Below are 57,671 nucleotides of genomic sequence, written 5' to 3' on the forward strand. Positions count from 1 at the left end.
TACAATAGCCTAGCTTTGGGATGGCGCGGATAAGACTGAACACGGCAAGTTGCCAACTTAGCCTTATTACGTGAGTGGCGTAGCTTATTTAAAGAGCTAGTTTAAAAGCCTAAGTTAAAGGCTTAGTTAACTTAACCGCCAGAAATAAAGACCTAAACAAATGGCTAAACGCCCCGAAGCGATAAGCGTATTTAATCAGTAACACTATGCAATTTCAGTGACTTGCCTGAGTTTATGCCAGCGCGGGTTACCCACCACAGGATATTCGCCTTGAGCAATTCAGACACTCAGCCTTCAATGGCTTTCTCGACTCTTAAGCTAAAACCCGAACTGCTTGAGAACCTTACCACTATGGGCTATCACGAAATGACGCCGATTCAGGCGCAGAGTCTGCCAGCCATTTTAGCGGGTGAGGATGTGATTGGTCAGGGCAAGACGGGTTCGGGTAAAACGGCAGCCTTCGGTTTAGGTCTGTTGAACAAGTTAGACGTTAAGCGTTTTCGCATTCAAACCTTAGTGCTGTGTCCAACCCGCGAACTGGCTGACCAAGTGGCGCAGGAGATCCGCACACTGGCGCGTGGTATTCACAACGTAAAAGTGCTCACTCTTTGCGGTGGCGTGCCCATGGGGCCGCAAATTGGTTCGCTCGAGCATGGCGCCCACATTATCGTTGGTACACCGGGGCGGATTGTCGATCACTTAGAGCGGAACCGTTTAGACCTAAGCAACCTCAATATGCTCGTGCTGGACGAAGCCGACCGTATGCTGGAGATGGGCTTCCAACCACAGCTCGATGCGATTATCGAGCAGTCGCCACGCGAGCGCCAAACCTTGCTGTTTAGCGCAACCTTCCCCGAGCAGATCCAGTCGATTGCTAAGCAAATTATGTACGACCCTGTGATGGTGAAAGTGGCCGTAACCCACGAAAAGAGCACCATTGAGCAGCATTTCTACCATTTGGATGACGACAAGGCGCGCATGCAGGCGCTGCAATTATTGCTGCTGGATCGTAAGCCAGAGAGTGCGGTGGTGTTTTGTAATACCAAGCGCGAAACCCAAAAAGTGGCCGATGAACTGAGCGATGCAGGCTTTAGCGTTATCGCCCTGCACGGCGATTTAGAACAGCGTGACCGGGATGAAACCCTGCTGCAATTTGCTAACAAGAGTGCCTGTGTGTTGGTCGCAACCGATGTAGCTGCCCGTGGCCTCGATATCGACGCACTGGATGCGGTATTTAACTACCATGTGGCCTATGATACCGAAGTGCATATTCACCGTATTGGCCGTACCGGCCGTGCGGGCAGTAAGGGCGCGGCTTTTACCTTCTTTAACGATCAAGATGGCTACAAAATTGCGTTATTAGAAGAGTACTTAGAGCGCGATATTCAGAGCGAAGCCTTACCATCATTAAGTTTGCTGGGGACTGCGCCCAATGCGCCAACCATGATCACCCTGCAAATCGATGGCGGTAAAAAAGAGAAGCTTCGCCCCGGCGATATCCTCGGCGCCCTCACTGGGGAGAATGGTATCGAAGGCTCGCAGGTCGGCAAAATCCTTGTGACCGATTACCGCGCCTATGTGGCGGTGAATCGTAAAGTCGCTAAAAAGGCGCTGAGTAAAATCACCAGCGGCCGCATTAAACGTAAATCCTACCGCGCGTGGTTAATGAAATAACCCGCAGTTAAGTGATTAAAAAGCGAAGCCAAATGGCTTCGCTTTTTGCTTTATGGCCTAGGGTTAGAAGTTATAGGTGACGCCCAGCATCAGGTTGCGTCCCATTAACGGCGCATAATCCTTGAGTAGGGAAGTATGGGGGCGGGCCTCCTGATTGAGCAGGTTGGTGCCTTTGAGATAAACCAAAATATCGCCGCTTGAGGTATACCAGCGATAAGTGGCGGCTGCGTTCACTAGGGCATAGCCTGCGGTTTCGGTCTCATTGTCGGCGGTGTCGGTTTGGCGGGCATAGCCAATGGCGCCTAACTCTGCGTGCCACTGCTGCAGATCGAAGTTTACTGTCGAGCCGACACGCATCGGCGATATTTGCGGTAAGTTACCGCCATCGACGAGTTTGCCGCGGGTGTAGTCGCTAAAGAGCCCGAGTGACCAGAGATCATTAAATGGAATCGTTGCCTGCGCCTCGATGGAGTAAAGATCCGCATCACCTTGAGTATATTGATAAACCGGCATGTCGCCTTCTTCATCGCTGTTGACCAGATCCGAGGCAACCAGTCCAGTGTTGCGCTCATAGTAGAAGTTATTGACTCGGTTATAGGCGAAGCTGAGTGAACCTGTCCATGCGCCGTCCAGCTTACGCAGCGTGAGGTCGATATTGTTGGCGACTTCCTTATCGTTACTGCCGCTGTTAGCAACAATTTGGCCATTCTCTAGGCTAAATTGCGACCCTAACTCAAAGCTTTGAGTCGCATCGTGTGGCCCGTAGCTGTAAAGCTCTTCGGCAGTGGCCGAGCGTTCGGCGCGGGTGAGTGATAGGCCAAGATTATAGGAAGGGGCGAAATCCCACACTACGCCCGCCGACAGCGTCACATTATTATCAGTTAAATCATTAGGTTGATACTCTTGTTCACCATTAAGCGTGTCGAGCTGCATGCTATCGGGCGCGAGGCGGTAATGCTCGAGGCGACCGCCGAGTTCAAAGCGAAAATCCCCCAACTTACGTTCTTGCACGATAAAGGCGGCGAGTGTGTCTGTTTTACTGTCGGGGGTGAGGGCTTCGTCGCCTTCTACCGCAAAGTCGCGGTGCACCGCATGCAGCCCCAGAGTGCCTTGCCATTCGCCCCAAGGATGATTGTTTAGGCTTAAACGTGCTTCGCTCTGCTTGTTGAAAAAAGTGGTGCCAGCAACGCCATCTTCTTCCTCGGCGTGTTGATAATCGCTATAAGCTGCGTCGAATTTTAACTTACTAAAACCAGCAAAGGGGTCGAGTAGCCCGCTATGTAATTGCCAAGCGGTTTTCTGTAAGTCGATGCTGATATTGGGTGCATCGGCCTCACCACGGCTGGGGATGCCGTAGTTGGATTCGGTGCGCGCGCCGGAGACGCTAACAAAACCCGAATTTCCCGTATAACCAACGCCGGCGGCGTAATCATCGAGTTTGAGTTGGCTATTGGCTAAGGTGCCGTGGGTGCTCGGCATATCGGCAATGGCATTACCGGGAATATCGACATCTTCGGTTTTTCTGTGGGTGCCATCCAGATGCCAGTTAAACTGCCCATTACCGCCGTTGAGTTCGCCATTATAGGTTTGGCCATTATTGGCGCTGTCATAGCGAGCGCCAAAGTGCCCAGTCACTTCATCGACTGGGGTTTCGCTATAGCGGGTATCGACCACATTGACGACACCGCCGATGGCGCCATTGCCATAGAGTAGGGTGCCAGGGCCACGAAGAATTTCAATCTGCTGCGCCGAGGCGGCCTCGGAGGTCACGGCATGGTCCGCCGATACGGTAGAGGCATCGCCAACCGACAAGCCATTTTCAAGCACTTGTACTCTGGGGCCGCCCATGCCGCGGATAATCGGCCGACTGGCGCCCGCACCAAAGTGAGAAGCCTGTACGCCGGGGAGTTTTTCTAAGGTGTCGCCCAAGGTGGGTTCGGTGTTGAGCTTGAGTTGATCCTCGGTCAATACGCTGATGGGCGTGGTGCTTTCAAGGGCCGAGCGGGCGAGGGGCGATGCGGTTACCACGATATTTTCCATCGGGGTTTGGCTCAGCGCCACATCTTGAATAAGTACCGCTGTCGTTGAGCTAATCTCTTGATCGCTATGTTTAAAATTCGCATGGCTCACATGTAGATGCAGGTGACTATTATCGGCAATCTTGAGTTGATACTGGCCTTGGGCATCCGTAGTTGTGCTGTTACCACCGTCAACACTGACGCGGGCATTGGCGAGCGCGTTACCTTGTTGATCAGTGACTTGGCCTTGAAGCTCTGCGGCCATAGCCGATGAACACACGCTCGCGACCGCAAGCGCTATTGAAGATAGTGCAAGTTTCATTGTGCCTTTCCTTGTAGATAAGCAAAAAATTAATTTTTAAGTTTTTGAATTTGCTTTCTAAAAGGGAGGGGCGCGCGCATCAACATGGCGAATGTGGGCTAAGCTGGGGGCTTGATAGGTGGCAGTGGCGCGATGATCGGCGTGTTGCAAATCCAGCGGTAGCACGGGCATAGATGCCGGACTTGCACTGGTATCATGGCCAAAATCGCAGACAATACAATGGGTGTGTTCATGTTCCAGACTGTGTTCAGTGTAATGGGTCAGCGCAAAGCACTGGGTAACCAGTAGCCATACACTGAGCAGCAACCAAGGCCACTTTTTATGAGTCCGAAATTGATGATAAGCCATTATTGTTATTGGTTAAGGTTCAGCCGTTAGTCTTATCGGGAAGCGCATATCCCTGTTGAAATGAGCTAAAGCCTGCGCCTGCGTCAGGCAACCTGAGTCGCTGATGCAGGCTAATTCGCTTTAGCCTTATCTAATCCACAAACTGACCTTAATTGATTTACATTGACCGAGTCTAGTTAACTTTTAGTTATAAAACTGGTTCAGTGGCAATCTAAGGTAAAAAGCGCTTGCTGGCAGTGGCGGCACTTAAACTTGTAGATGGCCGGGTTGCCACCCTTTTGGTAGCTAGATAAGAGTTTTTGCCATAGGTCATGGTTGGGCAGGTATTCGGCTAAAAAGTCTTCTAATGCTTCGCCCAGCAAGGCTTGTAAATCAGTGAGTTCGGCATCGCCATGAAACTCGCAGGCATCATTACAGTGGGATTGCCAGACTTCCTGTTGCCATGAGACATACCCTGGCGTTCTTTCCGCCACTTCCTTCACGATGGCGAGATCCAGCCCCGCGTCGAGTAGCGGATAATCGTCGACAAAATGGCCATTAAATTTGTCTGCGGCGCTACCATCGGCAACGCACCAAGGGCAAATCGCTTCAACATTGTCCCTGCAATACATTCCTGAGCTGCAGATAAATCCCCGTGCTTGGCCGCAGCATTCGCAGGTCGCATCGCTTGCGATCACAGCGCCAGTATTGAGGGGATGAGGGTGATAAGTAAACTGAGGGAAATCCATTTCAACTCCTAAGTGAAGAATAACGCGATTAAATCGCCAAGCTGATTATCATTGAGCTGAGTGGTTGATTCAATAGTTTATTCAATGAGATAAGCACTTAGCTGGTGCTCGCAGTGCCACTTAGTTAACCCTTATTGTGTTTTTTACTCGGCTATCGGCTCGGCCTTTTGCACTGTTATTGGCATCTTTTGGCCATGGGATGATTAGGGCTCAATTGCAGTAAATCCCAACGGTTGCCATAGAGGTCCTCGAACACGGCAACGGTGCCGTAATCCTGCTCCTGCGGCTCACGAATAAAGCGGATCCCAATGGACTGCATATAGTGATAATCGCGCCAAAAATCATCGGTATTTAAAAATAGAAACACACGGCCGCCAGCTTGATTACCGATAAAGGGGGCTTGCTCCGGCTTAGAGGCCTTGGCTAACAATAAGGCGGTGCCACTGGAATTGGGTGGGGCTACCACGACCCAACGCTTATCTTGCTCGGGTTGATAGCTGTCTTCAATCAATTCGAATTTGAGTTTATTGACATAAAAATCAATCGCCTCATCGTAATCTCTTACAACGAGTGCGATATGGACAATGGCTTGTTTCATCTTGAGTGCTCGACTTTTGCTGTCTGATAAACCGCTATTGTATGGCTATCGCTGCGGTTAGTGTACCGCTGCGATGGACAATCAATCTGTGACTCAAGTGAGTGGCACTTTGGCCACTCACTTTAGAGGCTTATTTAAAAACGCAATGTAAGAGCTAAGGGCAGGGTAATCTAAATTGATCTGAGAGGGCATTTAGACGGCTGAGTAACTCGGGGGAGAGGCTGACTTTTAAGCTGTCGATATTCTCTTTCAGCTGGTATAAGTCCGTGGCGCCAATGATATTTGAGCCAACAAATTTACGCGAGTTAACAAAGGCTAACGCCATTTGCGCGGGCGAGAGATTAAACTCGCGGGCTAAGTCTACGTAGGCAGCCGTGGCATCGAGTGCCATTTGCGATCCTGTGTAACGGGCGAAGCGTTTAAACAGGGTTAAGCGCGCACCTTCTGGCCATTGGTTATTGCAATATTTGCCGCTCAAAGCACCAAAGGCCAAGGGTGAGTAGGCCAGCAGTGGCAACTCTTCGCGGTGGCTGATTTCACTCATGCCGACCTCAAAGCTGCGGTTGAGTAGGTTATAGGGGTTTTGCACCGTCACAATGCGCGGCAGGCCGTGTTTTTCCGCCAGTTGCAGATACTTCATCAGTCCCCAAGGGGTTTCGTTCGACACGCCGATGTAGCGCACTTTGCCTTGGCGAATGACTTCGGCGAGGGCTTCGAGGGTTTCGAGGATTGGCGTTTGCTGCTCAATCTCTTGCTCGTCGTAGAATAACTCCCCGAAGAAGTTGGTATTGCGGTCAGGCCAATGTACTTGGTAGAGATCGATAGTATCGATTTGCAGGCGTTCGAGTGAGGCATCGACAGCTTGGTGGATATTGTTCCAGTCCAGCGCCATATTCTTGCGAATATAGTCACTCTTACCACCCGGTGCGGCAATCTTCGTGGCGATCACTAGGTCATCACGGTTGCCACGGGCTTTAATGTATTGGCCCAAAATGCGCTCGGTTTCCCCTTGGGTTTCCGGCTTGGGCGGCACGGGGTACATTTCCGCAGTGTCAATAAAGTTGATGCCACTGCCGATGGCGTAGTCTAGCTGTGCGAAGGCTTCGGCTTGGGTATTTTGTTCGCCCCAAGTCATAGTGCCTAAACAGATTTTGCTCACCTCGAGATTAGAATGTGGTATGCGTCTGTATTCCATCTATTTCTCCTACGGAAACTATCTTAGTCCGAGGCTATCAAGCTTTTGCTGTAAAGCAAAGGTTAATAGGGCGTCAAACATTTTACTGCAGTAAAAATAACCAATGCTCGAAAGGCGGGAACCGCAGTGAGGTTGCGGGGCTGGCACCTTGGATTGCACACGAACTCGCCACCGACTTAGTGTTTTACGCCTTTGTCAAAAATTTGGGCTGAAAGGGGAGATTTTTGTCAGTTTTTATCTAGTTAAGTCGTAACTAAATCAGAAACACAGGAATTATGAATTATTTGTTATAAAACTACATTTGCAATTTTGCGCTGCAATTGATGTGAATCTATGTCACAAAATGGCGCGAATTTACGTATATTACTTACGAAATTGCGGCGGAATGTGACGCCAATATCGGATTATCTGTTAACAAACATCTACCCTAAATTTATCTAAAAATTTTCATGGTTGATATTTGTGATGGCAGATTTTTCAAACCAAGTTATAACGATCAAAAAAGGCCTCGACTTGCCGATTTCGGGTGAGCCTAGGCAGATCATCGAACCCGGTAACAGGCCATCCCAAGTGGCCTTGTTGGGTGAGGAGTATGTTGGCTTAAAACCGACTATGTTGGTGGAAGTCGGCGATAAGGTCAAAAAAGGCCAACCTTTGTTTGAAGATAAAAAAACAAAGGGCGTGCTGTTTACCGCTCCCGCCAGTGGTGAGATTGTTGCAATCCACCGTGGTGAACGTAGGGTGTTGCAATCCGTGGTGATCCGCTGCAATGGCTTAGACGCCGATGAGCAGATCCGTTTCGACATTCACACCGATTTACAGGCCTTATCTGCGGATGTGGTTAAAGCGCAACTGGTTAAGAGTGGCCTGTGGACCGCACTGCGTACCCGTCCTTTCTCCCGCGTTCCCGCACTCGATACCAAACCCGCAGGTATTTTCGTGACGGCTATGGATACCAATCCACTCGCCGCCGATCCTAGGTTGATTATTGCCGAGCAGAGCGATGCCTTTAAGGCGGGCTTAGCGGTACTGAGTCATTTAACCGAAGGCAAGGTTTACCTCTGCCAAGATAAAGGCGAAGCCTTAGTCGGTGCTGATTTGCCTAAGGTTGAAGTGCGCCGTTTTACTGGGGTGCATCCTGCCGGATTAGCCGGAACTCACATTCACTTTACCTTACCCGTCAGCATCGAACGTCAGGTGTGGCATATCGGCTATCAAGACGTTATCGCCTACGGCAAGCTGTTTCAAACCGGTGAACTCTATACCGACCGCGTGGTGGCGCTGGGTGGCCCGAGTGTGCTTAACCCGCGTTTACTGCGCACTCAGTTAGGTGCTGAGCTGAGCGCCTTAGTGGCCGACGAAGTTAAACCCGGTAACAACCGTGTGGTATCAGGCTCAGTGTTATCTGGCCATACAGCTAGGGGCGTACATGACTTTTTAGGTCGTTTCCACAACCAAGTATCGGTTCTCGCCGAAGATGCGCAGCACCAAGTATTGCCTTGGGTGCGTGGTGGTTCGGACAAGTTCTCTATCACCCGTGCGGTGACTTCCCGTTTATTTGGCCTGACCAAGTCCTTCGAATTTACCACGCATCAGGGCGGTTCTCACCGCGCCATGATGGCCTTTGGTCAGCTCGATCGCGTAATGCCTTTAGATATTTTACCCACTCTGCTAGTGCGTGACTTAGTGGTGCGAGATACCGACGAGGCACAAGCGTTAGGCGCATTGGAGTTAGATGAAGAAGATTTAGCCCTGTGTACCTTTGTGTGCCCCGGCAAGTATGACTTCGGTAAAGAGTTACGTGCCTGTCTAGATGTTATTGAGAGGGAAGGTTAATGACGACACAACCTAAAAAACCTGATTTACAGGACGCCCCTGATTTGCAGCAAGAGTATTACGCCACAGGTAAATCGATGAAGGGCTTTGTGCGCTCATTGGTGATCGCCAGTGGTCGCAGCACTAAGGGACAAGTACACGTACGTGACGCCATTGACGTAAAACGTACCATGACCTTAGTAGGCCTTTGTTTATTACCCGCCATTTTATTTGGCTTATATAACGTAGGCTTACAGGCACAGCTCGCACTCGCAAGTGGCTTAACGACGCCAGAAACCTGGAAACTCGCACTGTTTAATGCTTTAAGCGGTGGCTTAAGTGCCGAGACGGGCGTGATTGGCCTGTTCCTCTATGGCTTAAGTTTTTATCTGCCGATTTACTTAACGGCCTTGCTGACCAGCCTGTTCTGGGAAGTGGTGTTTGCCAAGGTGCGTCGCCAAGAGTTGCACGAAGGCTTCTTCGTCACTGCCTTGTTATTTACGCTGATTTTACCCGTTTCGATTCCACTCTGGTTGGTGGTGATGGGGATTAGCTTTGGGGTGGTGATTGCCAAAGAGCTGTTTGGTGGCATGGGATACAACTTCCTTAACCCCGCATTAGCTGGTTTGGCGTTTATCTATTTTGCTTACCCTTCTGAAGTGTCAACCGTTAAGCAACTGGTTGCTGTAGATGGCTTTTCAGGCGCGACTGACTTAGCGCAAGCGGCTGCAGGTAAGCTGCAATTTGCTGATTACGCTTGGTACAGCGCCTTTAGCGATCCTAACTGGTGGAATAATTTCTTCGGCTTTACCGTGGGCGCGATTGGTGAAACCAGCACGCTTGCTGTGTTGCTCGGTGGGTTATTGCTGCTTATCACCCGTTTAGCCGACTGGCGCATCGTGGTGGGTGTGATGTTGGGCATGATTGCCACTGCAACCTTGTTCAATGTTATTGGTTCAAGCACTAACCAGATGATGGCAATGCCTTGGACATGGCACTTAGTCACGGGCGGCTTTGCTATCGCGATGATGTTTATGGCGACCGATCCCGTCACGACCTCTTATACCCGCCAAGGCAAGTTCGCCTACGGCGCCTTGATTGGTTTTATGACAATCCTTATCCGTGTGGCTAACCCCAAAATGCCAGAAGGCGTGATGTTAGCCATCCTGTTCGCCAACCTGTGGGCACCGCTGTTCGATTATCTGGTGGCCCGTGCCAACATCAAACGGAGAGTAAAACGTCATGGTATTTAAGAAAGATACTGTGGTGGGGACCATGATCTTCACCATCACGCTCTGCCTTTTGTGCTCCTTTATGATTACTGGTACCGCAGGCGTGTTGAAAGAGCGTAAGCTCGCGAAAAAACGCGATGAGTTACAACGTTATGTGTTGATGGCTGCCGATGTAAATATTGGCCAAGGCAATGAGTTTAGAGAGATTTTTGCTAAATCCGTTAAGCCATTATTGATTAATCTCGACACAGGCAAAGTGGACTCTGATGCCAATGTACTCGACTTTGACGAGCGCATGGCGGCGATTAACCCAGAAACCTCAAGCGCCCCTAAAAAGGATATCGCCAAAATCAAGACCCGCGCCAACGATGCCCGCGTGTTTAAGGTGTTCGATGACAGCGGCAAGTTATCCAGCGTGGTAGTGCCTTTCTACGGTAAAGGACTGTGGTCGATGATCTACGGTTACGTGGCCGTCGAGCCTGACTTTAATACGATTAAAGGCATGGTGGTTTACGAGCACGGTGAAACCCCAGGTATCGGTGACTTTGTGACTGACCCACATTGGTTATCCCTGTGGAAGGGGAAACAACTCTTTGATGAAAAAGGCAAGTTTGCGATGCGCCTGGTGAAAGGTGGCGCCAAAGAGGGTGATATCCACGGTGTTGATGCTGTGAGTGGCGCGACCATGACCGGCCGTGGCGTGCAGCGTGCAATGGAGTTTTGGTTTGGCGTTGAGGGTTTCCAAACCTTCTTCAACCAATTAAAAGCATCGGCTGAACAAGGTGAGTTGGGAGGTGCAAAATGAGCAACAGTTTATCCATGCGGGACATGCTAGCAGGCCCTGTGTTTGCCAATAACCCAGTGGCGATGCAAGTGCTGGGCGTATGTTCGGCGCTGGCGGTGAGTAACTCCATGCAGACGGCCGTGGTGATGACACTGGCGGTGACCTTCGTACTGGTGTTCTCAAACCTTATCATCTCCGCCATTCGCAACTTTATCCCTAACAGTGTGCGGATTATTGCCCAGATGACGGTCATTGCCTCCTTGGTGATTATCGTCGATATGGTGTTGCAGGATGTGGCTTACGAGCTATCTAAACAACTCTCTGTATTTGTTGGGTTAATCATCACTAACTGTATCATCATGGGCCGAGCCGAAGCCTTTGCAATGAAGTATCCACCTCACTTAGCCGTGGTCGATGCCGTGGGTAACGCGGCGGGTTATGGCTTGGTGCTGATCAGTGTGGCCTTTGTGCGTGAGCTGTTAGGCACGGGCAATCTGTTTGGGCATAGCGTGTTGACTACGGTTGAAAACGGCGGCTGGTACTTACCCAATGAGATGTTTAAGTTGCCCCCAAGCGCCTTCTTCCTGATTGGCCTGCTGATCTGGAGCATTAACGTGATCCAGCGTAAACGCGGTTAAGGAGCGGATATGGAACACTATATTAATCTGTTTTTACAGGCCACATTCTTAGACAACATGGCGCTGTCGTTCTTCCTCGGTATGTGTACCTTCTTAGCCGTGTCTAAAAAGGTGTCGACCGCCTTCGGCTTAGGTGTTGCGGTTATCGTGGTGATGACCTTAGCCGTGCCTTTAAACCAGCTGATCTATGTGAAGGTGTTAGCACCGGGCGCATTGGCGTGGGCGGGCATGCCTGGCATCGACTTAAGTTACCTGCAACTGATCACCTTTATCGGTGTGATTGCGGCCTTAGTACAAATCCTTGAAATGTTTTTAGATAAATACATTCCAAGCCTGTATGACTCCCTCGGGATCTTCCTGCCTCTGCTCACCGTAAACTGCGCGATTTTTGCCGGGGTGATCTTTATGGCTAACCGTGATTACAACTTTGCCGAATCGGCGGTGTTTGCTATGGGTTCGGGCACGGGTTGGGCGCTGGCGATCGTGATGCTGGCCGGGCTGCGTGAACGGATGAAGTTTCATGCGATTCCCGAAGGCTTACAAGGTATTGGTATCACCTTTATTACCACAGGGTTGATGGCACTTGGCTTTATGTCTTTCTCGGGGATCTCGCTGTAACGCGTGGCTGAGAAAGTGAAACCGCATTCTGTTTAGAAAAAGGGTTATCGAATGGAAATGGCAATAGGCATAGGCATGTTCACCTTAGTGGTGTGCCTACTGGTGATAGTAATCCTTATCGCCAAAAAGAAATTAGTGACTACTGGTGAGATCACTATCGGGATTAACGACGATGCCGAGAAAAGCATTAAAGTTGCCGCGGGCGACAAGCTGCTTGGCGCCTTAGCGAGTAAGAATATTTTTATTCCCTCGGCCTGTGGCGGCGGCGGTACCTGCGGCCAGTGTCGGGTGAAAGTTAAATCGGGCGGTGGTGATATTCTGCCGACAGAACAAGGGCATATCACTAAAAAAGAAGCCAAAGAAGGTTGTCGTCTCGCCTGCCAAGTGGCGGTGAAAACCGATATGGAACTCGAGCTAGAGGAAGAAATCTTCGGCGTGAAGAAGTGGCAATGTGAGGTGATCTCAAACGATAACAAGGCCACCTTTATCAAAGAGTTATTGCTAAAACTGCCCGAAGGTGAAGACGTGCACTTTAAGGCGGGTGGCTATATCCAAATTGAAGCGCCAGCCCATGTGGTGAAGTACGCCGATTTTGATATTCCGGTTAAGTACCGCGACGATTGGGAAAAATACGGCCTATTCGACTTAGTATCCACCGTGAATGAAGACGTGCTGCGCGCCTATTCGATGGCGAACTATCCCGATGAAAAGGGCCGCATCATGCTTAACGTGCGGATTGCCACGCCACCATCGGCCAATGTGCCACCAGGTAAGATGTCTTCTTACATCTTTAACCTCAAGGCGGGGGATAAGGTGACCATCTCTGGCCCATTCGGCGAGTTCTTTGTGAAAGAGACCGATGCGGAAATGGTATTTATCGGCGGTGGTGCGGGTATGGCACCGATGCGCTCGCATATTTTCGATCAACTCAAGAGTAAAAAGACCCAGCGTAAGATGAGCTTCTGGTACGGCGCACGCTCAAGCCGTGAAGTGTTTTACCAGCAGGACTTCGACACCTTGGCCGCCGAGAACGACAACTTCGTCTGGCATGTGGCACTGTCGGAGCCGCTACCAGAGGATAACTGGACGGGCTACACTGGCTTTATCCATAACGTGCTCTATGAGAATTATCTTAAAAATCATAAGGCACCAGAGGATTGTGAGTTCTATATGTGTGGCCCACCGATCATGAACTCCTCGGTGATCCGTATGCTCGAAAGCCTAGGGGTCGAGCCTGAAAATATCCTGCTCGATGACTTTGGTGATTAAGCGGTAAGTGGAATAGAAAATCGCGTTAGGCACAGCTAGTACAGCTGAGTCTAACGCGATTTTTGTTTATAGGGCTTTTAGTTGGCTTTGATATCTAGCTACTAGCTAAAGGATTTACCGCCATGGCGGCTTAAATAGCTCACCATACGCTGACTCTCAGTGGTGTAAGACGGCATACGAAACTCACCATGCCAAATTGTTGAGCCGCAAACGAAGGCCAAAAACTTTGATTGGCAGATTATTGCCTTGTCTTACAAAAGACATTCATCTATGTCTCGATAAACTTAGTGATTAAGCACAGCCATTCCAGTGACACGCAGCAAGTACGTCCATGTATGCTCGACCGTGACATCCATGTCACGGACGGCCACTTCCATATCTGTGCTTAATCCTGCTGACCACAGCGTATCCAGTTAGCTTGAATATGCCTCAAATTTGTCTTTTCTTTGTAAAATTTAACAATGGATCTCTAATAACTTTGAGATTTTGATTCAAATGATTTTAGCCTCGGAAGGTGTAGGCAAATTTAAAGCGCATTATGTTGTTCTATAATGGATGGCTTGAATATGCCTTTATCGATAGCATCATCCTGTGAGCCGATGCTGAATATATCAACATACTTAGGGTATTCATCATCTTCATAGTCAAATTGACCTAGAATAACTCCAAGTTCTAAGAAAAGAATTTCATCGTCCCACACATACTTTTTCTTATCTAACTGACTAAGAGTGTTAGCTAACAATTTACATGAAATAGGATCACTATCATTGACCACAAAAATATCGCTATCAAAAACATTTACATGTACATCTATTGCTGAGCCAAATTCAATTTTGTCGAAACACACAACAACTAACCTATTGGATAATAAATATTCATTCACTAAATAATTGTTGGGATTGATGCTTGAAAATGTTGGCTTCCCTAACACCTTTTCAACATCATCGGGTGACATTCCCAATTCAATACCCATAATGCTCGCGTATGAAACAATATCAATTTCCATGCTTCTAATATTCCTTACTTGACCACTACTGATAAAATAAATCGAGCTATCTATTTTAAATGAGCAACATAATGCACTTTAGATTTGTCTACAACTTGTAGGGTTAAAATGGCTTAAATAAGAACCATAATAGTTGCAGGGACAGTATCTAAGACTGTTAGTAGAGCTAATTCCTTAAAAAATAATGTATTTCAGATGAAGTGCCTAGTCCCATGGTGTTTGGGCGGTATTCAGCGAAATTTATTGAGACACCCATTGTTAAATTTTCCAAAAGTGGTGTTAGGAATCAATCTTTTTGTTGTGTATGACGAGCATACAGAACGAAAGCTTGCAGAAGTTTGGGTGTGAGGTGAAGCCCTGCGACTTTGACTTTGTTTTTAGAAACTCAGTCTAGGCTGTCATTGCTAATTCCAAACAAAGCACTACTTAAAAAACTTGTGATAAGCTGGCCGCTTTCTAATCAGACAATATTTGCTAATTAAGTTAAGGATAACCCATGCGTTTGAGTGTTATCGGCTCCCTGCTATCAGGGCTGTTATTACTCCCAAGTGCCAATAGTGTTGGCGAGTCGCTTGAAGCTGCGATTATGTCGGAAAGCGTGCAAGGCGGTCAGTCAGTTAAGCTTGAAAGCCAAACTGCATCCTCGGAATCTAAGCTTGGGGAGATTAAGAGCTTAATCCAAACGGCGATAATGGATTCGCCGCAGCCATTTAGCGGTAGCGTTATTCTACTCGAAGAGGGGAAACCACTGCTTGAATTACAAAAGGGTGAAGGTATTAGTAAAGATTCGCGCTTTGTGATGGCATCGCTCTCGAAACAAATTACCGCAACGCTAGTGTTGCAGGCACTCGATGCGGGAAAACTCGATTTAAATCAAGCGCTAAATCATTACCTTTTTGGCGATATTGAGGCGGAATCTAAGGCGCTAAAAGCCATTGATGCGAACGCCATTGCGGGGGCTTTGGATCCCAACCGTTATGATGAGCGCATTACTTTGCACCAACTGCTGAACCATACATCGGGTGTTGCCAGCATTGGACAGGCCAATCGCTTCGAGCCGGGTAGCCAATTTGAATACTCTAATTTGGGTTATTCATTGCTTGGGCAAGTGCTTGAGAAGGTTAATCATCAATCCTTTACCGAGCAGGTGGCGCAATTTGCAACGCGGTACCAACTCAATGGCCTAAGTGCCGAGCAGGGCAGCCTTGAGGCGATTCATGCCAAAGTGCCTAGCTTAGCGGTGGGATTGCAGGAAAGCGAATTGATTGCCCCTGCTGAGCTGGTGATTGATGAAGCGTTATTGCCCGCAGGGGGATTAATTGCCTCGACGGCTACTTATGCCGCCTTTCAGCAGCAATTACATGCTGGCAAGTTGTTAAGCCCTGAGAGTTATCAACGGATGACCACTGCGTATATCGAGTTGCCATTTTTGTGGCCGAATATGCGCTACGGTTATGGAATAAGGATCAATAAGGACAATGACTTAGTCGAATATAGCCATACGGGGTATGTTTCGGGTTATATGTCGATGACGCTGCATTATCCTGAGTTTTATCTGGACTTAGTCATGCTGGAAAACCTCTCCTTAAACCTTAACGACCGTAACCGGGTATTTGAACTGCATAATCAAATACGCCAAATCATTCGTAGTCAGTTGCTGCTGACTACATTATCTCTGCATAAGGTTTAAGTTTGTCACTGTGTCGACTTACTAGGCGTTAAGTTGGCGGGAGTAACGCCAACGCTTTGCAGGCTCTGATGTAACCGCCAACGACCTCGAAAGAATAAGGCTCCACGATTCGTTGTTAAGCGGAGCCTTATTCTGGATGCTTTCGTTGGAACGGTAGCTTTGTATTACCCAAAAAGGGGGCGTAGCGCGCCTTAACTGCTGCAAATATTGGCATAACGCTATTCATTAAGTTCGGCGTGCAGTGGTAATAACATTGGGATTTCACAGGCGTCGTGGCCAGTATTACCAAGGGGGGCACTTAAGTAGTTAAACCCTAAGTGTTCGTAGAGTTTTAGGGCCTCTTTGAGTAATGCGGTGGTTTCAAGATAGCAGCTCTGATAACCCGCTTCATGGGCGAAATCTAGGGCCTGCAGCGCTAAACGCTTGGCTAAGCCTTTACCGCGGATCTCGGGCATAAAGTACATTTTTTGCAGCTCACAAATTCCGGCATTGTTAGCCAGTGGCGCTATGCCTGCGCCGCCAACCACTTGGCCTTCATGTTCTATCACCCAGTATTGGGCGCCCGGCTGCGAATAGATTTGGCTTAAACAATCTAAGGTTGGGTCGGCCACGCTATAGCCTTTATCCGCGGTTAAGCCGTATTCGGCGGAAACTGCGCGGATCACTTGGGCAATGACGGCATCATCGGCGGCGGTCGCTTCACGGATAAGATAACCCGATTGTTGTTTGGCTTTATGTATGGCTTGGTTGTATTGCATTAGGGCTTGCTCGATTTGTTGAATTTGCTCAGGGGTCAGCTGAGCCAATATTTCTTGAAAGAGTTGATTTTGCTGGCTATCTAATTTTGCGAGCAGCTTTTTACCCGCAGGAGTCAGTTGAACGACGAGGCAGCGATTATCCCGCGGATGCATTTGGCTCTGGGCGAGGTTTTTATCGACTAAGTGCTTGATTGCGCGGCTAGCATTGGATTTATCTATGCTCAGTTTGCAGGCGAGTTCCTTAATGGTTTGCGGTTGATTGCCTATCTCAAACAAGGCGTGGGCCTGTACTGGGGACAGAGGTAAATCGCCAAAGGCCGCATTGAGCATGCCTAAGTGTCTGACCATATAGCGGGAAAGGTGTCTCAGTTGGCTAGATGAGCCGGGATCATTTGCCATAGTCGGATTGAATGCCATCAGGGTTAACCAAAGTTGAGCCATGCAAGCACTTGTGTGGTCTGGCAGTGGCTCAGTTCGAATCATTTAGTTGCAAGTTACAACGAAATTAGCGGGCTTTGCTCGGCTTTGCAATATTTCATTAACAAAATTTAAGGGTACATCTCAGGATTTAAAAACGGCGCCATGGCGAGAATGATCGCTTGGGTGTAATTGCTCTCACGGGTGGCGTGGCCGTGGGTGAGTAGGCCTATCGCGCCGCCTTTTTGTTTGATGTTAACCGTATTAAACAGTCTATCCATCACATGACCCAACTCTTCACCCGCCTCGAGCGCCTGATAGACCTGCATAGGTAGCGGTAACAAGGCGCCTCGGCCAATGCTCAAACGGGCTTGGTGGGCAATCGCAATATAGGCGAAGGTCGCAGGACCAAACTCGAAACAATCGACGCCGCCTTCCATCGCAAAGTAATAATCCGCTTCAACTTGTTGCTGGCAATAGTGGACACGGTTGATAGCCCCTTGGCGGGTGTCGCTATCTGTCATGGGCTGTGCGGGGACGCCCGAGGGCGCATCCATGCCTTGAGTTTGGATCTCATATTCAGGGAAGAGCAGCGCCATGGCATTGGCCGCCGCGTTAATTTTGACGGGGTTTTTCGAACCGATGATCACTTTGATAATGTTTTGTTGCATATAAGTTATTTATTTTGGTTTTTAATGTGGACGCTCGTTTGAATCATTGCTTAAATGGTCGGAGGTGTCTCGCCTCTGGGTTTTCTATTTTGCCATATTCATCGCCTTGGCTCAGTAAAAAAGCGAATGCATGGGGAGCAAATAGCCAGAGTCGTGCATCAGGAAGCGACATACGACTATTGCTCCTTCAGTCAATTAGCTGATTTAAGCAGTAAAGCTATGTCATTGAAGGAACTAAAATTAAGAGATAATAATAATGAAATTCAACAAACTCATGATCGCGATGGGGATGGCCTGCGGCGTTATGCTCACAGGCTGTAACGACAGCGAAGATAGCACTCCACCTACCGAACCTGAAACCCAGCTGCAAACCTTTGCCCCCAACGGCTTACTCAAAGCCAATATTCGTCGAACTACCTACGGTGTGCCCCATATCCAAGCCGATAACTTAGAAAGCTTAGGTTTTGGTAGCGGTTACGCGCAGGCGCAGGACAACCTCTGCGTGCTCGCCGATGGTTTTATTAAGGCCAACTCTCAGCGTTCTATGTACTTTGGTCCCCATGCGTCGATTGATTTCACCACAGGGCAGCCCACCTCTGAAGATAATGGCAACTTAATTTCCGACTTTGCCTATAAAGCCTTAAAAATCCGTGAGCAAGCCGAGGCCAAATGGCCGCAGTTTAGCGAGCGTTCACGTGCATTAATCCAAGGTTTTACCGCGGGTTATAACCAATACCTTGCCGATGTTGAGGCGGGTAAACAAACCGCCGAACCTTTCTGTGGCGGTCAGCCGTGGGTGAAGCCCATAGTGCCAGAGGATGTGGTCACTTATCTGTTTTCCATCGCCCTATTACCCGGCGCGGCTAACTTCCTCGATTTGATTTTCTACGCCAACCCAGGGGATGGGCAGGAGTACATGCCACGCATCGTCGGACCTGCACCAAGCCAAGAACAAACCGCGTTTGTCAGCGATATGCAGTCTAAGTTGCTTGCCCGTGCGGCGCGCATTACCACACCCGAGACCAATCCTCGGGATTTAGGCTCTAACGGTTGGGGTTTAGGTAAAGATAAGACCGAAAATGGTCGCGGCATGGTGTTGGGTAATCCGCATTTCCCACACACGGGCAACCTGCGCTTCTGGCAATCGCACATTACCATCCCAGGCCAATTGGATATGATGGGTGGCTCGCTGGTGGGCATGCCAGGCCCTATCAACATTGGGTTTAACAAAGACTTAGCTTGGACTCATACCTTCTCAACCGCTGAACACTTTGTGATGTACAACCTCGAGCTGGTTTCGGGCGACAGATTGCAATACCTGTTCGATGGGCAGCCGATGCCGATCAATAAAGAGACTGTGTCTATCTTAGTGAACGCAGGACCCGCTGGCATGTTAGTGGCTGAAAAGGATATTTACACCACGGCAAAAGGACCTATGGTCGAGGCGCCACCTTCGCTCGCACCTTTTGGTTGGGATGATGGCAGTGCCTTTATGATCCAAGATGCCAACATGGCGAATATGGATCCGGTCGATCATTGGCTCGCCATGAACTTAGCGACCAATAAAGACGAATTCCAACAAGCCTTTAAAGATTACGATGGGGTAATTTTCAATAACACTATGTATGCCGATAAAGAGGGTAACGCCTTCTACATCGACGACTCGACCGTGCCCGGTCTATCCGAGGCGGCCGTGGTGGTGCTCAAGACTTCGCCCGATATTAAGGCGGCCAAGCAGCAGGCGGGCTTTACTATTCTGCCGGGGAATACCTCATTATTTAGCTTTAATGGCCCCACGCCCTATGAGCGTGCGCCTAAGCTTGAGCGTAGTGACTTTGTGCAAAACTCCAATGACTCCTTCTGGTCAACCAACCTGAATGAGCCGCTGACGTACTTCTCGCCTATGTATGGTCCAGAAGCCGGGCAATTATCGCTGCGTACTCGTATGGGCTTAACCCTAATGCAGGATGCGGCGGGTAGCGATGGTAAGTTTAATCTGGAAGAGTTAGAAGCCGCGGTATTGTCGAATCGCAGTTATTTAGCTGAGTTGGTATTACCGGATTTGATTGCCCAATGTGAGGCGCAGGGCAATACGCCTGTGGTGGTATCTGCGAGTTTATCTAAGGATCTCACCTCAGCCTGTGCAGCGCTCAAAGCTTGGAACGGTAAGCAAGATAACGACAGTAAAGGCGGCGCTTTATTGCGTGAGTTTGCCCATCAGTTCAGCCAAAAAACCATGCTGACCAAGGTATTCGACCCCGCGAATGCCGCGACCACGCCTAACACGCTTACTACAGACGGTAGCGCATTAGTGGCGCTTGCCCATGCAGCCTTGAATCTTGAAGCCGCAGGTTTTGCCTTAGATGCACCGCTAGGTGATGTGCAGTTTGTCGAGAAGTCACTCCCCGATGGCACTGCCAGCGGCGCGCGTTTACCTTGGCCGGGCAGCCATAACGCGGAAGGTGGATTCAACGTATTTTCGACGAGCTTATCGGGAGATGACACTCTGATCCCGCAGCATAAGTACGCGCCTTTGATGGACGTTGTCACGGGTAAGGCGATGGCCTCAGGCATGACGGCCAAGGGTTACCAAGTGCGTTACGGCTCAAGCTGGATGATGGCGGTAAGCTTTACCGATGAAGGCCCTGTCGCGCGTGGCATACTCACCTATTCGGAGTCGAGCAATATACTGTCACCTTCCTTTACCGACCAAAGCAATCTGTATTCCAGCAGTAAGAGTTTCCGTCCTTTACTGTTTAAGGAAGCCGATATTGCCCCTGCGGTGATTTCGACTACAGAGCTGACACTGCAAAAAGCCCAGTAATGGCTGAGTTGTCGTTAATCGATAGGCCCACTTAGGTGGGCCTTTTTTATGGGCTTTCTCTGGCGCAGCGCTCGTTGTTTCAAAATGTAAAAATTTAACAATATGGAGGGTGATCTACTTCAAACTTTATTAGTACTTGATTGAGTTCGATCCCAATTGGGCGGTTTTTGCGACTTAACGCCACTTTGGTTTTTTTATCGACGACATGCCGATGTCGCAACTTAGGTGCTTGGGTAAATTTACTGTGTTTTCTTGGTGATTTATTGTGATCGTTTTGATGCGTTATTGAAAATTTATTACGCCAAATCATGGATCTAGGTCGCAATATCCGTTTTATTTGAAATTTCATTACTTAAAATGGCGTTAGATCAACTTTTGCTAAAGCTTTTTCGCTATCCTTACGCCGAATTTTTTATGCGGTATCACCGTAAGGTAATTTTAATATGCAAAAAGATGCGATCAGTGTTCTCGAAACACCTCAAAGCACGCAAGAAAGCACAACAAGACACTTACCATGGACGCGCCAAGACACGACTTGGATGCTAAGTTTATTCGGCACCGCTGTGGGGGCGGGCATTTTATTTCTTCCTATCAATGCGGGCATGGGTGGATTTTGGCCCTTAGTCTTGATGGCCATTATCATTGGGCCTATGACTTATCTTGCCCACCGCGGTCTGTCACGTTTCGTATGTTCATCGAGTATTCCCGGCAGTGACATTACCCAAGTGGTTGAAGAACACTTTGGGATTGGCGCGGGCAAGGCTATTACGCTGCTGTATTTCTTAGCGATTTATCCCATTGTGTTGATCTACGGTGTGGGGATCACTAATACCGTCGACAGCTTTATCGTCAACCAGTTGGGCATGGCCTCACCGCCACGTTTCCTGCTGTCTGGCGTGTTGATTTTCGGGATGATGTCAGTGATGGTTGCCGGTGAGCAATTTATGCTAAAAGTGACTCAACTGCTGGTTTATCCGCTGGTGGGTATTTTGGCATTTATGTCCATCTATCTGATCCCAGAGTGGAAAATGGATGCGCTGCAAGTCGTGCCAGACACCGGCGCCTTTTTAGGTACGGTATGGTTAACCATTCCTGTATTGGTGTTTGCCTTTAACCATTCTCCGGCGATTTCGCAATTTTCGGTTTCCCTTAAGCGTGACCATGGGGTAAATGCAGCCCGTAAGGCCGATGTGATCCTGCGTAACACCTCGATGATGTTAGTCGGCTTTGTGATGTTATTCGTGTTCTCCTGCGTCTTGTCACTGTCGCCAGAGCAGTTGGCTGAAGCGAAGGCGAAGAACCTGCCGATTTTATCTTACCTTGCGAACGTGCATGACAGTGGTTTTGTCAGCTACTTCGGGCCTTTCATTGCGTTTGTGGCGATTGTGTCTTCTTTCTTTGGTCACTACATGGGCGCGACTGAGGGCATGAAGGGCATTATCGTTAAGCAGCTGTGCTCAAGTAACAAACAAATCAGTGAGAACAAGCTGAACAAGTTTATCTTAGTGTTTATGTTTGCCACGATTTGGGCCGTTGCGATTAAAAACCCAAGTATTTTGGGGATGATTGAGGCGCTGGGCGGCCCGATTATTGCGGCGATTTTGTACTTAATGCCAATGTATGCCGTGTACAAAGTGCCGGCGCTGAAGGCTTACCGTAACCGCATCAGCAACGTGTTTGTGATTATTGCGGGCCTACTGGCGATGACCGCCATTCTGTTTGGCTTGTTAAGCTAAGATTGGAATTAAAAGCGGTTTGAAACGAAAGGATCGGGTTATGCCCGATCCTTTTTTTATTACTTCTCTTCGTACATCAGATAGTAACTTTGCTTCATCCCTAGCGCTTGGTAGGTTTGCTGAGCGGCGGTATTTTCCTGCTCCACATAGAGACGGAAACTCGCGGCGCCACCATTGGCCTCGGCCAGTTGTTTTACCTCAGCATAGAGCTTGCCATAAATCCCCTGACGGCGATTCTGTGGACGAATATAAACGCTTTGGATCCAGTAATAATCTTTGGCGCGCCAGTCGCTCCACTCGAAGGTCACCATCAGCGAACCGACAATTTCGTCATCAATTTCGGCTACCAGATAAAAGCCTTTCTCAGGGTGATTCAGTAGGGTATTAACGCCTTTAATCAGGGTCATTTCGTCTAAGGCGAGACCTTCGGTTTCCTGCGCCATTGCCTGATTAAATTGAACTAGGGCGGTGAGATCTTGCACTTTAGCTTTACGGATCAACATATAACAACTCCTCGGCGGTTAGTACATCTACCGCTCTTGTGTATGGGGATGACGCTTATGCATCGGCTTTTATTCGGCGGCACACTTTAGCACGGAACCGTTTAGAAGAACGAGTGAACAGCGTTTCAAATCCTGCTTTAATCGCGGCTAATTTTTGTACGACTAAAGTCTAATCTGCTAGGCTTGAATAAGGTTTTCATCCTAAGGGAGTGGTGCGATTATGGCATTCGTAAAATCAACTCGTCGCTTTAAACCAAGGTTTTTACAACCCTATGATGTGCAAAAAGATCTGCAGATTAATCACGCCATGCACTTTATGCTCACCTTGATCACCTTCGGGCTATGGGGGCTGGTTTGGTGGTATTTGATCCTCAAATCGCAGGGGGATAATCAGTCACTCTTCAGCGGTTTTGACGATGACTATTGGAGCTACCTTATCGAGTGCGAGCAGCCGCCCGCATCCCTTTATCGCCAACGATTTGCCGCCTCAGCCAATTCGGTGCAATTTGAGGCCTAGGCTTTGCCTTAGCTGGATTTTGCAGCGGTTGGCATCAACGTGATATAGATCATCCTTAGAATTTTATCCCTTATGTTAGACTCGGCGGCTGGCTAATTTAAGTTAGTCCCGCCAAGGATAAGGCTCAGCCCTATCATCATTTCAAACTCAAGGTTATAAACATGTCAAAACATAGGTCATCAGCCCTAGGCCGGATCTGGTCTTCCTGGATGTCAGTGCCCCTGTGGCTGCAAATTTTCGTTGGTATGGTGTTGGGGATTGCGGTGGGCGTCAGCTTAGGTGAGCAGGCTTCATACCTGAAACCTATTGGAACCCTGTTTGTGAATACCATCAAGATGCTGATTGTGCCTTTAGTGTTTTGTTCATTGATTGTCGGTGTGACCTCAATGGAAGACACCGCCAAAATGGGCCGAATTGGTTTTAAATCCTTTGCGTTTTACCTTTGCACCACTGCGATTGCGATCAGCCTAGGTTTAGCCGTGGGCTATGTAGTGCAACCCGGTGCGGGCGTGCCTTTACTGCAACACGAAGCGGTGCAAACGGCGAAAGAAGTGCCTTCGGTGATGCAAACCCTGATTGATATTGTCCCTACCAACCCCGTTGCCGCTTTGGCGAGTGGCCAAATCCTGCAAGTCATTGTGTTTGCCGTTGCGCTTGGGATTGCCTTGGTCTTGATTGGCGACCATGGAAAGCCTGCGATTAAGGTATTTGAAAGCCTTGCCGAGGCCATGTACAAGCTTACAGACATGGTGATGAAGCTTGCTCCTTATGGGGTATTTGGTCTGATGGCATGGGTCGCGGGCGAGTATGGCATCGATATGCTGTGGCCGCTGATTAAAGTAATTATTGCCGTATATATTGGCTGTATTATCCACGTGTTAGGCTTCTACAGCATAGTGCTGCGCCTATTTGCCAAGCTGAATCCACTGCATTTTTTCAAGGGGATCAGCAATGCGATGGCGGTGGCATTTACCACCTCAAGTTCGGCGGGTACCTTACCTGCCAGCATGAAATGTGCGAGCGAATATCTCGGGGTAAATAAGAAGATCTCTAGTTTTGTGCTGCCCTTAGGCACCACCATCAATATGGATGGTACGGCCTTGTATCAAGGCGTGACCGCGCTGTTTGTGGCGCAGGCCTTTGGTATCGATTTAACTTGGGTCGACTATCTAACGATTATTTTAACCGCGACCTTAGCCTCAATCGGCACCGCAGGTGTGCCGGGCGCAGGCTTAGTGATGTTGACCTTAGTGCTTTCGACCGTGGGCTTACCCTTAGAAGGTGTGGCCTTGATTGCGGGGATTGACCGTATTCTCGATATGGCGCGCACTGTCGTAAACGTTTCTGGTGACTTAGTGGCGACGACTGTGATTGCTAAGTCAGAAGATGAGCTGGATGTTGAACATTACAATGCCGACATGGTGCAGAGCGCTATGATTGCCGAGCAAAATGCCGCGAGTGAAAACGCCGCGACGAAAAGTTAATTCATCGAATAATAAAAAACCGCCAACTAGGCGGTTTTTTATTATCGAAGCGAGCTTATTTAAGCTGGCTTAGGACGAGGACGGGCTTATCATCGCTGCTAAGCAGAGTTAAACGACCTTGCACTAACTTGGCCTTAGCGACTAACGGCAGGGCTTGCATCACTTTATGCTCCTGTTGCATCAGCGCATCGACGCAGGCCTTCATCGTGCTGCCGCCAGGAATGATTTTTAGCTCCTGTCCCTGTTGGCTATATTGGCCAAAGAAGTTGTTGCAGCTGTTATTGCCAGAGAGTTTACCTTCATCGGCGAAGGTGATTTGCGCAGGGCTGTAATCCACTGTGGGTTGCCCTTGAACGGCTTCAATATGCCAGCTTCCCTGTAATGGCACTGTGTCCTGATTGGCAACGTCTGTGCTCTGACATGCGGTTAAACCAAAAAGTAATGCGCTTAATAGAAATGTTTGTTTTAACATTGTCTCAGTTCCTTTTCCGTATTCATGACCATAGTGTACAAGTTTAGCGGGAGATAAAAAGAGGTTTATATGACAGATACCATTAAAAGCACTATGAATTTATTGAAGTTTTTACATTGGTTAGGTGTTTTGATGTTAGTTTGTGGACTTGGGATCTATATGTTGACCCAATGGAGTCTAGAAATCAGCGGTATGTTATTGATCTCAAGTCTCATAGGTTTAGGGTTGGTGCTGATGTCTCCCTATCCCGTGGTACTCTTTATCCAATGGGCGAAGCGTCAGGATGAGCTGACTAAAAACGAATTGCCTAAGCATAAAGACTAATTGTCTGCATAAAGACTAATTGCCTGCATAAAAACTAGAGTTCGGCCGAGTCGGCGGCGGGATTATCGTACAGTTTGGCATCGAACTTGGGCGCTTGATTCGCTGGCGTTGGTTCAGGCTCGGGCTGCATGGATTTGAGTTTGCTGCGGGCGTCCTCCATCATGGGCGCTAACTTGGCCGTCGATTCGGGGGTAAAAAAGCTGTAACTGGCATCGAGCTTGAGATGGTGATTTTGCTGCTCTAATTGTTTTTCGACCCGTTTCATAATGTGCAATATATCGCGCTCACTATCGACAAAGGCTAACACCACAAACTGGGTTGCGCTGAAATGGGCGGCCACATCGGCGGTGCGAATGGTATCTTGGACCAAATTGCCCAGCAGCCTGTGGTGTTTCTCTTCTAAGCTGTTTTCTGAGATGTCTGCTTCAATCAACTCGAAAAAAAGAATCCCCGCATGGGCGCCAAAACGGCGGCCGAGATTCAGCTGTCTTGGCGCCATCATCATAAAGCCATAATGGTTGAGCATGCCGGTTTCTTGATCGCGCATCGACAGCGATTCGATTCGATGGTTTTGACATAGCAGAGACAATTCCTGCTGCAGCAGAATTTGGAAGGGCTCCAGCATGGCGCTATTGTTTAAAGGATCGACCATATGGGGATTTAACACGCACAGCGAACCAAACTGACCGCCGTCGGGCCAAGCGATAGGGCGGGAGAGAATATGTTGAATACCATCAAAATCCCGTGGCAATTCATCGAGCATAAAACGGCCGAGATTAAGATAATCCCCTTCCGCAGGGCTATGTTTAAGTTGTTCAAACAGGGGGAAGTCACTCGCAAACAAAGTGCCTGAGGTAAACAGCGGTGTTTCACTCACCGAACTGACAATCACTTCAAACCCGGACTGAGTCATTTGCAGCACAAACACGCTGGTGGCGCTGTAGTAGCTTTTAATCAACTCACATTGGTGCATCCAGCGACCGAGATTGACTTGCTGGTGATCGCTATCGAGTAGGCTGACATTGGGGTTGATGGTTTCGGGCAACATGGTGGCGCCTAATGGGCAAAAAATATGCCTTAAGTTTGGAAAACAACAGGATAATTTGCAAATCAATGGGCTAAAAAAACACCATTTTTTGTGCATCTATTATTGGGATGATTGGTGACTCCTGTATACTGGCGCACCGCCAACCAGATTGCTCACCAAATTGAGTGAAGATAATGACAGTGAATATACGTCCAGCTACGACGCAAGATATTGATTCCTTAGTTGTATTAGAAAGAACCTTTCTCAATGATGAACTGGCGTCTTCGGCGATGGGGTTGGAGGGGCAAACATTCACCCGTAGTGAGCTGACCGAATTAGTCACTCGGCATTGGGTGGTGGTGGCCGAGGATAAAGGGCGAATTATCGGTTATGTGATTGCCGGGCGCTGGGCGTTTTTCACCACTTGGCCTATGTACCGCACACTCCTCAACCGCTTGGCTAAGGCAGAGTGGGATGGCCCTAGATTAACGCAGCAGAACAGTTGCCAATATGGCCCGATTTGGATTGATCAACATTACCGAGGACAGGGGATTTTTGCGGCCTTAGTGAAGGGGATTTATCAGCAAATTGCCCCTCATTTTGCCTATGCGGTGACCTTTATCGCGGAGGAAAACGAGCGTTCCTTTGCCGCCCACACCCAAAAGGCTGCAATGCAGGTGGCTGACTTTTTTACGGTTTCAGCAAGAGATTATTATTTGATGGTGGCGCGGACTCAAGCTTAATCGGCATGCAATATGAGGCTTGTTCTTGCCTGGAAACTCAGTATTTAACCCATATCGTTATGAGGAATACTGAGTATCGACTATGGTTAGTGCATACCAATCTATAAAAATAGCGCTATGAAGTTTGAGCTACGCCAATTTCTCGATAGAAGCTTTCTGATCTCGATACGTGAGTCCTTTATCGCGTTACTGCCTTTTATTTTAATTAATTCATTTCTCTCGCTGATTATTGCGTTACTCGACATCGGCATGCCGACTTGGCAGGGCTCTGCATTTCATCAGGGGATCAGTTTTTTTTCGGCACAACTTTTAAAGATTTTTCCGCTGCTGGCATTAATTTCCCTGTCCTTCCATTTTGCTAAATATTTGCAGCTGTCGGCGATTGTGGTGTGTTCGTTGTCGCTGAGTCTCTTGCTCGCTATTAATGCCCAAGATACGGGGAATGTATTTAATCTCGATTATGTGCGCGCCATTTTGGCAGACCCACGCATTGCCGTTTTACCGATTATTTCGGCCTATTTATTACGATTTTTGACGGCGTGGGAAGGGCTAAAGTTTATTAAGGCTAAGGCGCTTAGCCGTTACTTAAAGCAACACTTAAACTTATTCTTCCCATTAGTGATTGGTTTTATTGGCCTGTTCGCCATTGTTGCTGAAGCCTCTATCTTTTTAGAATGGTTGTTTGCCCCATTCATCGATGCACTGCAGCAGGCGAGTCTTGGGGTGCAATTGTTTATGCGGATCCTAATCACTCATGTGCTTTGGTGTTTTGGGGTGCATGGCGATAATGCCTATCTGCTGTTGATCGGTGTCGATAATGGCTTAGTGGAATTGGTGCCGCACCTGACTGCGAGCCAGTTTATGGACTTGTTTATTCTCTATGGTGGCAGTGGTGCGACGCTATCCTTGATCATTGCCATTTTTATCGGTGCTAAAGACAGTGCCACTCGGCATATTGCTAAAATTGCCACGCCCTTTGCGATTTTTAACATCAATGAGATCCTGATTTACGGCCTCCCCATTATCTTTAACCCACGTTTATTAGTGCCGTTTATTCTGTCGCCACTGATTAATTTTATCCTAGCTTACAGTGCCATAAATGTTGGGATCTTAAGCTTTGAGGGGCAGAGCTTTCCTTGGATCACGCCGCCACTGCTCAACGCTTACATTGCCAGCGGCCATATCAGCGCGGTGTTGTTCCAAGTGTTATTAATCGGACTTGGAGTATTGGTTTATCTTCCCTTTGTAAGGCGTTTCTCCTTGATGTCTGAGCACTATGAGTTTGATAGTGAGTTAATCAAACGCGTGCAGTTTCAAGCGGATATCGACCGCATGAGTGAGCAGCATTACTCACAGCAGCAGTCCGAATCACTGAAAGCTGAATTAAACCTCGAGAAGACCATTAAGGAAGTCTTGGCAGGGGAGTTACAGCTGCATTATCAGCCTAAAATTGCCCTCAGCAGTGACCATGTGGTGGGATTTGAGGCGCTTATTCGGTTGAAGGATGAACATGGCAACTTGAAGGGGCCTTACTTTATTGATGCCTTTCAGCGTGCAGGCTATTCCCATATCATCGACCGCTTTGTGATTAATACGGTCGCAGAGGATTTGGCCCGCTGGGAATTAGAAGGCTTTTTCCCTAAAGTGAGCATCAATATCGACCCAAACAATATTACCGATCCTCAGTTGCTAGCGACGCTGCACGAAAGATTAGGCAGTGTTGCCAACCGAGTCGAAATTGAGATGTTAGAATCGGCCTTTATGTTGGATTTGAATCGCATCGATAGCAGCATGCGTCAGCTTAAGCAGCATGGCTTTACTTTCTTCTTAGATGACTTCGGTACGGGGTTTTCTAGCTTAAGTCTGCTGAGTCGGATCAATGTGGATGGTATTAAGCTCGACCGCAGTATTCTGGCCAATACCAGTGAGCCAAAAGGGCGGACCTTGTATCTGCAAATTTGTAAGCTTTGTAATAGCTTAGGTTTTAGTTTGATTGCCGAAGGGGTTGAAACCACCACAGAGGCCGAGTTTGTTAAAGCGGCGGGTGTGGGTTATGTGCAGGGCTGGTTATACGCCAAGGCGATGCCAGGCCCAGAGGCCAAAGCCTTCTGGTTGGAGAGAAATAGTGACTGATAACTTAGTCAGTACCCTGCTGACGACATACGCCAATGCGAACTTATCGGCTTGGGATAATTTGAGAGTCTTGCTATCCGAGTGTGCGTTGCAGCAATGTGAAGCCCGTGGATTTGAAGTCGATTGCGACAACAGTCGCCCCCATTATTGGCTGCAGATTGAAGATTGTTGGCTCGATTGTGGCAGAACCAATGCCTACAGCGCGGCTATCGTCCGTTTAACGCCTGAGGCCGTTAAGGGCGCAAGGATAATCAACGTGCAAGACTGTGCACTGTTATCCGCCGCGCAGATCAACCTATTGTGTATGCAAAACGCCCACTTTGACCACTGTTAATCCGGATCACAGGATTAACCATTTCCCCGTTGGGTAATTACCTTGATAGCCAAAAGGAAGCCGTCCCTGCAAGTACCAAGCTAAACGTTCTTGTGTGAAGTCACATAGCGTGACTTCGGCTAACAATAAGGTGGCTAAGGTATCGGCATCATCTGCGACTAGCGCGCAAATCTCGGCAACGGGCATTATTTTCCACGTTTCCAGATAGGCGGTTTTCGCGATTTGAGCGACGATTTCGCTAGAGACTTGGGGTTTTAATCTGTCGGCTTGTTGATGGTCGCTAACACATAAGCTTTCATAGGGCTCAGTGTAGGTCGGTTCGAAAAAACGGTCAGGATCCCTTTCAAGGCAAGTGGCTATGTCTTCTAAGTTGCCTAAGGTGTTGGCCATGGGCTCGTGATGGCCCACCTTGCTCGCCCAAGAACAGGATTGGAGTTGTGCGATTAACGGCTTCATTGAGTCTCTGTCTTTTGCCTAGAGTGAAAGCCATCTTGCTGAGAGGAATGGAGTTAGGCAATACATCCTAAGCATAAAAAAACCGCCCTCAGGCGGTTTTTTTTGTGCGAAAGCGTGAGCTTAATGCAGATTATAGACCTGCATCGGCGCGCAGTGCGTCAGCTTTATCCGTCGCTTCCCATGGGAACTCGTTACGGCCAAAGTGACCATAAGCGGCGGTTGCTTGATAGATTGGGCGAGCCAAGTTCAACATTTCAGTCAGGCCGTATGGGCGCAGGTCGAAGTGTTGACGGACTAACTTGATTAAGACTTCTTCAGACACTTTACCAGTACCGAAAGTCTCAACGCTGATAGACGTAGGTTCAGCCACACCGATAGCGTAAGACACTTGGATCTCACAACGGTCAGCCAGACCCGCAGCTACGATGTTTTTCGCGACGTAACGGGCAGCGTAGGCCGCACTACGGTCAACTTTTGATGGGTCTTTACCAGAGAAAGCACCACCACCGTGACGCGCCATACCACCGTAGGTATCTACGATGATCTTACGACCGGTTAAACCACAGTCACCCATTGGACCACCGATAACGAAACGGCCTGTTGGGTTGATGAAGTATTTAGTGTCTTTGTTCAGCCATTGTGCTGGCAGAACTGGCTTGATGATGGTTTCCATCACGCCTTCGATCAGATCCGCTTGGGCGATGTCAGGGCTGTGCTGAGTAGACAGTACGATTGCATCGATACCAACAATCTTGTTGTCTTCGTAAGCGAAGGTGACTTGGCTTTTCGCATCTGGGCGTAACCATGGCAGAGTGCCATCTTTACGTACTTCAGATTGACGCTTCACTAATGCGTGGGCATAAGTGATAGGCGCTGGCATCAGAATGTCGGTTTCGTTGCTGGCATAACCAAACATTAAACCTTGGTCACCGGCACCTTGTTCTTTTGGATCGGCACGGTCGACACCTTGGTTGATGTCTGGAGACTGTTTACCAATCGCATTTAATACTGCGCAAGAATCGGCATCGAAGCCCATATCTGAATGGACATAACCAATTTCACGAACCGTTTTACGGGTCAGCTCTTCAATATCAACCCAGGCAGAGGTGGTCACTTCGCCACCTACTAATACCATGCCAGTTTTGACATATGTTTCGCACGCAACACGTGCTTTAGGATCTTGGGCCAGAATCGCATCTAGCACAGCATCAGAAATCTGATCTGCAATCTTATCGGGATGACCTTCTGAGACTGACTCAGAAGTAAACAAGTGCTTTGCCATAGTAGGAAAATCTCGTCGTTAGCAATCAAACGTGTAGAAGCATCTACATCTAGACGGCTATTTTAGTGGAATTTCCCTTGGTTGACACCCCCTAAACTAAATATTTGTGTGTAAAGTGAGGTAAGCCCCAAATCGGATAGAGTTTGTGGCGCTGGAGTTTCTGCTCTAACTCAATGAATTGATAGTGGTATGTGGTTTTGCCTTGGATGAGTTGGGCAAGTTATCGCTGAGCTAAGCTCAAACCAAGGTTATAGCCTGATTGCTATGGGACTCAATGTGACAAAGGATATAACATATTTGAATTATTGTATTACAAATATATTTAATGTGTTTTAAGATGAATTAGCCTAAACCTTCAAAGGTGTAATCCACCAGACTGGACAGTGGAATGCAATTTTCGTTTGCGTCGCTTCGCTATGTAGGGGAAAATATGCATCCAAATTGCCCGCTAGACCCCACAAATTAAGCAGGAGAGAGCATGTCTTCCCGTAAAGTACTCGCCAACGCAATCCGTGCGTTAAGTATGGATGCAGTTCAAAAAGCAAACTCAGGCCACCCTGGCGCCCCAATGGGCATGGCAGATATTGCTGAAGTGCTGTGGAATGATTTCCTTAAGCACAATCCGAACAATCCGAAATGGGTAGATAGAGATCGTTTTATCCTCTCTAACGGTCACGGATCTATGCTGATCTACTCTTTATTACACCTGACTGGCTACGACCTGCCTATCGATGAACTGAAGCAATTCCGTCAGTTACATTCAAAAACTCCGGGTCACCCAGAATACGGTTACACCCCAGGTGTTGAAACCACCACTGGCCCATTAGGGGCGGGGATCAGCAACGCTGTGGGTATGGCGATTGCAGAAAAAACCTTAGCGGCACAGTTTAACCGTGAAGGTCACGAGATTGTTGACCACTACACATACTGCTTCCTCGGCGATGGTTGCTTGATGGAAGGTATTTCTCACGAAGCTTGTTCTCTGGCTGGCACTTTAGGCCTAGGCAAACTGATCGCATTTTGGGATGACAACGGCATCTCTATCGACGGTCATGTTGAAGGCTGGTTTACCGATGACACGCCAAAACGTTTCGAATCATACGGCTGGCATGTGATTGCTAACGTTGATGGTCACGATAGCGATGCGATTCGCGCGGCTATCGAAGCGGCAAAAGCGGTGACCGACAAGCCAACCATGATCTGCTGCAAAACCATTATCGGTTTTGGTTCACCAAACAAATCTGGTAGCCACGATTGCCACGGCGCACCATTAGGTGATGCGGAAATCGCAGCGGCCCGTGAATTCTTAGGCTGGCCACATGCGCCATTCGAAATCCCTGCCGACGTATACGCAGGTTGGGATGCTAAAGAAGCCGGTAACGCCCGTGAAGCAGCATGGAACGACAAGTTTGCCGCTTACGCGAAAGCTTACCCAGAACTGGCTGCCGAATACGAGCGCCGTGTTCTGAAAGGTGAATTACCAGCAGATTTCGAAGCCAAAGCACAAGCCTTTATCCAAGAATGCCAAGCGAAAGGCGAAGGCATTGCGAGCCGTAAAGCATCACAAAACGCGATTGCAGCCTTCGGTGCGGTTCTGCCTGAACTGTTAGGTGGCAGTGCTGACTTAGCGGGTTCTAACCTGACCCTGTGGGCAGGTTCTAAAGGTATTCAAGAAGATCCAGCGGGTAACTACGTGTACTACGGTGTGCGTGAGTTCGGTATGAGCGGCATCATGAACGGTGTGTCACTCCACGGTGGTTTCATCAACTACGGCGCGACTTTCATGATGTTTATGGAATACGCACGTAACGCAGTACGTATGTCTGCGCTGATGGGCATTCAAAATATCTTCGTTTACACCCATGACTCTATCGGTCAAGGTGAAGATGGTCCAACTCACCAACCTGTTGAGCAATTAGCTAACCTGCGTATGACGCCAAATATGGCGGTATGGCGCCCATGTGATGCGGCTGAAACCGCAGTGGCTTGGAAAGCGGCTATCGAACGTCGTCATGCACCAACATCGCTAGTATTCAGCCGTCAAAACCTGAAGGCTCAAGCACGTACTGCTGAGCAGTTAGCGAATGTGGCAAAAGGCGCTTACGTACTGCAAGACTGTGCTGGTACGCCTGAGTACATCCTGATTGCGACCGGTAGTGAAGTGCAATTAGCGGTAGAAGCGGCTGCTGCGCTGACCGAACAAGGCAAACAAGTTCGCGTTGTTTCTATGCCATCAAACACTGAGTTTGATAAGCAAGATGCTGCTTACAAAGAATCTGTACTGCCAAAAGCTGTGACTAAACGCATCGCTATCGAAGCGGCCCATACTGACTTCTGGTACAAATATGTTGGTTTCGAAGGCACTGTTGTTGGCATGACCACTTTTGGTGAGTCTGCGCCGGGCAACGTGCTGCTGAAGCACTTCGGTTTCACCGTTGAAAATGTGCTGAATGCTGCAAAATCACTAGGCTAATCGCTTAGGTGATGAGATTACCGACAAAAGGTTAAACTTTTGAAAGGTTAATCTGTATAATGCGGCCTGCAATCGTTTGCAGGCCGTTTTTGTATATGCAGTATTGTTAAGAGGAAATAAAGACCTCAATGATCCGAGTCGCAATCAATGGTTATGGTCGTATTGGCCGCTCAATCCTTCGCGCTTTATATGAGTCCGGAAAACGTCAGCAAATACAAATTGTCGCAATCAACGAGTTGGCTAAGCCCGAAGCCATCATCCATCTGACCCAGTACGACACTACCCACGGTCGGTTTCAGCCCAGAGTCAAATTAGTCGATGATCAGATGCTGATCGGCGATGACGTCATCAAAATTCTCCATGAACCGGATCCAGCTAAGTTGCCTTGGCACGAAATGGACATCGACATCGTCTATGAAGCGACCGGTGCCATCTTAGATCGCAACAGCTGCGAGGCCCATATCCACGCAGGCGCCAAACAGGTCTTAATCAGTCACCCTTCTTCTGCCGATGTTGACGGCACTATCGTTTACGGTGTGAACCAAGACTTACTGCGCGCCGAGCATACCGTGGTCTCCAACGCCTCTTGTACGACCAACTGTATCGTGCCCGTTATCGATGTACTGGATAAACACTTTGGTGTGAAAAGTGGTGCGATTACGACTATCCATTCGGCGATGAACGATCAGCAAGTGATTGATGCTTATCATGATGACTTACGCCGTACCCGAGCTGCGGGCCAGTCCATCATCCCTGTCGACACTAAACTTGCCCGCGGTATCGAGCGGATTTTGCCGCACATGAAAGACAAGTTTGAGGCGATTTCGGTGCGTGTTCCCACGATCAACGTTACCGCTATCGATCTTTCGGTAACATTAGATAAAACAGTGGATATTGCGACCGTCAATCAAGTGTTAGAATTGGCCGCCAATGGACGATTTAACGGTATCTTAGGCTATACTGATGAGCCGCTCGTATCCTGTGATTTTAACCATGATCCGCGCTCAAGTATTGTCGATGGCACCCAAACTCGGGTGAGCGCAGGGCAGTTGGTTAAACTGTTGCTGTGGTGCGATAACGAGTGGGGCTTTGCAAATCGTATGCTAGATACCAGTTTGGCGATGATTGCAGCTAAACAAAGCTGAAGATAAGAATTTATACCAATGGGTTAAGCCTAGTGGCCAATTCGACGGGATGTCGAGTGCCGAGTAGCTATCTAAGCTAACCGATTGATGCAAAAACCAGTTTGTTTTTTTGATTATAAAAGGAAGCGTTACCATGGCAATTATCAATATGTCAGATTTAGATCTCCAAGGTAAGCGAGTGCTTATTCGTGAAGATCTCAATGTGCCAGTCAGCAACGGCGTGGTCACCAGTGATGCACGTCTGCGCGCCTCTCTTCCCACTATCGAATTAGCCCTTGCCAAAGGCGCAGCGGTAATGGTGATGTCTCACTTAGGTCGTCCAACCGAAGGTGAATACAACAGCGAATTCTCCATGCAACCTGTGGTCGATTACTTGGCCAAAGCGCTGTCTTGTCCAGTGCGTTTAGCGACCGACTATTTAGACGGCGTTGACGCCGCGGTAGGCGAAGTGGTTGTGTTTGAAAACGTTCGCTTTAACAAAGGCGAGAAGAAAAACGACGAAGCCCTGTCAAAGAAAATGGCGGCCCTATGTGATGTGTATGTGATGGATGCCTTCGGCACCGCTCACCGCGCAGAAGCGTCAACTAATGGTGTTGGCTTACACGCTCCTATCGCCTGTGCTGGCCCATTATTAGCACAAGAATTAGAAGCGTTAGGTAAAGCCTTAGACAACCCAGCACGCCCATTAGTGGCCATCGTTGGCGGTTCTAAAGTGTCGACTAAGCTGACTGTATTAGAAAGCTTATCTGGTATTGTGGACCAGTTAGTCGTTGGCGGTGGTATCGCCAACACCTTTATCGCTGCGGCGGGCCACAATGTAGGTAAATCCTTATACGAAGCGGATTTAATTGATGAAGCTAAGCGCTTAGTGGCGAACGCCCAAAGCCGCGGTGGCGACATTCCTGTGCCTACCGATGTAGTTGTTGCGGGTGAGTTTAGCCCTACAGCTACTGCGACCTTAAAAGCGGTCAACGAAGTAGGCGATAGCGACATGATTTTCGACATCGGTCCCGACAGCGCCGAAGCCTTAGCGAAAATCATCGAGTCTGCTGGCACTATCGTATGGAACGGCCCTGTGGGCGTGTTCGAATTCGACCAATTCGGTGAAGGCACTAAGCGTATCGCACAAGCTATCGCTGATTCTAAAGCCTTCTCTATCGCGGGCGGTGGTGACACCTTAGCGGCGGTCGACAAGTATGATATCGCCGATAAAGTCTCTTACATTTCTACTGGCGGTGGCGCTTTCCTTGAGTTTTTAGAAGGTAAAGAGTTACCGGCTGTAGCTATGCTAAAACAACGCGGTGCCTAATATTGAGTTAGGTATTGCGCCATCGCGGCAGGGCGCTGCGATGGCACTAAAGCTTGATAAAAAATTATAAAAAACCGCTCATTCTCTTAAGTGCATAAACCTGTTCTTGAGTGATTGAGCATAAAAATCCATCCAAACGATAGCGACCTCGGTGACCTAACGTTGATGTGACAGTCACCCTATTATTGGAGTTAAAAAATGGCGTTAATTTCCCTACGACAACTACTCGATCACGCGGCAGAGCATGGATACGGTGTGCCAGCGTTCAACGTAAACAACCTTGAGCAAATGCGCGCCATCATGCAGGCCGCAGAAGCTACAGACAGCCCAGTTATCGTGCAAGCCTCTGCTGGTGCACGTAAATATGCGCGTCCACAATTCTTAAAATACCTGATGACGGCTGCACTTGAGCAGTATCCAGATATCCCAGTCTGTATTCACCAAGACCATGGTACTGATCCTGATATCTGTCAGCGTTCTATCCAATTAGGCATGTCATCAGTAATGATGGATGGCTCATTAATGGCCGACGGTAAAACCCCTGCTTCTTACGAGTACAACGTTGATGTGACTCGCAGAACTGTTGCATTCGCCCACGCTTGTGGTGTGTCTGTAGAGGGTGAAATCGGTTGTTTAGGCAGCTTAGAAACCGGTACAGCTGGTGAAGAAGACGGTGTGGGCGCAGAAGGCGTATTAAGCCACGACCAACTGCTGACCAGTCCAGAAGAAGCTGCACGCTTCGTTGCTGATACCCATGTTGACGCGCTGGCGATTGCGATTGGTACTAGCCACGGTGCATACAAGTTCAGCCGTAAACCCACGGGTGATGTACTGCGTATCGACCGCATCAAAGAAATCCATGCCCGCATTCCTAACACTCACTTAGTGATGCACGGTTCTTCTTCTGTTCCCCAAGAATGGTTACAGATCATCAACCAATACGGTGGTCAAATTCCTGAAACTTACGGCGTGCCATTAGAAGAAATCGTTGAAGGTATCAAACACGGCGTGCGTAAAGTGAACATCGATACCGATTTGCGCTTAGCGTCTACTGGTGCGGTACGTAAATACTTGGCCGAACACCCAAGCGAGTTCGACCCACGTAAGTTCCTGAAAGCCTCTATGGAAGCGATGGCAGATATCTGTACTGTTCGCTACGAAGCCTTCGGTTGTGCGGGTCAAGCTTCTAAGATTAAGCCATTGTCTTTACAAGCAATGTACAAAGCTTATCAGTCAGGCGCATTAGATCCTAAGATCAACCTCTAAGCCTTAAAAACTGCTCTAAAAAGCCCGCCAAAGTGCGGGCTTTTTCTATGCAAAAAATCGTTGAATTTTCATTTTCTAATCGTAAATGTTAGTATTGCCCAGATTTTCAGGGGATTAAACGGAACAGGAACGGATAAACATGAAGAAAGTACTGACCGCAGCGCTATTAATGTCTGCACCATTTATGGCAAACGCGGGAGCCGATTTTGTTAAGGGCGACAAGACATTCGCAGGTGAAGCCGAGCTAGGTGCAACCTTAACCACAGGTAACACCGACACCTCATCCTATAAGGGCCGCTTAAGCCTTAACACGAATTAGGTGATTGGGAAAACCAATACCTATTAGAAGGTTTGTATAAAGAAGATACGGGTGAAGTCACGGCAAAACGTTATTTAGCGGGCGCTCAAGGCAACTATAAGATGACAGATCGCAGCTATCTGTTTGCCAACGCTAACTACGAAGTCGACCCTTTCACCGGTTATGACTACACAGTATCAGGCGCGGCGGGTTATGGTCACAGACTCTATGACACCAGCAAGACTTTCCTAGATGTAGAAATCGGTCCCGGTTACATCTATCAACGCCTCGATTCAGAGCAAGCCCTGTTAGAAGGCACAGATTCGAATGACAGCGTGGTTGCCCACGGCGTGATCAACTTCGAAACTGAAATCACTGAAACCTCAAAATTCCAGCAACGTTTTGTGGCCGACTACGGCGATAAATTAGATGCGCGTTCAGAAACCTCGCTGACAGCCAATATCATTGGCGCCTTAGCGATGAAGTTTGCGATTATTGTGCGCTACAACAGTGAGCCACTGGACGATAAAAAGAGCACTGATACCGAAACGAATATGACCTTGCTCTATTCGTTCTAATCAATGTGATTGATATCAACATAAAAGCACCGAGAGGTGCTTTTTTATTGGCTGTTTTTGGACTAACTTGAAACAAAGTTAGTTAATTCTTTATTAGTTGTATCTGTAGTTATACAAAAATTAATGTTGTAAGCCCCTTTAGTTACCGAGAAATACGTAGAAAGTTGCGTTTTGTCAAAATTTACAGAGCCCGAGCTATGGTAATTTTCGAACTAATTTCCCTTGCAGAGATCAACTTTGATGAAATTACAGCAGTGGTTTAAAAACAGTGGAGTGGCGCTATCTAGCCTAATCTGCGTTGCAATATTGAGCGGATTCTCACCAGCAGTTTGGGCAATGACCGAAGGAACAGAACGGCTCGATTTAACCGCTGCATCAGTGGGGTATATTGCCGTATGCATCTTCGTTCTCGCCTATATTTTGGTGATGGCCGAAGAGGCGCTGCACCTGCGTAAATCCAAACCCGTATTGGTCGCAGCCGGCATTATTTGGGGCATGATAGGTTTTGTATATGTGCAAAATGGCATGTCGGAGGTTTCCGAGGCAGCCTTTAAGCACAATCTACTGGAATACGCCGAGTTATTACTCTTCCTCTTAGTAGCGATGACTTATATCAACGCCATGGAGGAACGTAACTTATTCGATGCGATCCGCGGTTGGTTAGTTGGACGGGGATTTAGCCTGCGCACCGTGTTCTGGCTGACCGGGTTTATGGCGTTCTTTATCTCGCCAGTGGCCGATAACTTAACCACGGCGTTATTGATGTGTGCTGTGGTGATGAAAGTGGGCGCAGGGCAGCGCAAATTTATTACGCTGGCGTGTATTAACATTGTGGTCGCGGCGAATGCGGGCGGTGCGTTTAGTCCCTTTGGCGATATCACCACCCTGATGGTGTGGCAAAAGGGCTTAGTGCACTTTGCGGACTTCTTCCATCTGTTTATTCCCGCCATGGTGAACTTTGCTTTACCCGCGGCCATCATGAGCGTGTTTATCCCAAGTTATGTGCCCGAGCCTGAAAAAGAGCAGGTGTACACTAAACCTGGCGCGAAACGTATCGTGGCGTTATTCCTGCTGACCATTGCGACGGCGGTGTGCGCGCATTCCTTCTTCGGCATGCCGCCAGTCCTTGGGATGATGACGGGTCTAGGCTTCCTACAGTTCTTCGGATACTACCTGCGTAAGACCTTCGACAAATCCGTTGCCCGTGAGCGGGCGAAGGCGGAATTACGCCGCGATGAGCAACGCCTGCAACAGCTTGGCAGCGTGGTGCCCTTCGATGTGTTTAGCCGGATCTCCCGCGCCGAATGGGATACCTTACTGTTCTTCTACGGTGTGGTGTTGTGTGTGGGTGGCCTTGGCTTTATGGGGTATTTGAGCTTAGTGTCTGAGGCGCTGTATTCCCATTGGGATGCGACCTATGCCAACGTCGCTATCGGTCTGTTGTCTTCGGTTGTCGATAATATTCCGGTGATGTTCGCCGTATTGACCATGAACCCAGAGATGGCCCTTGGCCAATGGTTACTGGTGACCTTAACCGCTGGCGTTGGGGGCAGTTTGTTGTCCATCGGCAGTGCGGCCGGGGTCGCCTTGATGGGACAGGCGAGGGGGATTTACACCTTCGGCGCCCATTTACGTTGGACACCTGTGATCGCACTAGGCTATGTCGCTAGCATTTTGGTACATATGTGGCTCAATGCTGCAATGTTCTAAAAACAAATGAAACATAGTGTATCTGCATTTGTTTTCAGCATTAAATGTTTTATTGATGTGATTCACAGATTATTCATCTAACCCTGTTAGGTGGCGATAAGATCACTGCGTTGTTTTCGTTCAAATTGTATACTCGGCCCCATATCAAATAGTGAAAGGGGCCGAGATGCAAATAGGCACTTGTTGGTTTAATGCACAGGAACAAGTGCTGGTCGATGCAGCATCAGGACGTAGCTGGTTATTGAGTGCGGATGAATTCCAAGCGCTTTCACTCTTGAGTGCGCAGCGTGGCAAAGTGGTCTCACACATGGAGTTGCTGCAAGTTATTTCGCCGCACCTCAAGTTGTCTATGCGTGCCGATGAATTGCTCAATAGTACTATTCGCCGCTTACGGTTATTTCTCGGTGACGACGCCGCTCATCTGTTGGTGAGTATCGCCAATCAAGGCTATATCCTCTACGCCACGCCCCGAAAACATTCACGTACCGCGCTGAACTCGCCCTTGTTCAAGCTGAGTATGCCGCAGTTTATGGTGCTCACGCTCCTGACCTTAGCTGCGCTGCTGTGGGTGGGATCGCACATTACTCACCCGACGAGTATCGCGCCGAATTATGCGAAGCAATTGCTGACGCACGACGGGCATTATTCGGAAATTCAATTCTATACCGGTCAGCCGTCGGATCATTCGATGCGGCCCTTAGTTGATCACTTTTTAGAACAAGTCTCTGCCTGTGCGGTGTTTCCGTGGCAATCCATTGCGGCGACTATTTCGACGGATCAAAGGTTTGTCAGTCTGGTACTGAAAAATAATGATGCCAATGGACTCGAGTTTGAAACCATCAAAATGATGTCGGAAAACTTCAATGTCGATGTGATTGATGAGCTATGGCTAAAAATGGTGGGGATCTGTGCTTAAACTGACAGGGATAAAAAACCATAACCGCCGACTACGCCTCTGGCATGTGATTGCCATAGTGCTGGTGTTAGTCGGCATAGGGTTGGGTGCCTATGCGATGACGTTTAACAGCAAACAGTTAAATTTGAGTTGCCGCGCCAAATTGTATGAGGCGCCTTTTAAGGCGGAGTCTTTACCCTCGTACAGCCAAAGTTTGGCGCTGGATGTGAAGATTGCGGCTAATCACGCCAAGTTAAGTTACCGCTATGGGCAGAATGGCCAAGACCTCGCCGCCTTGATTTACGAGGGAAAAGTCAGCGCCTTAGCGCCTGGGACTATGACCTATAAGCTCAACTTAGATCAGGCCAATTTAAAAATGGATTTGTTGCAAACCGAGGTGCCCGACTTAATGAGTGCGGAAGTGCAAAAATCCCGTAAGGCCTTATTTGAGCAGGGCGGAATGAGTTTTGATATGCAGATTGTGGACATGGATACCTTAAACAATTACGTGCTGATCAAGTTTTATCCCAGCGGCCATTTGTGGGCTTGCCAGAGCAAATAGCGTTATTAAGACGTAGAAAAGGCATCCAATCGGATGCCTTTTTATGGGAGCGATGATGGGATTACTGCGGTGTGGCTTGGACTAATGTCAGTTCATTATTGGCTTTAGCACCATAAATCTGAATGGCGACCTTGATTTGGGACACGGCGCCGCTTGGGTCCTGTTGTTGCCAATCGAGACCCGCGATTTCAAACTGATATTGGCCATTCTTTACTTCGGTCAGCTGACCCGTACATTCCCCTTGGGTCTGACAGCGATAGCTTTGGGTGACATGCCAGCGTTTCCACGCCTTAGGATTGGCCGAGGCTTTATCCTTATTAGGGAAACCAAAGTAATAAATGTCATAGCTCTTGGCGGCGGTAATGGCCGCCTGGTTAGCATCGGTTAATGAGAAGACTAAGCTGCCAGTATTGGGGTCAAACTGTTCTACCTCCAGATTAATCTGGCTGGCCTCATCGATACTCACCGTGGTTTCTACTGGCGGCGGAGGTGTGACTTCCTCGGATTTATCATCGTCACTACCACAGCCCACAAGGGCGAGTGTACCTAGGGTTAATGCGAGTAATGGGTATTTCATCACTGCCTCCTTAATTGAAGTGGCCAGTGTGGCACGTGGTGCATTCCATATCGGTTTTAACACTTGCCGCCGAACCTAAGGTGCTAGTGCTGCCGTGGCAGACTTGGCAATCCTGCGCTTCGAGTGAGGGTTTGCTGCCGGGCAGGGCGCCAATATTCTCGCCCTGATAGGCACGGTTTAGCAGTTCCACCAAGTAATAGGCCATAGAGGCTGATAGGCGGTAGCAGCGCTCACCTTTCTTGGCGAATGGCAGGCCTGATGCCCGAGACCAGTTACTGATGGAAGAGTGGCACAATACGCTCATGGCCTTCGATGAGCTGCCTACGAGGGCGGTTTTTTCCGCTGTCGAGCCGATACCGGCAACGAACTCAGGGGTTGATAGTGGCAAGGTGGTGTTTTCATAGTAGCGGAAGGTATTGGCAATCACCGCGCTATTCTGGCCGTTAATATCATCTAAGATGTTGACTAACATGCCGATGGCGTTGAGGTTGCCACAAAGTGTGCCTTGGCCTGTGACCCCAGCAAATCCATAACCCGCCAGAGCGGTGGGGATGGTTTTGAATTTATCGGCATCGGCACTATTAGATTGCGCTAGCATAGTGATAACCGAATGAAACACTTGGTGCATACAGCCGCCACCCGTCTCGTAGGCGAGTTTTGCGGTCGCCATGGCATCGAGTGGTACATATTTGAGTTTTTCCCCGAGGGCTAATTGATATTGACCGTCGGCATTGGTCGCCGCAAATGCTGACGTCCCCATTAAAGTTGCGCCCGCAGCCGCCGTGCTGATACCGATAATGCGAGTTAATGCTTGGCGTCGATTAATGCTCATCATGAATATCCTCTTTTATTAATTGCTTTTATTTATCAATCAGTAACCATTGGTTGATGGCATCATTCTAGAAACTGCAGCAATAAATAGTGTGATTTGCGGCCGGGGATATTTGGTCTTCCCATATCGCTGGCGGTGGGAGAAGAACAATCGCTTTAGCCGATGCTCGCGAAGTGGTTTTGTGGATATGCTCGATTTCACTGTGCATCAACGCACATTATTTGTGGTATTTATGTAAATTTATGCGGATTTATCACCAAGCGAAGCCGCTACAAATGGCATTTATCGCTGTGAGCTAACGCAGATTTTTGTTTTATGGCGATCCGCTTGCGGGCTGGTTCACGAAATTTAACTATTTGCCGCCTTGGGTTAACGGGATCACAGTAATCATTAGCAGGCTTGCATAGACTTAATTCGATGATTTTACAGGTTGGAGTTTGAATTATGCAGGTGGGGGGCTGTTGGTTTGACCGTGAGCGTGGCTTGCTCGTCGAACAGGCTCGTGATGAATCTTGGCACCTTCCCCGTGCCGAGTTGCAAGTGTTGAGCCTGTTGGTTGAACATCAAGGCAAACTGGTCTCCAAGCATGAGCTGAAGACTGGCGATGGGGCGCATCCTCCTCTTACTGACACTTCGTTAGCGCGGGCGGTCTTTATGATCCGCTCCTTCCTCGGGCCCCAATATGAGGGGCTGATTGAAACCGTCAAAGGTCAGGGCTATCTGCTGCACAGCACCCAAGGACAAAGGTTTAAAAGCTTACGTTACCCTAGGCTGCAATCCTTACCTTGGTGGAGTGTGTTGTTGGTCTTTGGATTTATGCTCGCGATTTCAGGTTTTTACCTGAGCCGAATCGACCACAGCGTACCGACTCAACCTTTGCTCTCTACCGATTTGCCCTTAGCCTCGGGACAACATATTCGGCTGCATTTGTATGCCAATTCGAAAACCAACAACACCCTGTTGTTTGAGTTAGGCGACCGATTGGGCCAAGGGCTGAGTCGCTGCGGCCACAGTGATTGGTCCGAAGTGTACTCCTCGCTCTCCCACGATAAACAGGTGCTCAACATTACTATGCGGGGTTATAAACTCGGGCAATCGGTGATCCGCAACTTGAAGATCAGCGACTTTAGACGGCCGAAGGAATTTATTGATGCAAACTGGCTGCTGGAGGTCGGGATCTGTGGCTAAGTGGCTCAAGTGGACGATAAATCTCACCATACTCTCGGCGCTAATCGTCGCCTGCGGGGTGATTTACCTGCAATCCGTTTCCAATAAGGCGGTGATCTTAAATTGCAGCTCCGAGCTGTTTGACCGCCATAGCCAACAAGTGGATGAGGGGAAATTTTACCTCTTGGTCGATGTGTTGATCTCGGCGGGCAATGCACAGATTAATTACCGCTACTTTAACCTCGACGGCTCAAGCGCGGGGGCGATTTTGATGCAGGGCGAGGTCAATAGCATGGAGCTAAATCGCATGACCTACAATGTGTCGGTCAAAACCAAGACTGAGTCTGAAGACGTCGATAAAAAGTATTGGCCCGAGCACATGAAGTACCTTTCTTACATCAGCAGTTTGCACTTCAGTGAGTCCGGTCGACACAATCTCAGTATTGAAGTGCTAGACAGCGATGCCAACCAAGACTATGCGGTTGTTTTGTTTCAGCCGAGTAACACCGTTTGTGGCTGTAGAATCGTCAATAGCCGAATTTAATCAGTGAATTTGCCGCGCTTTCGGTTTAGATTATATTTTCCATGGTGTTAATGCCGACTCTTCCATCTCAATCATAAGGTTGTTGTGTTTAAGATACGTGTCAAACAAGAAGAATCCCTGTCGATTAAGTTCAGCCATCAGATGGAAAAGGGCGATAATCGTCAGCTTGATCTCTATTTCTTTTTACCAAAGGAAATGGGCATAGGCGCGCACACTTTAAACGAAGAAGAGTATTACCACAGAGCGATTGTAGGACGTCGCTCCTACTACTCAGAAGGGTTGCACTTGCCACTGGTGCAAGGGCGTTTCGCCAGTATGAATCGTCGCACGGTGGAAGAATTCCGGCTGTACTTAAACCTGTTTGCCTATCAGTTTGCCGTCGCGGTTGAAAACGATGTCAAAGAACTCAATCGCATCGCCGATGTGGCGCACTTCTATCTGGCGCTCGATGAGCTGTGCGAGCAAGTGACGCAGTTGCTGAAAAAGTTTCGCCGTAATGAGCCGGGCGATCCGAAATGGAAATCCTATTTTGAGAATGCCGATAACTATCTCTCTTGGTTCTGCGAGCAGCAACTGCTAAAAGTGCTCGCCCACGCCACGCGCACCAGTGATTTTGCCGACATCCAAGAACGAGTCTTGACCCTGTGCCGCAACGAATGCGCATACCGCGATGCCAACAACTATAACTCGGCGCAGACCAAGCAAGATCCCAACCGAATTTCGAATAAGATGCTGTTATTACGGCGCTTAATTCAGCAAGGGGTGGTACTCAAAGAAGAGTTAAAACCCTTAGGCATTGGCCTTAAAAAGTTTACGACTGGACTTGCGACCGCATTGGTGATGTTGGTGGTATCGGCGCTGATCATCGAGGCGCAGGGCGTCTTTAGCGGCTTTACCATAGCGTTGGTGCTGACGTTGGCGGTGATTTACGGATTTCGTGAAATCTTTAAGGACGATGTGCGTAATGCCCTCTGGCGCTTTATTCAGCGTGGTCGGCCGCGTTGGAGCCGTATCTTAAGGGACACCACCAGTCAGTCGGTGATCGCTAAGCAATTAGTTTGGCTCGAATTTATGCGGCAACAGGATTTGCCAGAAAAGGTTAACGAAATTCTAAAACAACGGCATAGCCAGAATAAGGTCGATGCCGAAGTCCTACATTATAAGATTGCCACTCGGGTAAACCATGGCGAGTTTCAGGCGGGATATTCGACGATACAAGAGCAAGTAAACTTTAGTTTTGTGCCCTTTGCCCGCTACTTAGAGCGGGGCAAGGCAAAGATTTATAAGGAAATTGAGGGCAAGATCAGCCATGAGTCAGTCGAGCGTCGCTACCAAGTGAATCTGATTTTAGTGCTGCGGGATGGCCGCGAAGAGCCGGAATATGCGCGCTACAAAATCACTATGAATCGCTCGGCCATTATCGAGATCACCCAAAGTCAGTTACCCGATTCCTTTAATCCGCCCGCTAAGGCTGACGAGTAAAGGCCTGGCCGATATTCTGATCGTTATTCTGCTTCGCCCGTTTGAGCGCCACCTCGGCATTGCCTAGGTATTGCTCTAGGCTTTGTCCTTCCTGATAGCTGGCAATCCCAATGCTAATCCCTTCACCTAAGCCATTGCTGTTGAGCTTCTCTATGGTATTGAGGGCGAAGTGATGTGCCGCCGTGGCGTTGGTATCAGGCAATAACAACAACAGTTTACCGAGTTGCCAGTGAAGGATTTGGTAATGGGCGGGGATTTCGAGCAAGAGCTGTACTTCCACTTCCTGCTGGCGCGTCTCAAGTTGGTCGATATCACTCATATGGCTGAGTAAGCCCTCAGGGTTGATATCCATCACCAGCAGACTTGAGTGGTTGCGGCTTTGGGGCGATAGCGAAGCAAAATAGCGTTCCAAATCGGAGAGATGCTGCAAAATGGTGCTGCGATGTGGCACAAAGCTGCGCGGCTCGGTTCCCCTTAGGCTATCGGCGGCTTGCTCTAAGGTACAGATGATGTAGTCAATCTCACCGTCAGAAGCCACATGGCCCTTCAAGGTGGCCTGTAAACAATTGGAATGGCGCAGATTGGGCGAGCAGAGGATCTGCCCCTGCCATTGACCCTGCATACTGATTTGGGCGGTGATCCGCTGCCACTGGTTACCCAGATCGTTGGCGAGCAGTGAGGCTAAATCATGGTTCAAATCACCATTAAGTTGCATCAGTTGATCGAATACTGGATTGATTTTTATCAGCTTACCATTGGCATCAGTCAACGCCGTGGCCACAGTCGTATCGCAGAGTAAGTCGCTTAAGAAGGCTTGATTCTGGCAATCGATCATGGCGCTAATATCTTCAAGGGAGACTAACAGATGCGGTAAACCGCGCCCCAATCTTGGCGCTTGGCGTACGCACACGCTTAGTCTTGAGCCCTTATCATTGTCTAGCGACAGCTTGCCTTGCCATTCACCTTGTCGATGCACTTGGTCGAGCATTTGCGCTAGGGTCAAGTCATCGAGATTAAGGGCGCGCTGCAGGCTGCGGTCAGTGAGTTCATCCTGCGGCACTTGAGTCGCCTCGGCCGCCTTAGGGTTAGCACTGATAATCCGTGCCTGCTCATTGGCGAGGATAAAGCCGATATCATTGTTAAATAATGCATTAGCCACATCGATGCTGTATTGGCGCGAGCGATACTGCAGGCGGTACATATGGCTGAGTAAGATCACCCAGGCGGCCAGTAAGGTCAGAATTAGCGCGGCGACGATGACGATGTTCTGCCACTGGGAAAACTTAGAGGCGATATCATCGTTACGGATATAAGAGAGTAAAAAGTACTCGCGTCGCAGTTCGGGCTGGTTAGTTAACTCGACTTTGAGGTACACGAAGGTGGCATCTTCACCATGGAATTGGCCAAAGTTGCTCATCGACATTTCCCGCCACAGCGCCGGATAACTCTGGCGCAAACTGGCGCCTAAGGTATCGGGAATATGGGTTAAGGGCGCGAGTTCACTCACTCCAGCATAGAGTAACCCTTGGGTATCTAACACTAGCATCGGTGATTTATTGCTTGAAAATGCAGGCTTTATCGCTTCTAGCATCTGCACAATCGAGTTATAGGTAATCAAATAACCCATGGAGCTTTGATCGGGTTTCTCAAGCCAAGTCATTTGATACATATAGGGTTCGAGCATGCCATTAAGGGGCACAAACTCTAAGGGCGAGGTAAAGACTTCTTTGCCGCCTAAGTTACGACTCGAGCCTAACAGGGCGGCGGGTAGCGCGTCCTGACTAAAGTTTGAAGGTGTCGCAAACTTATAATTACCTTGGGGATCGAACAGGGCAATCCCGAGGAGTTCGGGAATATGCTGTACTAGCTCCTGCCAACTTGCCTGTAATTTCTGTTGAGACGAGGCCGTTGGATTTTTGAGGTACTGCTTGAGTAATTCGTCTTTGGCAAATAGCTGAGTGCGAAATTGCTGGAAGGCGACCTTATCTGTGATCAGCGTGCCTATGGTTTGTAGTTCGCTATATCTTTGGGTTGCCCATTCTTCTTGTAACCGACGTTCACCTAAGGTAATGATTAAGTTAGTTAAAATAATCATACCTATCACCAGCATCGATAACTGGCTCGCGACAGCCAACAGGCGTTGGTGAGACCAATGCAGCCCTTGGGTCAATGAAAGTAATGGCGCGAGTGGGTGTAGGTTAGGGTTCTTTTTCAGCATGGGCCGATTTAGGGTTGATTAACTGTTAATTAGGCTATGTTAACACGAATGAAATGTTACGACAGTGGCAAGTTGCTCGGCGACTCTGTTATCCCGAGCAATGCATCAACCCCAAGGCGACTGAGCGAAAAAGTTAGCCGAGTGCGCCTAACACTCTGTGCTTAAACTCGCAGCCCGAGGCGAGCACTTGTTCGCGGCAAAGATCGATGTCGACCCCTTCTAATCCCTCAATCGCCGAGACTTGTACCCGCTCGATATAATGGGGGGCGAGGGCGATAAAGGCATTCACTGCGGCGTAGGAACCTGCCAGTTTTGGGCGGCAATGTTGGTTATAGGCGGCCTCATTGTCGGCGTTGAGGGATATGGATAATCCATCCACGCACTCCGCTAACTCGGGCAGAATGTTGCGTCTGTGAACTAGGTTGCCTAAGCCATCGGTATTGACCCGCACGCGGCCGCCACGGCGTTTGATTTCTTTGGCAACGGCCAGCAGGGTCGGTAGATTCATCGTCGGTTCACCGTACCCGCAGAACACATATTCCTCAAAGTCTTCCACTTCGCCTAACAGCGGGATAATTTCCTCCGGCTTGGGCTGGTGGGTTAATGCCAATTGATACTCGTGAATTTGTTTACTGCCATTGTGTTTAGGACAGAAGGCACAACGCAGGGTGCAGCGACCCGTGATATTCAGATAACGACTCCTGCGAATATCATAGACTAAGGTTTCGCTGGCGCAGGTTTCATTGGTGCACACTTCCGCCGTGGTGTTGCCATTGGCTAAGGTTTCAGTGGCTTTAATGGGGGCGGGGTGGATTGGGGCAGAATATGAGTTTGGCATCCGATCTGTTTTCATACTATCGACTTTATTTGCATCTTGGCGGTCACTTAGGTTGAGTGTAACGAATGCGATCCTTGATAACTGCCACCTAGATCGCACAACGCGCTTTACTCGTTCGGGGAGGTTAGAGATAAAAAAGAGAGCCTAGGCTCTCTTTTTATGGGGGACAACGGTGACTTGACGACCACTAATCCTGTTTATAGTCAGGTTCATTAAAGGCGTCTAAGGACACCTTGTGGGTCTCATTGGCATGTAAATGTCTCTCCTGCGATGTTTTTGGACGCCACCACCAATGGTAGAAGCGGCTACCTAGGCGTTTCGCATCATCGAGAATAATGTACAGCAAAGGCACCAAAATTAAGGTCACCACAGTCGAGAATAGGATACCGAAGGCAAGGGAAGTCGCCATAGGGATCACAATCTGCGCCTGTAGGCTGCGCTCAAGAATAATAGGCACAAGACCGACGAAGGTGGTCAATGAGGTCAAGATAATCGCCCTGAAGCGATAACATCCTGAATCTACCGCCGCTTGTCTGACCGATTGCCCTTGCTCCCGCGCACGGTTTACAAAGTCCACCAAGATCAAGGAGTCGTTTACCACTACCCCGGCGAGCGCGACGATACCACAGAGACTCAAGACGCTCATGGCAAGACCTTGGATCAAATGCCCAAATAGCGCGCCGATAATCCCGAAGGGGATCACAGACATGATGATCAGCGGCTGGCTGTAAGACTTTAGCGGCACCGCCATTAAGGCATAAATGGTAAACAGCGCAAAGAAGAAGCCCTGCATCAGACCGATCATAGCATTCTGTTCATCCAAACTGCCGCCATCGAGGGTGGTTTGGATTTTAGGATACTTGGCCTGTAACTGCGGCAGGAAATCCTTTTGGATCTCAGTAACAACCTTAGAAGGTTCCACCTTGTGTTTGTTAGCATTCGCAATAATGGTAATTGCCCGCTTGCCATCGACACGGGTGATTGAGGCGTAGGATTCGCCTTTTTCGACCTCGGCAACGGTAGAGAAAGGCACCGACTTGCCCTGCGGCGTGCGGATCAACATATTCTCGAGGTAACCAACGGTACGGCGCTGCTCTAAGGGGTAGCGCACCATGACTTTGATTTCTTCTTTATTACGCAAAATACGTTGTGCTTCATAACCATAGAAGCCATAACGGACTTGGCGAGCTAAATCAGACAAAGTTAAACCTAGCGCTTCGGCCTCGGGGCGGATCTTTAAGCGGATCTCATGGCTACCCGAAGAGAAGTTATCGGCAATATCATACACACCTTCGTAGGTGGCGAGTTTTTGCTTGAGCTCGCGGGCGGCTGCGGATAATTCTTCGAGATCGCTCGAGGTCAATCTAAAGGAGATGTCACCACCGCCACCGCCGTTCCCGCTGGCGTTAAAGTCGAGCTTCTTCACCGACAGTAACTCGGGCAATTGTTCGCGCCATGCGGCGGCAATAGCCTCGCCATCCACTTCTCGGTCTTCGCCCTTGGTCAGTTCGGCAAAGATAAAGGCGGAGGTGCGCGAGCTCATGTTGATAAAGCTATGCTTCACCACTTCGCTACCGTTGTCCTTCTCCATTTTAGCGTTCATCTTGTACAGGGCTTCTTCAATATCCTGTACCACCTTGAGGGTGTTCTGCTCTGAGCTGCCTTCATCCATTTCTAGCTGTACTTGGATAAAGTCCGATGGAATGTCGGGGAAGAACACCCAGCGCACTTTGCCGCTGGCGACTAAAGCTATGGATAAAATCAACACACCGATAAAGGCCGCGACGACGTTGTAGCGATGTTGGATACAGCGCTCGAGGAAGTTGCGGTAACTGTGGTGAATAAAGTGCTGAACACGATTGTTAAATTTGTCCTTGAAGCGTCCAAAGAAGCCCGTGGGTTCACCTGGTTTTCTGAACTTCATGTGGGCTAAGTGCGCTGGCAGGATAAATTTAGATTCCACCAGTGAAAACGCCAGACACATGATGACCACCATGCCGATGGATTTCCAAATAATCCCCATGGGGCCAGAAACCATCAACATAGGAATAAAGGCGGCGATAGTGGTTAACACCCCGAAAGTGGCGGGCATGGCCACTTTTTGCGCCCCGCGGATCACGTTATCAATCGAGTGTCCGTGCCGTTCGACCTCACTGTAGGCGCTTTCACCTATCACAATCGCATCGTCGACCACTATCCCCAAGACGAGAATAAAGGCGAACAATGTCAGCATGTTGATGGTCATGGAGAACGGTTCCAACGGCATGATGAGCATAGTGCCGAGGAAACACACGGGTAATCCCATCATCACCCAAAAGGCGAGTTTGAGATCGAGGAACAGAGCTAAGATCACAAACACTAACAGGGCGCCATAAAACATGTTCGACATCATCATGTTCAAACGGCCCTTGAGGTAGTGGGTTAAATCTCCCCAAGTGTCTAATTTTGCATTGGCTGGCAGAGTGGCGCGGCGTTTCTCAACGTAGTCTTTGACCTGTTGAGCGATGTCGAGGGCGTTTTGATCGTTAACGCTGGTCACTTCAATAATGGCCGCAGGTTTGCCGTTGAAGCGGGTGTACTCTAAACGTTCCTCAAAATCGTCCTTAATGGTTGCCACCTGAGGCAACATTACTCGGCTACCATCGGCGCGGGTAGTGACGACAATATTGGCAAAATCATCGCCGGTATAGGCTTGGCCTTTAGTACGCAGCAGAATGTCGCCATCTTCGGCGCGGATTGAGCCGCCCGGCAAGTCGATAGAAGAGTTTTGCACCGCCAAGGCGACTTGCGAGAAGGTTAAGCCGTATTCCCGCAGCTTATCCTCTGAGACTTCGATACCGATTTCATAGTCTCGCACACCCGTGACTTTCGCGCGGGTGACGGCGGGAAGTTGGGTCAAATCATCACGTACCGATTTAGCCAACTCCTTCATATCGTGCAGCGACATATCACCGTAGACCGACACCCAAATCACGTTGTTTTCGGGTTCGATTTTATAGATTTGCGGTTTTTCGATGTTCACCGGAAAGGTGGAAATCGCGTCCAATCGTAACTTGGCTTCGTCGAGTACGGTTTGCACGTCGTAGTCATCTTCGACTTCGACCTGATGGCGCCAACCCCTTCACTGGCAACCGAAGTGACTTTTTTAATCCCGTTGATATCTTGGATGGCTTCTTCAATCTTGATGTTGATGCCTTCTTCGATTTCCTGCGGCGCAGCGCCGGGATAAGCAACGGTAATACTCAATAAATTAAGGTTAAAAGAGGGGAATACCTCTTTATTAATCAACACTGTGCTAAATAGACCGCCAATCAGCAGCGCCCACATTAACAGGTTGGCTGCCACGCTGTTGCGGGCAAACCAGGCTAAGATCCCTTTTTGAGTATCCATTAGTTCACTCCAGCGGCCGCAAGACTCGACTCAGGAGCATCTTCCTTAGGTGTGGGGGTCTGCACCGGCTTGGCATCTTCACCTATGATTTTGACCAACTGGCCATTCGCCATATTGCTAAAGTGAGTGATGGCAACGCGCTCACCGGTTTTTAAGCTGTCCTTGATGAACACATTTTCAAGATCGCTACGCACGACATTCACATGGCGCATCTCGACAATATTTTGCTCGTTAATTAAGGCCACATGCTCGTTACGCACCACGTGGCGAGGCAGTTTAACTATGCCATCGACGGTGCGGCCCTTAATCACGGCATTCACAAAGCTGCCGTATTTCAGCGGTAAACTGCCTTGGGTTTTATGCTCACGTAGGTAAGGGTCTTTAATCTCGGCGACGAGGTAAACCATGCGGTTATCGGCATCAATCACGCCTTCGCTACGAATAATATTACCCATCCAAGTGTTTTCCTTACCCGCCAAAGAGGCGCTTAAGGTGACTTGGGTATCGGGGTGATCGACGGATTCCAAATAGGCTAAATCATCGTTAGAGATAGGCAGACGAATTTCGGCAATGCTAGTGTCGTACAGTTCACCCAAATTAGTGCCTAATGTCACGTACTGACCTAAATCGACATTTCTGGCCTTGATAATGCCATCAAAGGGCGCGCGGATAACTGTGCGCTCTAAGTTACGCTGGGCGCGTGCCAGTGCGGCCTGGGCATATTTAACGTTGGCTTGCTCTTTTTTCAGCTGTGGGATACGTAATCCCAGCTCTGGCGGTAAGCCTTTGTCGTAGCCCTTAAATTCGATTTTAGCGACTTCGCCACGGGCGATTTCTTCATTGAGCGCCGCGGTTGCCTGAGCCAAGGTGGCTTCTGCTTGCATTAAATCGGCTTCGTAATCCGAAGGTTCGATTTGGGCTAATTGGTCGCCTTTCTTCACTATGCCACCAGCCACAAATTGCGGCGAAATGCTCAGCATCCGCCCTTGGACTTCGGTCACCAGTTGCGTCTTATATTTAGGGGTAACCACGCCGTAGGAAGGAAGATTAAGCGATACCGTTTGCTGCTCAACCTGAGTGACATCGACGATAGGTACTGGCATTTCTTCAGGTTTTTGTTCGGGGGCTTCCTTAGTTGACATCAGTGCTATCGCACCAACAACAAATAACAGCAGTATAAACAGAGGAGATAATCTCCTGAGTAAAGTTTTCATCATATGATTGTTACATCCGTGCTAAATCGCTTAATGCGCCTAAAGTATCAGAGTCGAGCGGCGCAATAAATTTATTTTTGTAAATAAAATGTGTCTAAAGGTGATGGCGCGTTTTTACGGTACGCCACCTCTTTTTTGGCCGCCGATAAGCATACGGAAGATAAGAGTGTTTGGGTCACTCCGTTTGCATTTGTTATAGCGATTTTTTGCGGCGGGCGAGCATAAAAAAAGCCGCATTATGCGGCTTTGGGGAGGGGTTAAGCTTGCTTCTTGCGGGCAATTTTAGTGGCCTTTTTCGCTGCCTCTTTCTTGCTGGTTCGCTTGGCCGCTTCTTTGGCTTTCACCTTCGCTTTTTTCTTGGTCGGTACACGCGCTTCTTTGTGCTTAGGACGCAGTTCCTCAATGATACGGCGCTTAAGCGGCTGCTCGATATAACGCTCAATCTTACCGACAATGCGCATATCGTGGGCTTCGGCTAATGAAATCGCCGTTCCTTTTGCACCCGCGCGGCCAGTACGACCAATGCGGTGGATGTAACTATCGGCAGAACGTGGCATGTCGAAGTTAATCACATGGGTGATATCGTCGATATCGATACCACGAGCGGCCACATCGGTCGCCAGTAACACATTCACTTCGCCTTTGGTAAAGCGGCTTAAGGCTTGGAAGCGTTTCTTCTGTTCCATATCGCCACGCATAAAGGCGCAGGGAATACCGGCTTTCAGCAACTGACCTTCGAGGCTAGAAACCACATCGCGAGTCTTTACGAATACGATGGCGCGTTTAACCTCTTCCTGCTTGAGCAGATGGCACAGCAGGGCAATCTTATGTTCTTTATCGTCGGCAAGGTGGATCCATTGGTGGATCTTAGCCTTTTCTTTGCGTGGAGCGTCGACATCGATTTCGATAGGATCGTTAAGCACTTCGCGGGCAAAACGGATAACGCCGCTACCTTCGAGGGTGGCCGAAAACAGCATATTTTGCTTACGACCTTGGGCTTCGAGGGCGATGGCCTTCACCACGGCGGAGAAACCCATATCGAGCATGCGGTCGGCTTCGTCGATGATCAATATGTCGACCGATTCTGCGCTGAATTTGCCTCTATCTAAATATTCCATCAGACGACCAGGAGTCGCGACCAGAATATCGATATTGTCTTTTAGGGCTTCTTCCTGCGGACCATAGGGCACACCACCAGTGATGATGGCGATATTCAGCCCTTGGCCTGTGGCTAAGTGGCAGGCATAACGGTGAATTTGGCTGGCTAACTCACGGGTTGGCGTCAGGATCAAAATTCGCGCATGGCCAGAATAGCGACGGGGAAAGTCGATTAAGTGTTGCAGCGCAGGCAATAAGAAACTGGCGGTTTTACCTGTACCCGTCGGGGCGCGCGCCAAAATATCCCGCTGCTCGAGGGCATGTGGCAGGGTTTCTTGCTGGATGGTGGTGGGCGACAGGTGCCCCATGGCTTTAAGTGACTCTAATAAGCTAGGGTCAAGCTGAAAATCTTCAAATTGCATGCGCGGCGTCTCGACGAATAATAGCCAAGTATTATAAAGGTTATAGTCGTTAACTTAAATCATTTAATCGGGAGAGGGTTTACTTTTACGTGCTTTGGCCGATGCAGTGCGGGTCTACCTACTTTAAGCCTCGTTGATGGCGGCCGTTAGGAGTGGGTTTTACCGTACTCTATTGCATTTGAAGGCAGACATTTTGCAAAAGATGTATAAGATAAAGAGAATTTTGTAAAAAATTGGCTGTTGTTGAGAGAGTTCGAAGGATTGATGGGATGTTAGCTGGAGTCTTAACAATAAATAGTGCCTATGGCTGATGAGTGCATCCCATAGTACCCAAGCGTTAGCCCTGCTTGGATTGGCGTATTCGAATGTTGGTTACGATTAGGTTTTACGTTTCTAAAACATGGGCTTGGAACATATGGCTTTTGATTGGTTATCGCAGTTTTTTATTTCTTCCCAAGACAGCCTATTGCTGAATGTCTATTACAATCCCCTGCTGGTCACTATCTCCATTCTTATTGCGATTTTTGCCGCCTTTATGGCCTTTCAGGTCACCTCTCAAGCGGTACAGAGTCAATCGAGAGCGCGGCAGCAGATTATGCTACTGACGGGGAGCGTCGTCCTCGGCGGTGGGGTCTGGTCGATGCATTTTATCGGAATGTTAGCCTTCGATTTATGTTCGCCCGTAACCTATAACTTTGGACTCACGGCATTATCCCTTTTGCCTAGTATTGGTGCCTCATGGGTGGCGCTGAATTTGCTCTCTAAGCCGAGTTTTCAACTTTCCCAAGTGTTAATTAGCGGCACCTTAGTGGGCGCAGGGATTGGCACTATGCACTATGTGGGGATGGCGGCCATGGAGATGGCGCCATTACTGCGTTATGACCCATGGATTTTTGCGCTGTCTATCGTAGTCGCCGTACTACTCGCCATTATTGCGCTGTGGGTGCGCACTGGGCTGAATCAGCTTATTTCCTCCAATATGAATAGCATTAGCTGTAATTTTATCGCCAGTATCGTGATGGGACTGGCGATTTCGGGCATGCATTACACTGGCATGGCGGCGGCACAATTCGTTAAACCAGAAGGTTTGGAGCTGAGCCAGCAGACCTCGGAAATCTCGTTTTATCTGGCGCTCGGCGTCTCGGTGATCACTGTTATCATCATCTGCTTAGTGCTGATCGTGAACGTGATTTTTAAGTATAAAGACCTGTCTTTGCTCGCAAAATCCAATGAAGACCGCATGCGCGCCATGATGAATACCGCCGTTGATGGGATTATTACGATCGATGGGCAAGGCATCATAGTGAATGTGAACAAAGCGGTGACCACTATTTTAGGTTGGTCCTCCGCCGAGTTACTGGGCGCGAATGTGAAGAAAATTGTGCCCGAGTCGATTCGGCCGAACCACGATGGTTATTTAGCCCAGTACGTGAAAACCCGTGAGGCGCAGATTATTGGTACGGGGCGTGAGGTCGAGGCGCAACATAAGGCGGGCCATTTAGTGCCAGTGCGCCTGAGTATTGGCCATGTGATGCAGGGCAAAGCCCATTACTTTGTCGGCTTTATTTCCGATCTCAGCCAACGTAATGAGATGGAACAAGAGCTTAAAAACAACGAGGCCAAGTTTCGCTCGCTGATCACTAATATTCCGGGCATTGCCTATCGCTGTAAAAGCACTGAGGGCTGGCCCATGGTGTTTATCAGCGACGCGGTGCAAAATATCACTGGTTATCCCCCGGAGGATTTCGAGCTTCCCCATCCGAAACGTTTCTTCTCGGATCTCTATCATCCGGACGATATTGAAACCATTTACGCCCAAGCGCAGCCGCCGACCTTTTCGATGGAATATCGCATTATCCGCGCAGATGGCGGGGTGCGTTGGTTGTTCGAGCACGGCAATTATATCCTCGATGAAACCAGTAAAGAGGTGTGGATTGACGGCTTCCTGATGGATATCACCGAGCGTAAGGAGATGGAGCAGGACTTAGTGACGGCGAAGAATAATGCTGAGCAGGCGGCTGCCGCTCGCGCAGCTTT

The 57,671-nt window shown here is 48.8% G+C and carries 46 protein-coding genes and 2 pseudogenes (1 of these 48 cut by a window edge); 28 read left to right on the forward strand and 20 right to left on the reverse strand.

Translation table 11 applies throughout. The annotated features are described in order from the left end of the window. Nucleotides 1–297: 297 nt before the first annotated feature. Complete coding sequence (gene dbpA, locus ACUZ8J_RS04135) at nt 298–1,674, forward strand: ATP-dependent RNA helicase DbpA (protein ID WP_446694903.1); 1,377 nt, start codon at nt 298–300, stop codon at nt 1,672–1,674. A gap of 63 nt (nt 1,675–1,737) precedes the next feature. On the opposite strand, the gene ACUZ8J_RS04140 is transcribed toward dbpA, so the two are convergent. The 5 genes from ACUZ8J_RS04140 to ACUZ8J_RS04160 form a co-directional block, all read right to left on the reverse strand. Next, nucleotides 1,738–4,014 (reverse strand): TonB-dependent receptor, encoded by a 2,277-nt coding sequence (locus ACUZ8J_RS04140; RefSeq protein WP_446693154.1) that lies wholly within the window; start codon nt 4,012–4,014, stop codon nt 1,738–1,740. A 57-nt stretch (nt 4,015–4,071) separates the two neighbouring features. Continuing rightward, nucleotides 4,072–4,320 carry a hypothetical protein gene (locus ACUZ8J_RS04145; protein ID WP_240520056.1) on the reverse strand — a complete coding sequence of 83 codons (249 nt, stop codon included), beginning with the start codon at nt 4,318–4,320 and terminating at the stop codon, nt 4,072–4,074. A gap of 242 nt (nt 4,321–4,562) precedes the next feature. Then, nucleotides 4,563–5,090: a CbrC family protein gene (locus ACUZ8J_RS04150; protein ID WP_446693155.1), complete on the reverse strand. Its 528-nt coding sequence runs from the start codon at nt 5,088–5,090 to the stop codon at nt 4,563–4,565. A 175-nt stretch (nt 5,091–5,265) separates the two neighbouring features. After that, nucleotides 5,266–5,688, reverse strand: a complete 423-nt coding sequence (locus ACUZ8J_RS04155; RefSeq protein ID WP_109286537.1) for a VOC family protein — start codon at nt 5,686–5,688, stop codon at nt 5,266–5,268. 154 nt (nt 5,689–5,842) lie between these two features. Further along, the gene (locus ACUZ8J_RS04160) at nt 5,843–6,883 is read right to left on the reverse strand and encodes an NADP(H)-dependent aldo-keto reductase (RefSeq protein WP_011718176.1); all 1,041 of its coding nucleotides are present in this window, start codon (nt 6,881–6,883) and stop codon (nt 5,843–5,845) included. A gap of 465 nt (nt 6,884–7,348) precedes the next feature. On the opposite strand from ACUZ8J_RS04160, the gene ACUZ8J_RS04165 reads away from it, so the two are divergent. Genes ACUZ8J_RS04165 through nqrF form a run of 6 tightly spaced genes read left to right on the forward strand, consistent with a single transcriptional unit; the run spans nt 7,349 to nt 13,239 of the window. Next, the gene (locus ACUZ8J_RS04165) at nt 7,349–8,719 is read left to right on the forward strand and encodes a Na(+)-translocating NADH-quinone reductase subunit A (RefSeq protein WP_126511857.1); all 1,371 of its coding nucleotides are present in this window, start codon (nt 7,349–7,351) and stop codon (nt 8,717–8,719) included. Continuing rightward, nucleotides 8,719–9,951 (forward strand): NADH:ubiquinone reductase (Na(+)-transporting) subunit B, encoded by a 1,233-nt coding sequence (locus tag ACUZ8J_RS04170; protein ID WP_446693156.1) that lies wholly within the window; start codon nt 8,719–8,721, stop codon nt 9,949–9,951. Before ACUZ8J_RS04165 ends, ACUZ8J_RS04170 begins: the two co-directional genes overlap by 1 nt. After that, nucleotides 9,941–10,735, forward strand: a complete 795-nt coding sequence (locus tag ACUZ8J_RS04175; protein ID WP_011621546.1) for a Na(+)-translocating NADH-quinone reductase subunit C — start codon at nt 9,941–9,943, stop codon at nt 10,733–10,735. The genes ACUZ8J_RS04170 and ACUZ8J_RS04175 overlap by 11 nt, the downstream gene beginning before the upstream one ends. Continuing rightward, nucleotides 10,732–11,352: an NADH:ubiquinone reductase (Na(+)-transporting) subunit D gene (locus ACUZ8J_RS04180; RefSeq protein WP_011071186.1), complete on the forward strand. Its 621-nt coding sequence runs from the start codon at nt 10,732–10,734 to the stop codon at nt 11,350–11,352. Before ACUZ8J_RS04175 ends, ACUZ8J_RS04180 begins: the two co-directional genes overlap by 4 nt. Before the next feature lie 9 nt (nt 11,353–11,361). Continuing rightward, nucleotides 11,362–11,970: an NADH:ubiquinone reductase (Na(+)-transporting) subunit E gene (gene nqrE, locus ACUZ8J_RS04185; RefSeq protein ID WP_011621548.1), complete on the forward strand. Its 609-nt coding sequence runs from the start codon at nt 11,362–11,364 to the stop codon at nt 11,968–11,970. A gap of 51 nt (nt 11,971–12,021) precedes the next feature. After that, entirely contained in the window at nt 12,022–13,239 is a 1,218-nt protein-coding gene (gene nqrF, locus ACUZ8J_RS04190; protein WP_446693157.1) for an NADH:ubiquinone reductase (Na(+)-transporting) subunit F, read from the forward strand. A 526-nt stretch (nt 13,240–13,765) separates the two neighbouring features. Here nqrF and ACUZ8J_RS04195 read toward each other — a convergent pair. Further along, complete coding sequence (locus ACUZ8J_RS04195) at nt 13,766–14,245, reverse strand: hypothetical protein (protein ID WP_446693158.1); 480 nt, start codon at nt 14,243–14,245, stop codon at nt 13,766–13,768. A 496-nt stretch (nt 14,246–14,741) separates the two neighbouring features. On the opposite strand from ACUZ8J_RS04195, the gene ACUZ8J_RS04200 reads away from it, so the two are divergent. Further along, nucleotides 14,742–15,935, forward strand: a complete 1,194-nt coding sequence (locus ACUZ8J_RS04200) for a serine hydrolase domain-containing protein (RefSeq protein ID WP_446693159.1) — start codon at nt 14,742–14,744, stop codon at nt 15,933–15,935. 218 nt (nt 15,936–16,153) lie between these two features. On the opposite strand, the gene ACUZ8J_RS04205 is transcribed toward ACUZ8J_RS04200, so the two are convergent. Both ACUZ8J_RS04205 and yjjX read right to left on the reverse strand, forming a co-directional pair. Then, nucleotides 16,154–17,134 (reverse strand): bifunctional helix-turn-helix transcriptional regulator/GNAT family N-acetyltransferase, encoded by a 981-nt coding sequence (locus ACUZ8J_RS04205; protein ID WP_446693160.1) that lies wholly within the window; start codon nt 17,132–17,134, stop codon nt 16,154–16,156. Between the two features lie 107 nt (nt 17,135–17,241). Next, nucleotides 17,242–17,781: an inosine/xanthosine triphosphatase gene (gene yjjX / locus ACUZ8J_RS04210; protein WP_446693161.1), complete on the reverse strand. Its 540-nt coding sequence runs from the start codon at nt 17,779–17,781 to the stop codon at nt 17,242–17,244. A 256-nt stretch (nt 17,782–18,037) separates the two neighbouring features. Here yjjX and ACUZ8J_RS04215 point away from each other — a divergent pair, with 256 nt between their 5' ends. Together ACUZ8J_RS04215 and ACUZ8J_RS04220 are read left to right on the forward strand one after the other, a co-directional pair. After that, nucleotides 18,038–20,605: an acylase gene (locus ACUZ8J_RS04215; RefSeq protein ID WP_446693162.1), complete on the forward strand. Its 2,568-nt coding sequence runs from the start codon at nt 18,038–18,040 to the stop codon at nt 20,603–20,605. 443 nt (nt 20,606–21,048) lie between these two features. Beyond that, nucleotides 21,049–22,341: an HAAAP family serine/threonine permease gene (locus ACUZ8J_RS04220; RefSeq protein WP_446693163.1), complete on the forward strand. Its 1,293-nt coding sequence runs from the start codon at nt 21,049–21,051 to the stop codon at nt 22,339–22,341. A gap of 59 nt (nt 22,342–22,400) precedes the next feature. Here ACUZ8J_RS04220 and ACUZ8J_RS04225 read toward each other — a convergent pair whose 3' ends face one another. Then, on the reverse strand, nt 22,401–22,844 hold the full coding sequence (locus ACUZ8J_RS04225; protein WP_446693164.1) for an N-acetyltransferase family protein: 444 nt from the start codon (nt 22,842–22,844) through the stop codon (nt 22,401–22,403). A gap of 220 nt (nt 22,845–23,064) precedes the next feature. On the opposite strand from ACUZ8J_RS04225, the gene ACUZ8J_RS04230 reads away from it, so the two are divergent. Together ACUZ8J_RS04230 and ACUZ8J_RS04235 are read left to right on the forward strand one after the other, a co-directional pair. Beyond that, the gene (locus tag ACUZ8J_RS04230; protein WP_446693165.1) at nt 23,065–23,361 is read left to right on the forward strand and encodes a hypothetical protein; all 297 of its coding nucleotides are present in this window, start codon (nt 23,065–23,067) and stop codon (nt 23,359–23,361) included. A gap of 161 nt (nt 23,362–23,522) precedes the next feature. Beyond that, on the forward strand, nt 23,523–24,845 hold the full coding sequence (locus ACUZ8J_RS04235; RefSeq protein WP_089067050.1) for a dicarboxylate/amino acid:cation symporter: 1,323 nt from the start codon (nt 23,523–23,525) through the stop codon (nt 24,843–24,845). Between the two features lie 55 nt (nt 24,846–24,900). Here the strand turns inward: ACUZ8J_RS04235 and ACUZ8J_RS04240 are convergent, their stop codons facing one another. Next, nucleotides 24,901–25,317 (reverse strand): META domain-containing protein, encoded by a 417-nt coding sequence (locus ACUZ8J_RS04240; protein WP_011621560.1) that lies wholly within the window; start codon nt 25,315–25,317, stop codon nt 24,901–24,903. Between the two features lie 69 nt (nt 25,318–25,386). Here ACUZ8J_RS04240 and ACUZ8J_RS04245 point away from each other — a divergent pair, with 69 nt between their 5' ends. Then, on the forward strand, nt 25,387–25,641 hold the full coding sequence (locus ACUZ8J_RS04245; RefSeq protein WP_089067051.1) for a hypothetical protein: 255 nt from the start codon (nt 25,387–25,389) through the stop codon (nt 25,639–25,641). 34 nt (nt 25,642–25,675) lie between these two features. On the opposite strand, the gene ACUZ8J_RS04250 is transcribed toward ACUZ8J_RS04245, so the two are convergent. Next, nucleotides 25,676–26,689: a GGDEF domain-containing protein gene (locus ACUZ8J_RS04250; RefSeq protein ID WP_446693166.1), complete on the reverse strand. Its 1,014-nt coding sequence runs from the start codon at nt 26,687–26,689 to the stop codon at nt 25,676–25,678. Nucleotides 26,690–26,862: 173 nt separating this feature from the next. Here ACUZ8J_RS04250 and ACUZ8J_RS04255 point away from each other — a divergent pair, with 173 nt between their 5' ends. From ACUZ8J_RS04255 to ACUZ8J_RS04265, 3 genes are all read left to right on the forward strand, one after another. Then, nucleotides 26,863–27,411 (forward strand): N-acetyltransferase family protein, encoded by a 549-nt coding sequence (locus ACUZ8J_RS04255; protein ID WP_446693167.1) that lies wholly within the window; start codon nt 26,863–26,865, stop codon nt 27,409–27,411. Between the two features lie 117 nt (nt 27,412–27,528). After that, on the forward strand, nt 27,529–29,544 hold the full coding sequence (locus ACUZ8J_RS04260; RefSeq protein WP_446693168.1) for an EAL domain-containing protein: 2,016 nt from the start codon (nt 27,529–27,531) through the stop codon (nt 29,542–29,544). Then, on the forward strand, nt 29,537–29,878 hold the full coding sequence (locus tag ACUZ8J_RS04265; protein ID WP_279775478.1) for a hypothetical protein: 342 nt from the start codon (nt 29,537–29,539) through the stop codon (nt 29,876–29,878). Before ACUZ8J_RS04260 ends, ACUZ8J_RS04265 begins: the two co-directional genes overlap by 8 nt. Nucleotides 29,879–29,884: 6 nt before the next feature. Here the strand turns inward: ACUZ8J_RS04265 and ACUZ8J_RS04270 are convergent, their stop codons facing one another. Then, entirely contained in the window at nt 29,885–30,334 is a 450-nt protein-coding gene (locus tag ACUZ8J_RS04270; RefSeq protein WP_446693169.1) for a hypothetical protein, read from the reverse strand. 130 nt (nt 30,335–30,464) lie between these two features. Then, nucleotides 30,465–31,616 carry a methionine adenosyltransferase gene (gene metK / locus ACUZ8J_RS04275; RefSeq protein ID WP_011621567.1) on the reverse strand — a complete coding sequence of 384 codons (1,152 nt, stop codon included), beginning with the start codon at nt 31,614–31,616 and terminating at the stop codon, nt 30,465–30,467. 478 nt (nt 31,617–32,094) lie between these two features. On the opposite strand from metK, the gene tkt reads away from it, so the two are divergent. The 8 genes and pseudogenes from tkt (at nt 32,095) to ACUZ8J_RS04315 (ending at nt 41,852) form a co-directional block, all read left to right on the forward strand. After that, complete coding sequence (tkt, locus tag ACUZ8J_RS04280) at nt 32,095–34,089, forward strand: transketolase (RefSeq protein ID WP_446693170.1); 1,995 nt, start codon at nt 32,095–32,097, stop codon at nt 34,087–34,089. A gap of 128 nt (nt 34,090–34,217) precedes the next feature. Then, nucleotides 34,218–35,234, forward strand: coding sequence for an erythrose-4-phosphate dehydrogenase (epd, locus tag ACUZ8J_RS04285; protein ID WP_089067058.1), 1,017 nt, complete (start codon nt 34,218–34,220; stop codon nt 35,232–35,234). A gap of 133 nt (nt 35,235–35,367) precedes the next feature. Further along, on the forward strand, nt 35,368–36,543 hold the full coding sequence (locus ACUZ8J_RS04290; protein ID WP_446693171.1) for a phosphoglycerate kinase: 1,176 nt from the start codon (nt 35,368–35,370) through the stop codon (nt 36,541–36,543). Nucleotides 36,544–36,741: 198 nt separating this feature from the next. Next, nucleotides 36,742–37,809 (forward strand): class II fructose-bisphosphate aldolase, encoded by a 1,068-nt coding sequence (fba, locus tag ACUZ8J_RS04295; protein ID WP_011621571.1) that lies wholly within the window; start codon nt 36,742–36,744, stop codon nt 37,807–37,809. A gap of 139 nt (nt 37,810–37,948) precedes the next feature. Continuing rightward, nucleotides 37,949–38,685: pseudogene (locus tag ACUZ8J_RS04300) on the forward strand (DUF481 domain-containing protein). A gap of 240 nt (nt 38,686–38,925) precedes the next feature. Next, a complete protein-coding gene (nhaD, locus tag ACUZ8J_RS04305; RefSeq protein ID WP_446693173.1) occupies nt 38,926–40,395 on the forward strand; it encodes a sodium:proton antiporter NhaD in 1,470 nt (489 codons plus the stop codon). Between the two features lie 166 nt (nt 40,396–40,561). After that, the gene (locus ACUZ8J_RS04310; protein ID WP_446693174.1) at nt 40,562–41,311 is read left to right on the forward strand and encodes a winged helix-turn-helix domain-containing protein; all 750 of its coding nucleotides are present in this window, start codon (nt 40,562–40,564) and stop codon (nt 41,309–41,311) included. Continuing rightward, a complete protein-coding gene (locus ACUZ8J_RS04315; protein ID WP_446693175.1) occupies nt 41,304–41,852 on the forward strand; it encodes a hypothetical protein in 549 nt (182 codons plus the stop codon). The genes ACUZ8J_RS04310 and ACUZ8J_RS04315 overlap by 8 nt, the downstream gene beginning before the upstream one ends. Nucleotides 41,853–41,913: 61 nt before the next feature. Here ACUZ8J_RS04315 and ACUZ8J_RS04320 read toward each other — a convergent pair whose 3' ends face one another. Further along, nucleotides 41,914–42,429, reverse strand: coding sequence for a hypothetical protein (locus ACUZ8J_RS04320; RefSeq protein ID WP_446693176.1), 516 nt, complete (start codon nt 42,427–42,429; stop codon nt 41,914–41,916). Between the two features lie 10 nt (nt 42,430–42,439). Beyond that, on the reverse strand, nt 42,440–43,261 hold the full coding sequence (locus tag ACUZ8J_RS04325; protein WP_164717971.1) for a cytochrome C: 822 nt from the start codon (nt 43,259–43,261) through the stop codon (nt 42,440–42,442). Nucleotides 43,262–43,705: 444 nt separating this feature from the next. Here ACUZ8J_RS04325 and ACUZ8J_RS04330 point away from each other — a divergent pair, with 444 nt between their 5' ends. The 3 genes from ACUZ8J_RS04330 to ACUZ8J_RS04340 all read left to right on the forward strand — a co-directional run bounded on the left by ACUZ8J_RS04330 (nt 43,706) and on the right by ACUZ8J_RS04340 (nt 46,454). Then, complete coding sequence (locus tag ACUZ8J_RS04330) at nt 43,706–44,449, forward strand: winged helix-turn-helix domain-containing protein (protein ID WP_011621578.1); 744 nt, start codon at nt 43,706–43,708, stop codon at nt 44,447–44,449. Continuing rightward, a complete protein-coding gene (locus tag ACUZ8J_RS04335; RefSeq protein ID WP_446693177.1) occupies nt 44,442–44,972 on the forward strand; it encodes a hypothetical protein in 531 nt (176 codons plus the stop codon). The genes ACUZ8J_RS04330 and ACUZ8J_RS04335 overlap by 8 nt, the downstream gene beginning before the upstream one ends. A gap of 84 nt (nt 44,973–45,056) precedes the next feature. After that, nucleotides 45,057–46,454 carry a hypothetical protein gene (locus ACUZ8J_RS04340; protein ID WP_446693178.1) on the forward strand — a complete coding sequence of 466 codons (1,398 nt, stop codon included), beginning with the start codon at nt 45,057–45,059 and terminating at the stop codon, nt 46,452–46,454. Here the strand turns inward: ACUZ8J_RS04340 and ACUZ8J_RS04345 are convergent. The 5 genes and pseudogenes from ACUZ8J_RS04345 to srmB all read right to left on the reverse strand — a co-directional run bounded on the left by ACUZ8J_RS04345 (nt 46,438) and on the right by srmB (nt 55,634). Next, nucleotides 46,438–48,672 carry a PAS domain-containing protein gene (locus ACUZ8J_RS04345; RefSeq protein WP_446693179.1) on the reverse strand — a complete coding sequence of 745 codons (2,235 nt, stop codon included), beginning with the start codon at nt 48,670–48,672 and terminating at the stop codon, nt 46,438–46,440. The two genes, ACUZ8J_RS04340 and ACUZ8J_RS04345, sit on opposite strands and share 17 nt — an antisense overlap. Nucleotides 48,673–48,805: 133 nt before the next feature. Beyond that, nucleotides 48,806–49,510: a TatD family nuclease-associated radical SAM protein gene (locus tag ACUZ8J_RS04350; RefSeq protein WP_446693180.1), complete on the reverse strand. Its 705-nt coding sequence runs from the start codon at nt 49,508–49,510 to the stop codon at nt 48,806–48,808. A 187-nt stretch (nt 49,511–49,697) separates the two neighbouring features. After that, a pseudogene (locus ACUZ8J_RS04355) lies at nt 49,698–52,900 on the reverse strand (efflux RND transporter permease subunit). Continuing rightward, nucleotides 52,900–54,117, reverse strand: coding sequence for an efflux RND transporter periplasmic adaptor subunit (locus ACUZ8J_RS04360; RefSeq protein WP_037430327.1), 1,218 nt, complete (start codon nt 54,115–54,117; stop codon nt 52,900–52,902). The pseudogene ACUZ8J_RS04355 and the gene ACUZ8J_RS04360 overlap by 1 nt, the downstream one beginning before the upstream one ends. Nucleotides 54,118–54,371: 254 nt before the next feature. Continuing rightward, nucleotides 54,372–55,634 carry an ATP-dependent RNA helicase SrmB gene (gene srmB / locus ACUZ8J_RS04365; protein WP_086902650.1) on the reverse strand — a complete coding sequence of 421 codons (1,263 nt, stop codon included), beginning with the start codon at nt 55,632–55,634 and terminating at the stop codon, nt 54,372–54,374. 400 nt (nt 55,635–56,034) lie between these two features. Here srmB and ACUZ8J_RS04370 point away from each other — a divergent pair, with 400 nt between their 5' ends. Beyond that, nucleotides 56,035–57,671, forward strand: partial view of an MHYT domain-containing protein gene (locus tag ACUZ8J_RS04370; RefSeq protein ID WP_446693181.1) — the beginning only. Its footprint extends 1,720 nt past the window's final position; 1,637 of the gene's 3,357 nt are visible here — the first part of the coding sequence; the start codon lies at nt 56,035–56,037; its stop codon lies beyond the right edge, outside the window.

The organism is Shewanella sp. Koi 1, assembly GCF_052907445.1.

What these genes read in the sequence shown, in the direction of transcription:
- dbpA (WP_446694903.1), top strand. Translation starts at nt 298, where the DNA reads ATGGCTTTCTCGACTCTTAAGCTAAAACCCGAACTGCTTGAGAACCTT.
- ACUZ8J_RS04140 (WP_446693154.1), bottom strand. Translation starts at nt 4,014, where the DNA reads ATGAAACTTGCACTATCTTCAATAGCGCTTGCGGTCGCGAGCGTGTGT.
- ACUZ8J_RS04150 (WP_446693155.1), bottom strand. Translation starts at nt 5,090, where the DNA reads ATGGATTTCCCTCAGTTTACTTATCACCCTCATCCCCTCAATACTGGC.
- ACUZ8J_RS04155 (WP_109286537.1), bottom strand. Translation starts at nt 5,688, where the DNA reads ATGAAACAAGCCATTGTCCATATCGCACTCGTTGTAAGAGATTACGAT.
- ACUZ8J_RS04160 (WP_011718176.1), bottom strand. Translation starts at nt 6,883, where the DNA reads ATGGAATACAGACGCATACCACATTCTAATCTCGAGGTGAGCAAAATC.
- ACUZ8J_RS04165 (WP_126511857.1), top strand. Translation starts at nt 7,349, where the DNA reads ATGGCAGATTTTTCAAACCAAGTTATAACGATCAAAAAAGGCCTCGAC.
- ACUZ8J_RS04170 (WP_446693156.1), top strand. Translation starts at nt 8,719, where the DNA reads ATGACGACACAACCTAAAAAACCTGATTTACAGGACGCCCCTGATTTG.
- ACUZ8J_RS04175 (WP_011621546.1), top strand. Translation starts at nt 9,941, where the DNA reads ATGGTATTTAAGAAAGATACTGTGGTGGGGACCATGATCTTCACCATC.
- ACUZ8J_RS04180 (WP_011071186.1), top strand. Translation starts at nt 10,732, where the DNA reads ATGAGCAACAGTTTATCCATGCGGGACATGCTAGCAGGCCCTGTGTTT.
- nqrE (WP_011621548.1), top strand. Translation starts at nt 11,362, where the DNA reads ATGGAACACTATATTAATCTGTTTTTACAGGCCACATTCTTAGACAAC.
- nqrF (WP_446693157.1), top strand. Translation starts at nt 12,022, where the DNA reads ATGGAAATGGCAATAGGCATAGGCATGTTCACCTTAGTGGTGTGCCTA.
- ACUZ8J_RS04195 (WP_446693158.1), bottom strand. Translation starts at nt 14,245, where the DNA reads ATGGAAATTGATATTGTTTCATACGCGAGCATTATGGGTATTGAATTG.
- ACUZ8J_RS04200 (WP_446693159.1), top strand. Translation starts at nt 14,742, where the DNA reads ATGCGTTTGAGTGTTATCGGCTCCCTGCTATCAGGGCTGTTATTACTC.
- ACUZ8J_RS04205 (WP_446693160.1), bottom strand. Translation starts at nt 17,134, where the DNA reads ATGGCTCAACTTTGGTTAACCCTGATGGCATTCAATCCGACTATGGCA.
- yjjX (WP_446693161.1), bottom strand. Translation starts at nt 17,781, where the DNA reads ATGCAACAAAACATTATCAAAGTGATCATCGGTTCGAAAAACCCCGTC.
- ACUZ8J_RS04215 (WP_446693162.1), top strand. Translation starts at nt 18,038, where the DNA reads ATGAAATTCAACAAACTCATGATCGCGATGGGGATGGCCTGCGGCGTT.
- ACUZ8J_RS04220 (WP_446693163.1), top strand. Translation starts at nt 21,049, where the DNA reads ATGCAAAAAGATGCGATCAGTGTTCTCGAAACACCTCAAAGCACGCAA.
- ACUZ8J_RS04225 (WP_446693164.1), bottom strand. Translation starts at nt 22,844, where the DNA reads ATGTTGATCCGTAAAGCTAAAGTGCAAGATCTCACCGCCCTAGTTCAA.
- ACUZ8J_RS04230 (WP_446693165.1), top strand. Translation starts at nt 23,065, where the DNA reads ATGGCATTCGTAAAATCAACTCGTCGCTTTAAACCAAGGTTTTTACAA.
- ACUZ8J_RS04235 (WP_089067050.1), top strand. Translation starts at nt 23,523, where the DNA reads ATGTCAAAACATAGGTCATCAGCCCTAGGCCGGATCTGGTCTTCCTGG.
- ACUZ8J_RS04240 (WP_011621560.1), bottom strand. Translation starts at nt 25,317, where the DNA reads ATGTTAAAACAAACATTTCTATTAAGCGCATTACTTTTTGGTTTAACC.
- ACUZ8J_RS04245 (WP_089067051.1), top strand. Translation starts at nt 25,387, where the DNA reads ATGACAGATACCATTAAAAGCACTATGAATTTATTGAAGTTTTTACAT.
- ACUZ8J_RS04250 (WP_446693166.1), bottom strand. Translation starts at nt 26,689, where the DNA reads ATGTTGCCCGAAACCATCAACCCCAATGTCAGCCTACTCGATAGCGAT.
- ACUZ8J_RS04255 (WP_446693167.1), top strand. Translation starts at nt 26,863, where the DNA reads ATGACAGTGAATATACGTCCAGCTACGACGCAAGATATTGATTCCTTA.
- ACUZ8J_RS04260 (WP_446693168.1), top strand. Translation starts at nt 27,529, where the DNA reads ATGAAGTTTGAGCTACGCCAATTTCTCGATAGAAGCTTTCTGATCTCG.
- ACUZ8J_RS04270 (WP_446693169.1), bottom strand. Translation starts at nt 30,334, where the DNA reads ATGAAGCCGTTAATCGCACAACTCCAATCCTGTTCTTGGGCGAGCAAG.
- metK (WP_011621567.1), bottom strand. Translation starts at nt 31,616, where the DNA reads ATGGCAAAGCACTTGTTTACTTCTGAGTCAGTCTCAGAAGGTCATCCC.
- tkt (WP_446693170.1), top strand. Translation starts at nt 32,095, where the DNA reads ATGTCTTCCCGTAAAGTACTCGCCAACGCAATCCGTGCGTTAAGTATG.
- epd (WP_089067058.1), top strand. Translation starts at nt 34,218, where the DNA reads ATGATCCGAGTCGCAATCAATGGTTATGGTCGTATTGGCCGCTCAATC.
- ACUZ8J_RS04290 (WP_446693171.1), top strand. Translation starts at nt 35,368, where the DNA reads ATGGCAATTATCAATATGTCAGATTTAGATCTCCAAGGTAAGCGAGTG.
- fba (WP_011621571.1), top strand. Translation starts at nt 36,742, where the DNA reads ATGGCGTTAATTTCCCTACGACAACTACTCGATCACGCGGCAGAGCAT.
- nhaD (WP_446693173.1), top strand. Translation starts at nt 38,926, where the DNA reads ATGAAATTACAGCAGTGGTTTAAAAACAGTGGAGTGGCGCTATCTAGC.
- ACUZ8J_RS04310 (WP_446693174.1), top strand. Translation starts at nt 40,562, where the DNA reads ATGCAAATAGGCACTTGTTGGTTTAATGCACAGGAACAAGTGCTGGTC.
- ACUZ8J_RS04320 (WP_446693176.1), bottom strand. Translation starts at nt 42,429, where the DNA reads ATGAAATACCCATTACTCGCATTAACCCTAGGTACACTCGCCCTTGTG.
- ACUZ8J_RS04325 (WP_164717971.1), bottom strand. Translation starts at nt 43,261, where the DNA reads ATGAGCATTAATCGACGCCAAGCATTAACTCGCATTATCGGTATCAGC.
- ACUZ8J_RS04330 (WP_011621578.1), top strand. Translation starts at nt 43,706, where the DNA reads ATGCAGGTGGGGGGCTGTTGGTTTGACCGTGAGCGTGGCTTGCTCGTC.
- ACUZ8J_RS04345 (WP_446693179.1), bottom strand. Translation starts at nt 48,672, where the DNA reads ATGCTGAAAAAGAACCCTAACCTACACCCACTCGCGCCATTACTTTCA.
- ACUZ8J_RS04350 (WP_446693180.1), bottom strand. Translation starts at nt 49,510, where the DNA reads ATGCCAAACTCATATTCTGCCCCAATCCACCCCGCCCCCATTAAAGCC.
- ACUZ8J_RS04360 (WP_037430327.1), bottom strand. Translation starts at nt 54,117, where the DNA reads ATGATGAAAACTTTACTCAGGAGATTATCTCCTCTGTTTATACTGCTG.
- srmB (WP_086902650.1), bottom strand. Translation starts at nt 55,634, where the DNA reads ATGCAATTTGAAGATTTTCAGCTTGACCCTAGCTTATTAGAGTCACTT.